This window comes from Candidatus Binatia bacterium (assembly GCA_029243485.1).
Lineage (GTDB): Bacteria > Desulfobacterota > Binatia > UBA12015 > UBA12015 > VGTG01.
Map to the genome: position 1 here is coordinate 57,672 of JAQWRY010000047.1, position 57,029 is coordinate 114,700.

At 66.2% G+C, this 57,029-nt stretch carries 53 protein-coding genes (2 of these 53 cut by a window edge); 41 read left to right on the top strand and 12 right to left on the bottom strand.

The genetic code is table 11. The annotated features are described in order from the left end of the window. The 4 genes in view from P8R42_13200 to P8R42_13215 are tightly spaced (at most 5 nt apart) and all read left to right on the top strand, a layout consistent with a single transcriptional unit that may run on beyond the window. Positions 1-301: the 3' portion of a hypothetical protein gene (locus P8R42_13200; GenBank protein ID MDG2305571.1), read on the top strand. Its footprint begins 260 nt before the window's first position; only the last 301 of its 561 coding nucleotides appear in the window; its start codon lies off the left edge, out of view; the stop codon is at positions 299-301. Continuing rightward, a complete protein-coding gene (locus P8R42_13205) occupies positions 298-2,856 on the top strand; it encodes a glycosyltransferase (GenBank protein MDG2305572.1) in 2,559 nt (852 codons plus the stop codon). The genes P8R42_13200 and P8R42_13205 overlap by 4 nt, the downstream gene beginning before the upstream one ends. 5 nt (positions 2,857-2,861) lie before the next feature. Then, on the top strand, positions 2,862-4,634 hold the full coding sequence (locus tag P8R42_13210; protein MDG2305573.1) for an ABC transporter ATP-binding protein: 1,773 nt from the start codon (positions 2,862-2,864) through the stop codon (positions 4,632-4,634). Next, complete coding sequence (locus tag P8R42_13215; GenBank protein MDG2305574.1) at positions 4,624-5,790, top strand: hypothetical protein; 1,167 nt, start codon at positions 4,624-4,626, stop codon at positions 5,788-5,790. Before P8R42_13210 ends, P8R42_13215 begins: the two co-directional genes overlap by 11 nt. On the opposite strand, the gene P8R42_13220 is transcribed toward P8R42_13215, so the two are convergent. Then, positions 5,777-6,952, bottom strand: a complete 1,176-nt coding sequence (locus tag P8R42_13220; protein ID MDG2305575.1) for an acyl-CoA dehydrogenase family protein — start codon at positions 6,950-6,952, stop codon at positions 5,777-5,779. The two genes, P8R42_13215 and P8R42_13220, sit on opposite strands and share 14 nt — an antisense overlap. Before the next feature lie 78 nt (positions 6,953-7,030). Between P8R42_13220 and P8R42_13225 the strand changes: the two genes are divergently transcribed. The 11 genes from P8R42_13225 (at position 7,031) to P8R42_13275 (ending at position 16,341) form a co-directional block, all read left to right on the top strand. Beyond that, entirely contained in the window at positions 7,031-7,792 is a 762-nt protein-coding gene (locus tag P8R42_13225) for a ribonuclease HII (GenBank protein ID MDG2305576.1), read from the top strand. Positions 7,793-7,806: 14 nt separating this feature from the next. Next, entirely contained in the window at positions 7,807-9,228 is a 1,422-nt protein-coding gene (locus P8R42_13230) for a dihydrolipoamide acetyltransferase family protein (protein MDG2305577.1), read from the top strand. Positions 9,229-9,231: 3 nt separating this feature from the next. Then, positions 9,232-10,614 carry a dihydrolipoyl dehydrogenase gene (lpdA, locus tag P8R42_13235; protein MDG2305578.1) on the top strand — a complete coding sequence of 461 codons (1,383 nt, stop codon included), beginning with the start codon at positions 9,232-9,234 and terminating at the stop codon, positions 10,612-10,614. Then, complete coding sequence (lipB, locus tag P8R42_13240; protein MDG2305579.1) at positions 10,611-11,294, top strand: lipoyl(octanoyl) transferase LipB; 684 nt, start codon at positions 10,611-10,613, stop codon at positions 11,292-11,294. The genes lpdA and lipB overlap by 4 nt, the downstream gene beginning before the upstream one ends. Next, positions 11,291-12,163 (top strand): lipoyl synthase, encoded by an 873-nt coding sequence (gene lipA, locus P8R42_13245; GenBank protein MDG2305580.1) that lies wholly within the window; start codon positions 11,291-11,293, stop codon positions 12,161-12,163. Before lipB ends, lipA begins: the two co-directional genes overlap by 4 nt. A gap of 131 nt (positions 12,164-12,294) precedes the next feature. Further along, entirely contained in the window at positions 12,295-12,933 is a 639-nt protein-coding gene (locus P8R42_13250) for a glutathione S-transferase family protein (protein MDG2305581.1), read from the top strand. Positions 12,934-13,250: 317 nt separating this feature from the next. Continuing rightward, complete coding sequence (locus P8R42_13255) at positions 13,251-13,904, top strand: LON peptidase substrate-binding domain-containing protein (GenBank protein MDG2305582.1); 654 nt, start codon at positions 13,251-13,253, stop codon at positions 13,902-13,904. 2 nt (positions 13,905-13,906) lie between these two features. Beyond that, the gene (locus P8R42_13260) at positions 13,907-14,164 is read left to right on the top strand and encodes a hypothetical protein (GenBank protein ID MDG2305583.1); all 258 of its coding nucleotides are present in this window, start codon (positions 13,907-13,909) and stop codon (positions 14,162-14,164) included. 53 nt (positions 14,165-14,217) lie between these two features. Further along, a complete protein-coding gene (moeB, locus tag P8R42_13265) occupies positions 14,218-15,408 on the top strand; it encodes a molybdopterin-synthase adenylyltransferase MoeB (protein MDG2305584.1) in 1,191 nt (396 codons plus the stop codon). A gap of 4 nt (positions 15,409-15,412) precedes the next feature. Further along, positions 15,413-16,108, top strand: a complete 696-nt coding sequence (locus P8R42_13270; protein MDG2305585.1) for a histidine phosphatase family protein — start codon at positions 15,413-15,415, stop codon at positions 16,106-16,108. Then, positions 16,105-16,341, top strand: a complete 237-nt coding sequence (locus P8R42_13275) for a hypothetical protein (protein ID MDG2305586.1) — start codon at positions 16,105-16,107, stop codon at positions 16,339-16,341. The genes P8R42_13270 and P8R42_13275 overlap by 4 nt, the downstream gene beginning before the upstream one ends. A 469-nt stretch (positions 16,342-16,810) precedes the next feature. Here the strand turns inward: P8R42_13275 and efp are convergent, their stop codons facing one another. The 3 genes from efp to P8R42_13290 are packed head-to-tail and all read right to left on the bottom strand — an operon-like array spanning position 16,811 to position 18,190. Beyond that, positions 16,811-17,377, bottom strand: a complete 567-nt coding sequence (efp, locus tag P8R42_13280) for an elongation factor P (protein MDG2305587.1) — start codon at positions 17,375-17,377, stop codon at positions 16,811-16,813. Between the two features lie 13 nt (positions 17,378-17,390). Next, positions 17,391-17,711 carry a cupin domain-containing protein gene (locus P8R42_13285; GenBank protein MDG2305588.1) on the bottom strand — a complete coding sequence of 107 codons (321 nt, stop codon included), beginning with the start codon at positions 17,709-17,711 and terminating at the stop codon, positions 17,391-17,393. Positions 17,712-17,716: 5 nt separating this feature from the next. Next, on the bottom strand, positions 17,717-18,190 hold the full coding sequence (locus tag P8R42_13290) for a hypothetical protein (GenBank protein ID MDG2305589.1): 474 nt from the start codon (positions 18,188-18,190) through the stop codon (positions 17,717-17,719). 83 nt (positions 18,191-18,273) lie between these two features. On the opposite strand from P8R42_13290, the gene P8R42_13295 reads away from it, so the two are divergent. Beyond that, positions 18,274-18,633 carry a hypothetical protein gene (locus tag P8R42_13295; protein ID MDG2305590.1) on the top strand — a complete coding sequence of 120 codons (360 nt, stop codon included), beginning with the start codon at positions 18,274-18,276 and terminating at the stop codon, positions 18,631-18,633. On the opposite strand, the gene P8R42_13300 is transcribed toward P8R42_13295, so the two are convergent. Next, positions 18,550-19,359, bottom strand: coding sequence for a hypothetical protein (locus P8R42_13300; GenBank protein ID MDG2305591.1), 810 nt, complete (start codon positions 19,357-19,359; stop codon positions 18,550-18,552). The two genes, P8R42_13295 and P8R42_13300, sit on opposite strands and share 84 nt — an antisense overlap. A gap of 75 nt (positions 19,360-19,434) precedes the next feature. Here P8R42_13300 and P8R42_13305 point away from each other — a divergent pair, with 75 nt between their 5' ends. The 4 genes from P8R42_13305 to P8R42_13320 all read left to right on the top strand — a co-directional run bounded on the left by P8R42_13305 (position 19,435) and on the right by P8R42_13320 (position 21,673). Beyond that, positions 19,435-20,235: a thioredoxin domain-containing protein gene (locus tag P8R42_13305; protein ID MDG2305592.1), complete on the top strand. Its 801-nt coding sequence runs from the start codon at positions 19,435-19,437 to the stop codon at positions 20,233-20,235. A gap of 86 nt (positions 20,236-20,321) precedes the next feature. Then, positions 20,322-20,783: a hypothetical protein gene (locus tag P8R42_13310; protein ID MDG2305593.1), complete on the top strand. Its 462-nt coding sequence runs from the start codon at positions 20,322-20,324 to the stop codon at positions 20,781-20,783. Positions 20,784-20,831: 48 nt separating this feature from the next. Then, positions 20,832-21,419, top strand: a complete 588-nt coding sequence (locus tag P8R42_13315) for a hypothetical protein (GenBank protein MDG2305594.1) — start codon at positions 20,832-20,834, stop codon at positions 21,417-21,419. A gap of 92 nt (positions 21,420-21,511) precedes the next feature. Next, positions 21,512-21,673, top strand: coding sequence for a hypothetical protein (locus P8R42_13320; GenBank protein ID MDG2305595.1), 162 nt, complete (start codon positions 21,512-21,514; stop codon positions 21,671-21,673). Positions 21,674-21,676: 3 nt separating this feature from the next. On the opposite strand, the gene P8R42_13325 is transcribed toward P8R42_13320, so the two are convergent. After that, a complete protein-coding gene (locus tag P8R42_13325) occupies positions 21,677-21,907 on the bottom strand; it encodes a helix-turn-helix transcriptional regulator (GenBank protein MDG2305596.1) in 231 nt (76 codons plus the stop codon). Between the two features lie 296 nt (positions 21,908-22,203). On the opposite strand from P8R42_13325, the gene mvaD reads away from it, so the two are divergent. The 12 genes from mvaD to P8R42_13385 all read left to right on the top strand — a co-directional run bounded on the left by mvaD (position 22,204) and on the right by P8R42_13385 (position 36,436). After that, positions 22,204-23,199, top strand: coding sequence for a diphosphomevalonate decarboxylase (mvaD, locus tag P8R42_13330; protein ID MDG2305597.1), 996 nt, complete (start codon positions 22,204-22,206; stop codon positions 23,197-23,199). Beyond that, complete coding sequence (locus P8R42_13335; protein MDG2305598.1) at positions 23,190-24,281, top strand: hypothetical protein; 1,092 nt, start codon at positions 23,190-23,192, stop codon at positions 24,279-24,281. The genes mvaD and P8R42_13335 overlap by 10 nt, the downstream gene beginning before the upstream one ends. Then, entirely contained in the window at positions 24,274-25,359 is a 1,086-nt protein-coding gene (gene fni / locus P8R42_13340) for a type 2 isopentenyl-diphosphate Delta-isomerase (protein MDG2305599.1), read from the top strand. Before P8R42_13335 ends, fni begins: the two co-directional genes overlap by 8 nt. Further along, positions 25,356-26,654 (top strand): hydroxymethylglutaryl-CoA reductase, degradative, encoded by a 1,299-nt coding sequence (locus P8R42_13345; protein MDG2305600.1) that lies wholly within the window; start codon positions 25,356-25,358, stop codon positions 26,652-26,654. Before fni ends, P8R42_13345 begins: the two co-directional genes overlap by 4 nt. Continuing rightward, positions 26,651-27,523, top strand: coding sequence for a mevalonate kinase (gene mvk, locus P8R42_13350; protein MDG2305601.1), 873 nt, complete (start codon positions 26,651-26,653; stop codon positions 27,521-27,523). The genes P8R42_13345 and mvk overlap by 4 nt, the downstream gene beginning before the upstream one ends. Before the next feature lie 69 nt (positions 27,524-27,592). Next, a complete protein-coding gene (locus P8R42_13355) occupies positions 27,593-27,784 on the top strand; it encodes a hypothetical protein (GenBank protein ID MDG2305602.1) in 192 nt (63 codons plus the stop codon). Positions 27,785-27,881: 97 nt separating this feature from the next. After that, entirely contained in the window at positions 27,882-29,414 is a 1,533-nt protein-coding gene (locus P8R42_13360; protein ID MDG2305603.1) for a DEAD/DEAH box helicase, read from the top strand. 33 nt (positions 29,415-29,447) lie between these two features. Further along, positions 29,448-31,715 carry a selenide, water dikinase SelD gene (gene selD, locus P8R42_13365; GenBank protein ID MDG2305604.1) on the top strand — a complete coding sequence of 756 codons (2,268 nt, stop codon included), beginning with the start codon at positions 29,448-29,450 and terminating at the stop codon, positions 31,713-31,715. Continuing rightward, the gene (locus tag P8R42_13370) at positions 31,705-32,931 is read left to right on the top strand and encodes a CaiB/BaiF CoA-transferase family protein (GenBank protein MDG2305605.1); all 1,227 of its coding nucleotides are present in this window, start codon (positions 31,705-31,707) and stop codon (positions 32,929-32,931) included. The genes selD and P8R42_13370 overlap by 11 nt, the downstream gene beginning before the upstream one ends. An 8-nt stretch (positions 32,932-32,939) precedes the next feature. Further along, positions 32,940-33,740 carry an enoyl-CoA hydratase/isomerase family protein gene (locus P8R42_13375; GenBank protein ID MDG2305606.1) on the top strand — a complete coding sequence of 267 codons (801 nt, stop codon included), beginning with the start codon at positions 32,940-32,942 and terminating at the stop codon, positions 33,738-33,740. Next, positions 33,737-35,356 carry a class I adenylate-forming enzyme family protein gene (locus P8R42_13380; protein ID MDG2305607.1) on the top strand — a complete coding sequence of 540 codons (1,620 nt, stop codon included), beginning with the start codon at positions 33,737-33,739 and terminating at the stop codon, positions 35,354-35,356. The genes P8R42_13375 and P8R42_13380 overlap by 4 nt, the downstream gene beginning before the upstream one ends. Before the next feature lie 33 nt (positions 35,357-35,389). Next, positions 35,390-36,436 carry an AI-2E family transporter gene (locus tag P8R42_13385; GenBank protein ID MDG2305608.1) on the top strand — a complete coding sequence of 349 codons (1,047 nt, stop codon included), beginning with the start codon at positions 35,390-35,392 and terminating at the stop codon, positions 36,434-36,436. A gap of 4 nt (positions 36,437-36,440) precedes the next feature. Here the strand turns inward: P8R42_13385 and P8R42_13390 are convergent, their stop codons facing one another. From P8R42_13390 to P8R42_13400, 3 genes are all read right to left on the bottom strand, one after another. Then, positions 36,441-37,286, bottom strand: a complete 846-nt coding sequence (locus tag P8R42_13390) for an alpha/beta hydrolase (protein ID MDG2305609.1) — start codon at positions 37,284-37,286, stop codon at positions 36,441-36,443. Between the two features lie 67 nt (positions 37,287-37,353). Then, positions 37,354-37,674, bottom strand: a complete 321-nt coding sequence (locus P8R42_13395) for a rhodanese-like domain-containing protein (protein MDG2305610.1) — start codon at positions 37,672-37,674, stop codon at positions 37,354-37,356. Between the two features lie 81 nt (positions 37,675-37,755). Then, complete coding sequence (locus P8R42_13400) at positions 37,756-39,666, bottom strand: DNA topoisomerase IV subunit B (GenBank protein MDG2305611.1); 1,911 nt, start codon at positions 39,664-39,666, stop codon at positions 37,756-37,758. A 114-nt stretch (positions 39,667-39,780) separates the two neighbouring features. Between P8R42_13400 and rlmD the strand changes: the two genes are divergently transcribed. Then, positions 39,781-41,082: a 23S rRNA (uracil(1939)-C(5))-methyltransferase RlmD gene (gene rlmD / locus P8R42_13405; protein MDG2305612.1), complete on the top strand. Its 1,302-nt coding sequence runs from the start codon at positions 39,781-39,783 to the stop codon at positions 41,080-41,082. On the opposite strand, the gene P8R42_13410 is transcribed toward rlmD, so the two are convergent. Both P8R42_13410 and P8R42_13415 read right to left on the bottom strand, forming a co-directional pair. After that, positions 41,066-42,811, bottom strand: coding sequence for a S8 family serine peptidase (locus tag P8R42_13410; protein ID MDG2305613.1), 1,746 nt, complete (start codon positions 42,809-42,811; stop codon positions 41,066-41,068). The two genes, rlmD and P8R42_13410, sit on opposite strands and share 17 nt — an antisense overlap. Positions 42,812-42,862: 51 nt before the next feature. Then, entirely contained in the window at positions 42,863-45,208 is a 2,346-nt protein-coding gene (locus P8R42_13415) for a DNA topoisomerase IV subunit A (GenBank protein ID MDG2305614.1), read from the bottom strand. A gap of 285 nt (positions 45,209-45,493) precedes the next feature. On the opposite strand from P8R42_13415, the gene P8R42_13420 reads away from it, so the two are divergent. The 3 genes from P8R42_13420 (at position 45,494) to P8R42_13430 (ending at position 48,379) form a co-directional block, all read left to right on the top strand. After that, positions 45,494-45,859 carry a prepilin-type N-terminal cleavage/methylation domain-containing protein gene (locus P8R42_13420; GenBank protein ID MDG2305615.1) on the top strand — a complete coding sequence of 122 codons (366 nt, stop codon included), beginning with the start codon at positions 45,494-45,496 and terminating at the stop codon, positions 45,857-45,859. 100 nt (positions 45,860-45,959) lie between these two features. Continuing rightward, positions 45,960-47,765, top strand: a complete 1,806-nt coding sequence (typA, locus tag P8R42_13425; GenBank protein MDG2305616.1) for a translational GTPase TypA — start codon at positions 45,960-45,962, stop codon at positions 47,763-47,765. Positions 47,766-47,815: 50 nt separating this feature from the next. After that, positions 47,816-48,379 carry a peptidylprolyl isomerase gene (locus tag P8R42_13430; protein MDG2305617.1) on the top strand — a complete coding sequence of 188 codons (564 nt, stop codon included), beginning with the start codon at positions 47,816-47,818 and terminating at the stop codon, positions 48,377-48,379. Here the strand turns inward: P8R42_13430 and P8R42_13435 are convergent. Next, positions 48,363-48,890: a gamma carbonic anhydrase family protein gene (locus P8R42_13435; GenBank protein ID MDG2305618.1), complete on the bottom strand. Its 528-nt coding sequence runs from the start codon at positions 48,888-48,890 to the stop codon at positions 48,363-48,365. The genes P8R42_13430 and P8R42_13435 overlap by 17 nt on opposite strands. A gap of 172 nt (positions 48,891-49,062) precedes the next feature. Here P8R42_13435 and guaB point away from each other — a divergent pair, with 172 nt between their 5' ends. The 5 genes in view from guaB to P8R42_13460 are tightly spaced (at most 46 nt apart) and all read left to right on the top strand, a layout consistent with a single transcriptional unit that may run on beyond the window. Next, positions 49,063-50,526 (top strand): IMP dehydrogenase, encoded by a 1,464-nt coding sequence (gene guaB, locus P8R42_13440; protein MDG2305619.1) that lies wholly within the window; start codon positions 49,063-49,065, stop codon positions 50,524-50,526. Between the two features lie 3 nt (positions 50,527-50,529). Next, positions 50,530-52,059, top strand: a complete 1,530-nt coding sequence (gene guaA, locus P8R42_13445) for a glutamine-hydrolyzing GMP synthase (GenBank protein MDG2305620.1) — start codon at positions 50,530-50,532, stop codon at positions 52,057-52,059. Between the two features lie 4 nt (positions 52,060-52,063). Next, positions 52,064-55,525 (top strand): DNA polymerase III subunit alpha, encoded by a 3,462-nt coding sequence (gene dnaE, locus P8R42_13450; GenBank protein MDG2305621.1) that lies wholly within the window; start codon positions 52,064-52,066, stop codon positions 55,523-55,525. Positions 55,526-55,571: 46 nt separating this feature from the next. After that, on the top strand, positions 55,572-56,903 hold the full coding sequence (gene hflX, locus P8R42_13455) for a GTPase HflX (GenBank protein ID MDG2305622.1): 1,332 nt from the start codon (positions 55,572-55,574) through the stop codon (positions 56,901-56,903). Next, positions 56,888-57,029 carry the beginning of a CDP-alcohol phosphatidyltransferase family protein gene (locus P8R42_13460; protein ID MDG2305623.1) on the top strand. 416 nt of this gene lie beyond the right edge of the window, so only the first 142 of its 558 coding nucleotides appear in the window; the start codon lies at positions 56,888-56,890; its stop codon lies off the right edge, out of view. The genes hflX and P8R42_13460 overlap by 16 nt, the downstream gene beginning before the upstream one ends.

Below are 57,029 nucleotides of genomic sequence, written 5' to 3' on the forward strand. Positions count from 1 at the left end.
CGGCTTCGTGCTCGAAGCCGTGGCGGTCGTGGATGCGGCCCCGAAGCCGGCCGACGGCGTCGTCCGCGTCGAAGAGATGCACACGACGTGGAATCTCGAACCGCTCGGAACCGAGACCGCAGTGCGCTACGTCTACGCGGGCTCCCTCGGTGGTCGGCTTCCTGATTGGGTCGCTCGTATCGGATGGGAGATGCAGACCGGAATCCTGATGGACGCGCTCGCAGAAGAGGTAGAACGGCGGACGGCTTTGAAGAAATCCGAAGCTACGACGAACAGGAGCCCGCCACGTCCGCCCCGTTGACCCCGCCGACCGAGGGCCCGCAGTCCAGCGCTTCGCCGTCGGTATCCGAGCGCGTGCACGTCGACGGGAAGTTCTTCCGGGTGGGCGATGAGCGCCTCTACGTTCGCGGCGTCACGTACGGCCCGTTTCGTCCTACGGACGACAGCGAGCCGTTCCCGACGCGGGACCAGGTCGCGCGAGACTTCGAACTCATTGGGCGGCTCGGCGCCAACACCGTGAGGACCTTCACGCCGCCGCCGCTGTGGCTTCTCGATCAAGCCGCGAAGAGCGGTCTCCGGGTGATCGCCGGCATCCCGTGGTCGCAGCATGTGTGCTTTCTCGAACAGGGCGGCCCCGCCCGAGACGCGCGCGATCGTGTTGCCCGGGTCGCTGCGGTGCAGGGACGTCACCCGGCCGTTCTCGCGCTCCTCCTGGGAAACGAAACGCCGGCCGACATCGTTCGCTGGGAAGGGCCGGCGCGCGTCGAGCGGTTCCTGCGAGAACTCGCGGAGGCCGCGCGAGAGCGCGCGCCCGAGACTCTCCTGAGCTACGCGAACTTCCCTCCGACCGAATATCTCGATCTCGGCTTCTTCGATTTCCTGTCGTTCAACGTCTACCTCCACCGTGAAGCCGACCTGCGGCGCTACCTCGCGCGCTTGCAGAATCTCGCGGAGGAGCGGCCGCTCGTGCTGACCGAACTCGGTCGCGATTCCCTGCGCGACGGAGAAGTCGTTCAGGCAGAGACGCTGTCGTGGCAGCTCGACGCCGTCTTCGATGGCGGGGCGGCGGGAGCGGTCGTGTTCTCGTTCACCGACGACTGGTTCGCCATCGACCGGGACGACCCGAACGGAGGCGTTTCCGTCGACGACTGGGCATTCGGCGTCGTGGACTCACAACGGACGCCCAAACCGGCCTTTGAGGCCGTTCGAGGTCGGTTCGAGGCACCCCTCCCGACGATCGCCGCCGACGCGCCGTTGGTCTCCGTCGTGGTCTGTGCCTACGACGAGGAGCGCACGCTCGGCGCGTGTCTCGCGGCTCTGGAGAAGCTCGACTACCCGCGGTTCGAGGTCGTGGTCGTAGACGATGGGTCGACGGATCGAACCGCACAGATCGCCGACTCCCACGCCGGGTCGACCATTCGGGTGGTCCACCAGGAGAATCGAGGCCTCGGCGCCGCACGCAATCGCGGCATCGCCGAGGCGCGCGGGGAGGTCATCGCCTTCACCGATGCGGATTGCGTCGTCGACGCGGCGTGGCTTGGGTACCTCGTCGGAAAGCTCCGGGACGGCTTCGTTGCCGTCGGCGGCCCCAACCTGTCTCCACCGGAAACGGCGCTCGTGCCCTCGGTCGTGGCGGTGGCACCGGGCGGACCCACGCATGTCCTCCTCGACGACGACGTCGCCGAACACGTACCGGGCTGCAACATGGCGTTCGAGAAGACCGCGCTCGAACGCATAGGCGGCTTTCGCGAGGCCTATCGGGTAGCGGGCGACGACGTCGACGTCTGTTGGCGCTTGCAGGATGCCGGCGAGCGGATCGGGTTCAGCCCCGCGGCGGTGGTCTGGCACTTCCGCCGGCACACGGCACGGGCGTACCTCCGTCAGCAGATGGGCTATGGGCGAGCGGAGGCCCGTCTCTACTTCGACCATCCACTGCGGTTCAACGCACTCGGGCAATCCCGCTGGCTCGGTCGGATCTACGGTGGGCTCTTCGCCTCTCTGTTCTCGAACGCGCCGCGGATCTACCACGGCGTCTTCGGCGAGGGCCTGTTCCAGACGCTGTACGAGCAGCCGGGATCCGCTGCACGCCAACTCCCGCTCACTCTCGAGTGGAACGTGGTCGCGATTCTCATTCTCATCACCGGCGCATTGTCCGGGGACTTCCTGTTGCTGTCGGCTCTGCCGCTGTGTGTGTCCGTGGGTTCCGCGATCGCAGCTGCGGCGCGCGCGCCTCTGGCTCCACCGTTCTGCGGAGGGCGGGGCAGAGCCGTGCTCGCCGCGCTCGTCTATCTCGGTCCACTCGTCCGGAGCTTCGAGCGCACCCGTGCACGCGTCCGCGGAACCGCCACCGGGCCGCGTGCCCCCTGGCCGCGTGTCGCGCCCGTGCGTGCCTCCGTGAGCCTGCCGCGGGCAGAAGTGCGACTCGCGTACTGGAGCACGAGTGGAACGAGCAAGGACTCCTTCCTGGGGGCGCTGATGGGGTTCCTCGAGCGACGCCAATGCCGCGTTACGGTCGACTCGGGTTGGAACGCCTGGGACCTCGAGATCTCCCGGGGCCCGTGGACGCAGGCGCAGCTGCAAGTCGCCATCGAGGATCACGGGGGTCCGAGGCGGCTGCTTCGCGTGCGGGCCTCTCTCCAACCGGCGCGGATCGGGCTCGCCGCGATCGTCGTGTGCATTGGAGCGGCGGGGCTCGGGGCCGCCTTCGGTGTTCCTGGATTCACGCGGATCGGTGCGGTCTTCGGCGTTGTGGCGGCGGTCGTGGTCGTGGTGCAGAACGTGAAGCTCGGCCGCGTCGTCACCTCGGTGGTGCACGCGGTCGCGTCGGAGCTCGAGCTGTCGGAGGCGAAGCCGTGAAGCCAATGTTCGGCCGAGTTCGAAGGCGCCTGCGGCCCCATGCGGGCCCGATCGCCGTCGGCATCGGCCTCGCGACGGCGACCAGTCTCGCCGAACTCGCCAAGCCCTGGCCGATCAAGATCGTGGTGGACCAGGTCCTTGGCGATGCGCCGGGCTCGAGGGGCGACTTCCTCGCCGATTTCTCAGCGTCGCAGCTGCTGACGGGGGCGGCCGTCGGGCTCGTGCTGCTCTCTGCGCTTCTGGGTGCACTGGCACTGGCTTCGAATCGGCTCACGATCGATGTCGGCCAGCGCATGGTGCAGGACCTCCGCGAGGATCTCTTCGCGCATCTCGAACGGCTCTCAGTGCGGTTTCACGATCGCCGCTCGAGCGGTGAGCTGGTCTATCGTCTCGCCGCCGACACGATGGCACTTCAGACACTGGCGATGAACGCGGTGTTTCCTACGCTCTCGGCGGTTCTCTTCCTCGTCGGGATGATCGTGGTGATGTTGCGGATGAACGTCGAGCTCACGCTGCTCGCGCTCGCAGTGACGCCGTTCATCGCGCTTTCCGTCAGGCGGCTGGGCCGGCGGGTAGAGCAGGTCGCCGCGGAGGCGCGAGTTCGAGAGAGCGACTTCTACGCGGCGGCGGAAGCGAGCATGTCGGCGATCCGGGTCACACAGGCCTTCCGGGGCGAGGCCGTCGAAGCCGAACGATTCGGCCGGGCCAGCCGTGCGAGTCTCGAGAGGCATCTCGATCTCTACACGACCCAGACGGCGTACTCGTTCGCCGTGAGCGTCCTGGGCGCGGTAGGAAGCGCCGCCGTTCTGTGGCTGGGCGCGCGTCTCGTTCTCGCTGGGGAACTCTCGGTCGGCGACCTTCTCGTGTTTCTTGCGTACCTCGCGAGCTTCTACGCACCGATTTCTACGCTGAGTCACACCTTTGGGCTCGTGCAGGAGGCCCGCGTCGGACTCGCGCGGGTGTTCGAGTTGCTCGACGTCGAGCCCGAACCCACCGGCGGGGAGGAGGTTCTTTCGCTCTCCTCGGTGGAAGGGGCGTTCTCGGTCGAGGGCGTCGACTTCGCGTACGAGGCCGGCACACAAGTGCTCCACCGGGTCTCTCTCGAGGTGCGCGCGGGCGAAAAGCTCGCGCTGGTCGGCCCGAGCGGTTCCGGAAAGACGACCCTCGCACTGCTGCTGATGCGCTTCCTCGATCCGGACGAGGGCTTTGTTCGACTCGACGGTGTAGACCTGCGCCGGCTGTCGCTCGACTCGCTCCGAAGCGTCTTCGGCGTGGTCCTCCAACCGCCGCTCGTGTTGCCCGGAACCGTCCGGGAGAACGTCGCGTACGGCCGGGAGGGCGCGACTGACGAGGACGTCGAACGGGCGCTGCGTGTCGCCCAGTTTTGGGACGTCGTCGATGCGTTGCCACACGGAATCGAGACGTCTCTGGAGATCGCCGGCGCTCGTCTCTCGCAGGGAGAACGGCAACGGCTCACGGTCGCCCGGGCGCTCGTCGGCAACGCACCAGTGCTGCTCTTCGATGAGCCAACGGCGTCTCTCGATGTCGTGACGGAGCGGCGCTTGCTCGCGGCGCTCGAGCGGGAGCGGGGAAAGCGCACCTGCATCCTCATCGCCCACGGTCCCGCGGCCCTTGCTTGGGCAGACCGGGTTGCGGTCCTGCGCGACGGCCGGATCGTCGCCGTCGGCACACCCGCGGAACTGCGGGATCGAGCCGAACTGCGCGACGCCAATGCTTCCGAGCGCCGAACGCCCGAGGGGTCCGCTGGTGAGCAGTGATCGGATTCTCGTGCTGGGCCTGATGGGGCGGTTCCCCATGGCGGGGATTGGTTGGCAGGCGCTGCACTACCTGATCGGCCTCCAACGGCTCGGGTACGACGTGTACTACGCCGAGGACTCCGGCGCGCCACCCTACGATCCAGAAGCCGTCGGCATCGGCACGGACGCCGAGCGCAACGTGCGGTTCGTACGAACGGTGATGCAGCGAACGGCGCAGCCGGATCACTGGATGTACTGGGACAGTATCGAGAATCGTCACCATGGCCTGGGCGCGGAGGCTCTCCATGAGCTCTACGCCACGAGCGACCAGATCTGGAATCTGTCCGGCGCGACCCGACTGCGCGAGGAACATCGGGCCGCGGGAGCGCGGGTGTACCTCCAAACGGACCCCGGCCCGGAACAAGTCGGGCTGGCTGCGAACGATCCCGAAGTTGTCGCGCAGATCGACGCCCACGACGTTCTGTTCACATACGGAGAGAACCTGACGCGCTCCGGGGCCAGGATCCCGACCTCGGGACGAACGTGGCACCCGACCCGACCTCCGGTCCTCCTCGACGAGTGGGAGGCTGACGCCCCGGACGGCACCGCTCCGTTCTCGACGATCGGCTCCTGGCGAACCGAGGGGAAGGACGTGTCGTGGGACGGACACGAGCACAGGTGGTCGAAGCACGAGAGCTTCCTGGAACTGCTCGAAGCGCCGCGAACCGCCGGCGTCGAAGTCGACGCGGCGCTCGCGCCACCCCCCGATGTGGCGGCGCGGATGATACGCGCAGGTTGGTCGCTGCGCGATCCGTACGAGGTCTCCGCGGACCTCGAGGCGTACCGGCGCTTCGTGCACGCATCGTGCGGGGAGTTCACGGCGGCAAAGGACGTCTACGTTCGTTCTCGCTCCGGTTGGTTCAGCGATCGTAGCGCGTGCTACCTGGCGAGCTCTCGCCCAGTGGTGACCCAGGACACCGGAGTCGAGGATGTCCTGCCGGTAGGAGAGGGGGTGGTCGTCTATGACGGCCCTGATGGGGCGACCGAGGCCCTGCGAGACGTGCACGGCGCGCTCCCGGCCCATGCCACGGCGGCGCGTGGGCTCGCCGAGGCCTACTTCGACGCGGCCCGCGTACTTCCACGGATGCTGGACGTGATTGCGGCTAGTCGTCCTTGACGTGCGCGGGGCGCTTATATCCGGCGCGCTTCAGGAGCCCCTTTGCGATGACGAGCCGTTGGATCTCGTTTGTGCCTTCGCCGATGATCATGAGCGGCGCATCGCGGTAATATCGTTCGACGTTGAACTCCTGGCTGTAGCCGTAGCCACCGTGGATCCGCATCGCTTCGAGGGCGACCTCCTGACAGATTTCCGACGCGAAGAGCTTCGCCATGCCCGCTTCGATGTCAGTGCGTTCGCCCCGATCCTTCTTCGCCGCGGCGTTCCGCACGAGCAGTCGTGCGGCCTCGATCTTCGTCGCCATGTCGGCGAGCTTCAGCTGAATCGCCTGGTGCTCGCAGATCGGCTTGCCGAACGTCTCACGCTCTTGCGAGTACTTGAGCGCGTCATCGAACGCGGCCTGCGCGACACCTACGGCGCGAGCCGCGATGTTCACGCGCCCGACCTCGAGCCCTGCCATGATGTACTTGAAGCCCTTGCCCTCACTCCCGACGATGTTCGCCACGGGTACGGGGAAGTCCTCGAAAGCGACCTCGGACGACTCGACGCCTTTGTAGCCGAGCTTCGGCAGGTCACGGCTGATCACGCAGCCCGCCGGCCCCTTCTCGGCCAGCAGCAGGCTGATGCCCGTATGTGCGGGTTCGGCCTTGGGGTCGGTCTTCACGACCAGCCCAAACATCGTGCCGGTCCGGGCGTTTGTCGACCACATCTTGCTGCCGTTCACGACGTAGGCGTCACCCTCGCGCTTGGCGACGGTACGGATCTGCTGGGCATCGCTGCCGGCGTGGGCTTCGGTGAGCCCCATCGCGGCGCGCTTCTCGCCGACCGCCATCGCGGGAAGGAACCGCTGCTTCTGTTCGTCGTTGCCGAACGTCCGGATGATGTACGCGATCATGAGGTGCGTATTCAGGATCCCGGAAAGACTCATCCAACCGCGACACAGTTCCTCTACGATACACGCGTAGGTGGAGACCGTGAGGCCGAGCCCGCCGAACTCTTCGGGGATCGTCGCGCCGAAGAGCCCGAGCTCTTTCATTCGGTCGACGAGAGCCTGCGGGTACTCGTTTGCGTGCTCGAGCTCGTTCGCGACCGGCATGACCTCCTTGTCGACGAATCGCCGAACGCCCTCGATGACGTCGCTGTCGATCTGATCGGTTCCCACGTGAGACTCCTTCCCGGCTCGCGCCGCCTTACAGATTCGGCTCCAGCTTCAACAGGCGTCTCGATGAGCCGCAAGCCGATGCGCTTTCGACGCCTGGCCGAGGGGAGTATAGCCACAAAGGGGAGGGTCGCGGTGGCGGAGACGACGAAGAGGAAGACGGTGGCGGTCAAGCGAAAGCGGAGGCCGCACCCGAGCCCTGAGGAGATGTTGGTGCGCGAGCGCGAGCTCTGGGCTTCCGGTCTCGAGCACATCGCCGGGATCGACGAGGTGGGCATCGGACCGCTGGCCGGTCCGGTCGTCGCCGCGGCGGTGGTCCTTCCCCGCGACTCGGAGATCGAGGGCGTACGGGATTCCAAGACCCTCTCGCGCAAGCAGCGAGAGCGGCTCGATGGAGAGATCCGCGCGATTGCGCTCGGCATCGGCGTCGGGGTCGTGAGCCCGGACGAGGTCGACCAACTCAATCCGTATCAAGCAGGAATTCGGGCAATGCAGCTCGCCGTCCGGTCGCTGCCCGAGAACCCCGACCATCTCTTGATCGATGCCCGGAAGCTTCCGGGCATCGACACCCCGCAGACCAGTATCGTCAAAGGCGACAGGCACGTCCGGGCGATCGCGGCCGCGTCGATCATCGCCAAGGTCCACCGGGACGGGCTGATGCAGCGAATCGACGAGGACTATCCTGGATACGGTTTCGCGCGACACGTAGGCTACGCAACGGTGGCCCACCTCGAGGCCTTGCGCCGACTCGGCCCGTGCCCGATCCATCGCCGGTCGTATGCTCCGGTCCGGGCGCTGCTTGGGAGGATGCCGCCGATGGACGATACACCTCGCGGGAACTAGGAGGACGAAACACCATGCCGGACATCACCATGCCAAAGCTCTCCGACACGATGGAGGAGGGCAAGATCCTGCGCTGGCTGAAGCAGCCCGGCCAGCCGGTCGAGATCGGCGAAGTCCTCGTCGAAGTCGAGACGGACAAGGCCGACATGGAGATCGAGGCGGAGCAGGGCGGCGTTCTTCGCGAGATCCGGCTGCAGGAAGGTGATTCAGGGCCGGTAGGTGCCGTCATTGCGGTCGTGGACGACGGGAGCGTTGCCGACGCAGCACCCGGCGCCGCTCCCGAGGCGCCTGCGGCCACCGAGGCCCCGAGTGCCGCCGCCGAAACGCCCGCCGCGGCCCCGGTCGTAACGCCAACCCCGACTTCCGCTGCCGCCTCGGCACCGGCTCCCGCAGCGACGCCTGCGACACCGGCCGCCGCGTCCACGCAGAGCCCCGCGGGGACGTCGGCAGCGCACGCCGCCTCCACGGCGCCTCCCGCCGCCGGGACCGCGAAGGTCTCACCGCTCGCCCGCACGCGAGCCGCTGAACTGGGGGTCGACCCGACGACGTTGCGCGGCACGGGCCCCGGGGGCCGGGTGACCCGAAAGGACGTCGAAGCCGCCCACGCAGCAAGCACGCCCACCGCTCCCGCACCGGCGAAGCCGGAACCGGGGCAGCCGGGCTCCGGCACCGTGACGGTCCGACCGCCGCCGGCGAAGGCGGCCCCTTCGTTCGCACCTCGATCCGGCGATGCCGCCGCGATCCGACGGATTCCGCTCACGGGAATGCGCGCCGCGATCGCGCGACGCATGACAGAGAGCAAGCGCGAAGCCCCTCACTTCTACGTGACGACGGTCGCCGACATGGACCGAGCCGTCGAACTTCGCGCGGGTCTAAAGGCAAGCGGGGGCGTCGCGGCCGGGGTCACCTACAACCACCTCATCCTGAAGGCGTGCGCGGATGCGCTCGTTGCCGTCCCGGAGATGAACGCGCGCTTCGCGGGCGACGCCATCGAGGTCCTGCCCGAGGTGAATCTCGGAATGGCGACTGCGGTCCCCGAGGGGCTCATCGTGCCGGTACTGCACGACGCGGATCGCTCGAGCCTGTTCGACATCGCGGCGCGTGCGAGAGAGCTCGGAGAGAAGGCGAAGCAGCGGACCTTCGGGGGTAAGGACCTCTCGGGGGGAACGTTCAGCGTCTCGAATCTCGGGATGTACGACGTCGAGAGCTTCGTCGCGGTGATCAACCCTCCGCAGGCAGGTATCCTCGCCGTGGGGTCGGTCGCGCAGCGGCCGGTCGTACGCGACGGAGAGCTCCGCGTGGGCCACACGGTGCACCTCACCGTGTCGTGTGATCACCGGGCGGTGGACGGAGCACGGGCGGCGGAGTTCTTGACCGAGGTTCGCAAGCGACTCGAGAACCCCGTGTCCCTTCTCGTGCCCCAGGGCGAGGAGTAGTCCGTGGCCGATCGATACGACCTGGTGGTGGTCGGCGGAGGGCCGGGTGGCTACACGGCGGCGATCCGCGCGGCCCAGCTCGGCATGCAAACCGCCGTGGTGGAACGCGACCGACTGGGAGGCGTCTGCGGGAATTGGGGCTGCATCCCGTCGAAGGCGATCATCCGCTCCGCCGACGTCTACGACCGAGCGAAGCGCGGTGAGAAGCTCGGGATCGTGGCCGGTAGTCTCTCGTTTGACTATGCGAAGATCGTCGCCCACAGCCGCGGGGCCGCCGACCGGGTCGCGCGCGGGGTGAAGAGCCTCATGAAGAAGAACGCGATCACGGTGATCGCCGGGGAAGGTCGACTGAACGCAAGGGGACAGCTCGTGGTCGGCACCGACGTCGTCGACGCCGAACGGATCCTCCTCGCTACGGGTTCGGGCGAGCGGGTCCTGCCCGGACTCGAGCCCGCACCGCCCCAGGTCGTGACGTCGCGCGAACTGCTCGAGGAGACCACACTGCCCGGGAGCGTCGTGATCGTGGGCGGCGGCGCGATTGGCGTGGAGTTCGGCTACGTGTTCTCGAGTCTGGGCGTGAAGGTCACGATCGTCGAGCTCGAAGCGCAGCTGCTGCCGGGAACCGACGAGACGATCGCCAAGGAACTCGAACGCGTCTTTTCGCGGCGTGGAATCGAGATCCGTACGAAGACCGGGTACCGTTCGATCGACAAAACGTCGGATGGGGTCGTCCTCCACGTTGAGAAGGACGGGCAGGTCGAGGAGATCCGCGCGGAACGGTGCGTGGTCGCGGTCGGGCGGCGCGCTCGAGTCGAAGAGCTGGGCCTGACCGGGGCGGGCGTGTCCACCGAACGCGGCCTCATCACGATCAACGATCGGTTCGAAACGAGCGTCCCGCACGTCCTGGCCATCGGCGATCTCGTAGACTCGCCGCAACTCGCGCACGTCGCCGCGGCGGAAGGCATCGCGGCCGTGGAGATCGTCGCCGGGCGTAGGCCGCCCGGGCGTTTGGATCCGCTCCGGATCCCCGGCTGCGTCTACTGCCACCCGGAAGTGGCGACCATCGGGCTCAGCGAAGCCGCCGCTCGGGAGCGTGGCTACGACGTGAAGGTCGGAACGTTCCCGTACCGCGCGCTGGGAAGAGCCGTTGCGAGCGACGAGATGGAAGGCGTCGTGAAGCTCGTGACCGAGGCCCGCTACGGCGAGATTCTCGGTTGTCACGTCATCGGCGGCTCCGCGACCGACATCATCGCGGAAGCTGCCATGACGATGGGCCTCGAAGGAACCGTCTGGGACCTCGGCGGAACCGTCCACGCACACCCGACGTTCGCCGAGGGCGTGATGGAGGCGGCGCTCGCGGCGACGGGCGAAGGTGTGAACGCGTGACCGCGGCGCCGCGCCCGAACACCGACGTCTCGCACCGTTGGCTCGGCCGCATCACCTTTGACGAAGCACTCTCCATGCAGGAGGAGATCGTCCGGAGTCACGCGGAGCTCGGCGACACGATCCTCCTCCTGGAGCACGAGCCGGTCTACACGACCGGCCGGCTCGGCAAAGACGAGAACCTGCCCCCGGCTGCCGGCGCCGTGCCGTTGCGACGCATCTCCCGCGGCGGCGACGTGACGTATCACGGCCCCGGCCAACTTGTCGGCTACGTCCTCGCGGACCTCCGAGCCCGCGGCGGGGACGTACATCTCTTCTTGCGATCGCTCGAGGCCGGTGTCATCGCTCTACTTCACGACCTCGGGGTCGCTGCGAGCCGCGTGTCGGGTCGCACGGGAGCATGGGTGCTTGACGGAAATGACCAGAACGATGCACGCAAAATCGCCTCGATCGGAATCGGCGTGCGACGCGGGATCTCTATGCACGGATTCGCCGTGAACGTCTCGGTCGACCTGGCGGCGTTCGACGCGATCGTTCCCTGCGATCTCGAGGGAGTCCGCATGACGTCGGTCGAGCGCGAGACCGGTCGGCCGGCCCCGTCGATCGAGCAGGCCAGCGCACTCGCCGCCGAGCGGATTCGCGAGGCGCTGCCGCCCCGGACCTTCGCCGGAGCACGGGCATGAGCGCCGCCGTTCGCCCGGGGCGCCGTCACCCCGACTGGATCCGCGTCCGACTTCCGTCGGGAGACGGCTATCGCCGCACCAAGGGGATCGTCGCCGAGTCTAAGGTCGCCACGGTCTGCGAAGAGGCACACTGTCCGAATCTCGCTGAATGTTGGGCCCACGGCACCGCGACCTTCATGCTGATGGGCGACACCTGCACGCGGAATTGTGGGTTCTGCGCGGTATCTCACGGCCGTCCAGCCGCGTTGGACCCGATGGAGCCGACCCGGCTTGCAACCGCCGTGGAGCGCCTCGGCCTTCAGCACGTCGTCATCACCTCCGTCGACCGCGACGACTTGGACGATTTCGGAGCCGGTCACTTCGCCGCGACCGCGCGGGCGCTGCGAGCGCGGGTGCCGGCCTGTCGAATCGAAGTGCTCACGCCGGACTTCCAGGGCAACCAGGAAAGCGTCGCCACCGTGGCCACGGCACCGATCGAGATCTACAACCACAACCTCGAAACGGTCCCGCGCCTCTATAAGCGCGCCCGAGCCGGCGCCCGCTACGAGCGCTCCCTCGACGTCCTTCAGGTCGCAAACGACACCCGCGCGGATCTTCTCACCAAGGCCGGATTGATGCTGGGCCTGGGAGAGGAACGCGAAGAGGTCCTCCAGGTCCTACGCGACCTGCGGACCGTGGGGTGCGACATCCTCACCTTGGGCCAGTACCTGCAGCCGTCTCGCGACCATTTGCCGGTCGAGCGGTACCTCGATCCCGAGGAGTTCGCGGTCCTCGGGGAGGACGCGCGCAAGCTCGGCTTTCGTCACGTGGAGTCCGGTCCGTTGGTCCGCAGTTCGTACCACGCCTGGAGCCACGTTCCCGACGAGTAGGGCCGCCTACCGCCCGAATCCCTGGCTTCACGGAGTCTTTCGGGCGGACCCGCGTTGCTTCCGTCTCTGGTTTCCTCTAGGGAGACCAGCCGACTCTCGGTTCGGAAGACCGGGTCCGGGGGAATAAACGAATGCTCAAGCTCTACGATTATCCGCAATGCCCTTTCAGCCAGAAGACGCGCATCGTCTTGGCCGAGAAGCAGCTCGATTACGAGAAGATCCACGTCGATCTTCGTAAGCGTGAGCAGTTCGAGCCCGGCTTTCTCGCTCTGAACCCGTTCCACAAGGTTCCGGTCATCGTCGACGAGGAAGAGGGTGACCCTCAGACCACGATAGTCTACGACTCCACGGTCATCGACGAGTGGCTCGAAGACGAGTACCCGGAGCCCGCGCTCATGCCTCCCCCGGAGGATGCCGCCGGGCGCGCCCGGATCCGTCAGCTCGAGGATTTCGCGGACATCGCCTTCGTTCTGCCAGCCGGCAACCTGCTGACCGAGCACGTGAAGCGCGAGGAAGAGCGTGAAGTCGACCGCCTTCGTCGGGCAAAAGACGAGGTCGATAGGGCCTTCCTGCTCCTCGAGCACGAACTCGCAGGCGGGAAGCAGTTCCTCGGCGGTGAGCAGTTCACCCTGGCGGACGCCGCCTTCGCACCCAGGCTTCTCCTGCTTATCAGCCGGAACGTGGAGCTTCCCGAGGGCACCCGCGCTCTGCGGGGCTACATCGACCGCCTGCGCCAGCGCGAGAGCATCCGCAAGCTCGACGGCATCTAGGGCCCTGAACCCTCCCGGACTGGCTCGAGGCGTGCTCGTAAGCCAGAATGGTCCGACGGGGAAGCTGCGCCTGCGCAACGACCTTGGCCGAAACCGATGGATCAGGAAGAAGAAGAGCGACGACGCCAGGCCGTGATCGACTCGTACAAAGTCGTGTGCATCTGCAACAAAATTCGGCGGGGCGTGATTGATCGCGCCATCGCCGGAGGCGCTACGTCGATCGATGACATCCGTCGGCGAACCCGGGCCGCCACCGGCCCCTGCGGGTCCAAGCGGTGCGGGCCCGTCATCAAGCGTATGCTGAGGAAGCCTCAGTGATGGACTTCGCGGACACGATATCGATTTTTCCCCTGCCGAACGTCGTCCTGTTCCCTCAGGTCGAGCTTCCGCTGCACATCTTCGAGCCGCGCTATCGCGAGATGGTGACGGATGCGATGGACGGCGACCACCTCATCGGGATGGTACTGCTTCGCGCCGGTTGGCGTGAGGCCGCCGGCGGCCCGCCGGCGATCTATCCCATCGGCTGTGTCGGCCGGATCGAGAAGTACGATCTGGTCGAGGACGGCCGATCCAACCTCGTGCTCCACGGGCAGCGTCGCTTCGAGGTGAAAGAAGAACTCGAGGGGAAGCCCTATCGCCGCGCTCGCGTCGAGTGGGCCCCGATGCCCTCGACCGACAACGACGAGCGCGTTCGCGACCGCCTGCGTACCTGCGTGATCGGACTGCTCGAGCGCGCCGGCAAGACCGGCCCCGGGGAGATCTGGGACCGGCTCCCGAAGGAGTGGACCAAGCTCGTGAACTTGCTGGCCTTCGGTCTCCCGCTGAAGGAGGTCGAGAAGATGGCCCTGCTCGAGTGCACGGGCTGCGCCGCACGCGCCGAACGCATGATCGAAATCCTGGAGTTTCGACTCGCCGAGCACCAAAGCCGCAACAGCAGTGGCAGCAGTGGCAGCGGCGAGTCCTGGCACTGACGATGGGGACGATTACCGCACTGCTCGTCGCCCTGTCCTTCGTGACGGGCTGCGTGACCCTCGTCGTCGGGTATCAGGTCGGCCACGGTGAGACGCCGCTGGTCACCCACCTCAGTTGGGCCATGGGCACGCTCTTGCTGCAGTTCGCAGCGGCGTGCATCGCAGTCATGCACGCCCGCGCGGAGCGTCGGTACGTTTCTTCGCTCGAAAAAGCCCTCGAAGCGGCCAGTCTGGACGTGGAATCAGGGGGGTCGGCATGACCGGCGGGGGTCTGTTAGAACCGGATTCCGAAGTCTTTCCTCGGAGGTGACCCATGAAAAAGACGTTTGATGACATCATGGCAGACGCCAAGCGCGTCGTGCCCGAAGTACGGGTCGACGAGGTCCGTGGACGTCTGGCGGGCAACGGTAGAGCCGTCGTCATCCTCGACGTTCGTGAGAAGGAAGAGTACCGCGAGGGCCATCTGCCAGGCGCGATCTCGATCCCCCGCGGATTCCTCGAGATGAAGATGGAAACCGAGGTTCCCGAGCGCGACGCCGAGATCATCGCGTACTGCCAGGGCGGCACGCGATCGCTCATGGCGGGCGTCGTGATGAAAGAGATGGGCTACACCAACGTCGTGTCGATGACCGGCGGTTTCGGCTCCTGGAAGCAGGCCGGCAACGACTGGAGCGCCGACAGGCAATTCACGCCCGACCAGTTGCAGCGGTACAGCCGCCACTTCATTCTCCCCGAGGTTGGCGAGGCGGGGCAGTCGAAGCTCCTCGACGCCAAGGTTCTGTTGATCGGAGCCGGGGGCCTGGGCTCCCCGACCGCGTACTACCTCGCCGCAGCGGGTGTCGGCACGCTCGGCATCGTCGATGACGACGTCGTCGATCGCTCCAACCTCCAGCGACAGATCCTGCATACCGACGACCGGGTTGGCATGCCGAAGATCGAATCCGCCGAACTCACGCTGAAGGGCCTGAACCCGGACCTCAACGTGATCGGTTACCGCGAGCGCGTCGACTCCTCGAACGTGAAGCGCCTGTTCGAAGGCTACGACATCATCGTCGACGGCTGCGACAACTTTCCGACACGCTACCTCGTGAATGACGCCTGTGTGTTCATGAACAAGCCGAACGTGCACGGCAGCATCTTCCAGTTCGAAGGACAGACGACTGTCTTCGATCCGGCGAGCGGGCCTTGCTACCGCTGCTTGTTCCCGGAGCCGCCGCCTCCCGGCGCCGCGCCGTCGTGTCAGGAAGCCGGTGTCCTCGGTGTTCTGCCCGGCTTGATCGGTTCGGTGCAGGCGGTCGAGACGCTGAAGCTGATCCTCGGCATCGGGAACTCCCTGGTCGGTCGCCTCCTGCACTTCGATACGCTGTCGATGGACATCAAGACGCTGAAGCTGCGCAAGGATCCGGAGTGCCCGGTCTGCGGCGATCAGCCGACGGTGACCGAGTTGATCGACTACGAGGAGTTCTGCGGTCTGCGCGGCGACGACGCCGGCGCCACCACCTGAGAGCATGCAACCGTTCCCCGGCCGCGGACGGCTCTTCCTGCTGCGGCACGGCGAGACCGAGTGGAATCGGGCCCGCCGGGTGATGGGTCGGCGGCCCGTGCCGCTGTGTGACGAAGGCAGGGCCCAACTCGAGCTGCTGACGCCGCACCTCCCGGGGCTGGGCATCAGCTGCATCTGGACCAGCCCGATGGTGCGCGCACGGCAGACCGCCGAGATCGCGTCCGCGGCAGTCGGGGGCGTCCCCATCCGTGAAGACGACGGTCTGGCCGAGGTGGATTACGCCGACTGGGAAGGCTGCGGCTTCGAGGAACTCCTCGCTGACCCCGGATACCACGAGTTCCACAAAGACCCACTCCGCTCCCGCGTTCCAGGCGGCGGCGAGACGCTGTTCGAAGTTCGGGAGCGGGTCTTCGATGCCGCCGCCCGCGCACTGGCCGAGACGACCGACGGCCACCCGCTGTTGGTTTCGCACGGCGACCCGCTGCGCCTCGTACTGGCCGCCTGCATGGCAACCCCGCCCACGGAGTTTCGCCGCCTACGCGTCGACAACGGCGCCCTGTCGGCCATCGATCTGACCGGAACCTGGTCCGAGGCAAAGTTTGTGAACATGCGGCCGGATCTCGGCGTGATGCTCGATGCCGAGATGGACGGTGCCCGCGCGCTGCGCGAGGGCGAAGCAGAACCTACGGAGTCGAAATGAACGTCACGATCAAACTGCACACCACGCTCAAGAAGTTCGCCCCGCCCGAGACCAAGGGCACGATCCCGATGGAGTTCGACCCCGGCGCGACCGCCAAGACGGCTGCCGCCCACTTCGAGATCCCAGACGACTTCGTCGGCGCGGTCTTCATCGACGGCCAGCGCGCCGACATCGACACGCCACTCGCCGAAGGGATGGAAGTGAACTTCCTGGCTCCGATCGGCGGCGGCTAATCCGTCGGCCGCTGGACCGATCCCCATAAAAAAACCCCGAGGGCAAGCTCTCGGACAGTTCAAAGCGTCCGGCCTCGTCCGGTGTTGACGAGGAGCCCTCGGGGTCGGTGGTGACTGGTATACTCCCAGTCGACCACGAAATTCGCGGAGCGGCCTAGGAGGCCACCACCTCACAGAACACCGAATTGGGACTACTCACTGTCTGACCACCCCCTTTCTCGGCGCCGACGCAATCGACTCGCATTCGTTCGATCCGCCTTCCGTGCGGGTACCACCCGCTTCCGGTCCGAAACCGCCGATTATCCCGGCACCGGCCACGGCTCACCGACCAAGAGAGGCCATCCCGCCCCCAGCCGACTCAACGGGTGCTGTTTCACCCGAACCGCTCAAAAGAATCCTAGGCCGATCTGCGACGGTAGTCTAGACGATCTGACGCAACGTTTGTGGAACAGTGCGTCAGTGGCGGGTCTCAGCTCTTGGCGCGTGAAACGTAGTCGCCCGACTCGGTGTCGACGCGAATGACCTCGTCCACATTGATGAATTCGGGGACCTGCACGACCAGCCCGGTCTCCATCGTGGCGGGCTTCAGCGTGTTGGTGACCGTGGCGCTCTTCAGCCCCGGCGCGGTCTCCACGACCTTCAGTTCGACGTTCTTCGGGAGCGAGACACCAATGGGCGTGGTCTCGTGGAACTCCACTTCGACCTTCATGTTCGGCAGGAGGAACTTCTCACGGCCGGTGAGGTCTTCGGAGGTGAGCTCGATCTGTTCGTAGTTCTCGGTGTTCATGAAGTGGTGCTGCTCGCCGTCGGAGTACAGGTACTCCATCTCGTTCTGCTCGAGCGTGATGCGCTCGACCTTGTCCTCCGAACGGAAGCGATGCTCGCTCGAGTTGCCCGAGCGCATGTTGCGAACCTTGGTCTGCACCATCCCGCGCCAGTTCCCCGGCGTGACATGAACGACGTTCAAAACGCGATGCAGGTCGTCTTTGTGCATGATGACCATGCCGGCGCGGAGTTGCGTGGCAGAGATGTGCATCGGGAACTTCTCCTCAGGGCTTGGGGGCCATGAACACGAGGACAGTCGCGCGCTCGGGGCCTGGATTGGTCGCGCCGTGGGGAACACCCGGGCCGGCGTGGGCCAGCTCTCCGGCCTCGAGGCGACGTGTATCGTCGCCAATCTGAATCTCGACGACACCGTCGAGCACGTAGTAGACCTTGTCGGAACCATCGTGCGCGTGCGCCTTCTGCACTTGCCCGGGTTCGAAGCAGTAGGCGTCGCAGAACATGTTGGCCGAGTCGAAGATGTTGCACTTGGCCATCTTCTCGGCCGAGAAGGCGATCTTCTCCTGCAGCGTCGCAAACGCGGTCATGGAGTCTACCTTCCTACCGCCACGGCGATCGTGGCAAGCGTCAGGAGGATCGTGAACCACGACATGCCGACGATTCGACTCATCATGCTGGCAAGGCGCTTCTCCGCCGCGTCGTCGACTTCGTCACTCCAGTCGTCCTCACGAACGATGCGGTGTCCGATGCCCATCGAGATGTACACCCCGAAGAACAGGACGAAGAACGCGAGGCCGAGCTTCCAGGCCAGGAACTGCCCGAAGCTCTCGAAGTACGCGCCTCCGAGGCTCTGCTTCATGCCGGTGATGCTCCAAGCGCCGGTCATCAGCATGACCCCAAGGAGACCGATGGCGATCGGATCGTAGGCCCGAAGGACCCGGGCGATCTGCCGGCGGCGGCGCAGCGGGTCTGCGACACGCCGAGCGCTCGGCACCGCGAACCACGCGAGCCCCGCGGTCGCGCCCAGGTAGAGCCCGGTCGCGACGAGGTGAGTCCAGAGCAACACGCCTAGCGTTGGTAGCCAATCCCCCGCCCACGCGAAAGGGGCGGTTGCGCCGGCGGTCGGCGGTTGATTTGAATGCCCGACCGATGGACGACGACGCCCTACTGGCCCCGAGCGAGCCCGATCCGGACGCTCCGCTGCATTACAGCGGGCGGGTGATGCGTTTCTCGCCCATGCGCGGCATCGGTCAGATCCGCAGCGACACGGGCCGCGAGATCACCTTCGACGTCCGATTCCTCGAGATGGCCGGGGTCGGGCGGGGCGATCGTGCCCGCGATGCGCTCGAAGAGGGCATGCGGGTCGGCTTCGACGTCGGCTGGACGTCCCGTGGGCTCCGGGTCACCTGGCTCCGACAGCTCGAATCAGAGCGGGAGCCCCGTTCGGAAGGTGAAGTACCGGCCGAGGAAGCTGCCGACCAGAACCGCCAACGTGGCGATGTAGAATAGGCCGGTTGCCGCCATCGTCTGCGGAATCGCGAGAACCCGCGCGATGAGGGCGGCGATGCCAAGGGCGGCCATCGGTCCGAGAAGTAGGCGCATTCCAGCGAGCTTCCAGTAGCCGTCCAGCACGTCTCCGGACTCGGGGCGAGGCAGCGCGATGCTCGCGAAGGCGAGGACCGCGACCAGGACGCTCACCTCGAAGAAAATCGAGCGCACGAAGAACCGAAAGCACTTGTGGAACGGTTCGATCTCCATTCCGGGATCGATGAGGTACCAGTGACCGATCAGCATGCCGCTGGTCACGCCTCCGAGCGCCGCCGCACCTGCCCACACGTTCACAACCGCGAGACCGTCGAGTGCCGCCGACTCGCCCGACGCGATCCCGACGCCGCTCACGGCCAGAGCGACGAATCCGACGAGCAGGGTCGCAGCAAAGAGGCGAGCGCGTGCTTGAACCGCCTCTCCCCAGAGCGTCGCCAGATACGCGCTAGACAGCACCAGGAAAAGCGCCCAGAGAATTGCCTCCCCGGTTCCAACGCTTTCAACGCCGCGTGTCAGCCGCAGGTAGATCGCGCCGCCGCCGCCCACCCACGAACAGAAGAGGAACACGCCGCCGCTCGATTTGAAGTAGCCGCGCGCGATGTCGTGGAAGGGCGGAATGGCCAGAGCGAGAAAGCCGCCCACGCCCAGCTGGCAGAACACGAGCAGGAAACATCGGGTAAATAGGGTCATTCGCAGCGGTCCCCGGTCGTGCTATCCTGGGCGGATTCCAATTCGGAGCACGGCTCCAACCAACGTGGGAGTATCATGAGTAAATTCCTGAAAACCGCTGCTGGCGGCGCGACGATGATTGTAGCTGCCTGGATCCTTGTAGGATGCCAACCCAAACCAGATGAGGCGCTGAACGCCAAGGTTGCGGCGCTCGACGCCGCTGTAGCGGACCTCCGTAAGGAAATTAAGGTAAACCAGGCAGTCATTCTCAAGCAGTTCAAGGGCGTCAAGGGCGGTCAGCAGACGATGATCCGCCGCGGCGTAGTGATCGTCCCGGCCGGCACCGAGAAGCCGGTCCTGGGCGGAGACAAGACCGATATCACGATGGGGACCGCGCCGACCCTCGGCGATTCGGACGCGCCCATCGAGGTCATCGAGTTCGGCGAGTTCCAGTGCCCCTACTGCATGAAGTACGCGAGCGCTCTTCGCGACCTGACCGAGCAGTACCCCGGAAAGGTCCGCGTAGGCTTTAAGCACTACCCGTTGAATAAGCACGAGATGGCGCTTCATGCGGCCAAGGCCTCCTGGGCGGCCCAGCAGCAGGGCAAGTTCTGGGAAATGCATGATGCGCTCTTCGGTGCTCGCGGCCAGCTGGACCCGCTGATCATCCGAGCCCAGGCGCAGGCCATCGGGCTCGACATGGCCCAGTTCGACGAGGACCTGGCATCCCCTCTGGCGGCGAAGGCCGTGTTCACGGACCGCCGGGCAGGCAAGAAGGCAGGCACCAAGGGAACGCCCTCGTTTTACGTGAACGGCCGGTTCTACGGCGGGAGCCTGGGAGCGGTAGAGAAGGCCATCAAGGGGCAACTCGGAGGAGCCGCTCCGGCTAAGGGCTGAGAGCCTTTCTGCCCGCCGGGGGCCTTGCACCGGCCCCGCGTTGCGGGCACCTTTGAGACGAGCGTGAACACAAGGGGGGGTGCGTCATGTTGAGGCGAAACGAAGCGGGAATCGTGCAAGGATCTGTTGCGCGGAATCAGTGGATTCGGGTGTCGTGCGCGCTGGCTCTGGCCTTTGCCGTCGTTGCTTCGACGGCGGCCCCAGTGGCGGCGGAATCCGAAGTCATCATCCACAGCGAGCCCTGGCCCGGTGATCTGAGCCAGGTCTCCCCGGAAGACGACGCTTTCGCCGAAGACCGCGCCCCGAGCAAGGGAGTCGGCTTCCTGGCCAGCATGGGCAGCATCGTCATGAGTGCAGTGACCTTCCCCGTGAAGATGGTCGTCGGGGTGACCGGTGCGATGACTGGCGGGCTCGCCGGTGCCATGAACGGTGGCGACGAAGAAGCGGCCGCCGGCATCTGGAACGTCAGCACAGACGGCTCGTACTACGTGTCTCCGCAGGTCCTCGAGGGCCGCAAGCCGTTCCGCCTGACGGGCGACCACCGCTGAGTCCGGCAGTTTCCGAAGCGTCGTCGGCCTTGCTACATTGACGGCACAATGACGTCTCAGGTTCGCAAGACGACCATCGTCGAGGTTCTCGACCTAGCGTTGGAGTTGGAGCGCAAGACCATGGCGCTCTACGCCGGCTTCCTGACCACGTTCGAGCACGAGGACGACCTCCGCCAGTTCTGGTTCAACATGGCGCGGGGCGAGGCGGCACACTGCGGGGCACTCATGCTGGTCGAGTGCATCCTTCGCAACGACCCCGAGCTCGGGGGCGATGCGAAGATTCGGTTCGACATGTCGACCGGAATCCGCCTCCGGTCGCTCCTCGCCGGCTACAAGCGCGAGCAGCGCCGCGGCGTGACCGCCGGGCGCGCCTTCGAGATGGCCGTAGACCTCGAAGGCTCCGAACTCGAGGACGTCGTCGTGGACTTCCTGCAGGTCGTGCCGGATCCCGGCTGGCGAGATCAAGCCGTGAAGATGCTCGTCCACGACATGGGCGACCTGAGCTACATGATCGAGCGCTTTACCGACAACGCAGAACTCCTGGCGCGTGCCGATGCACTCGTCGAAAGCCGCGTTGCGACGAAGCCTGAGCCGCGGCCACGCGCACGGTCGCGCAAGAAGAACACGTCGGCCTGACGAGCCCCAGTTGAGCGAACGCTCGCGCAGCCCCCACACTCGTGGCAAAGCGACGGGTTGCGGCTTCGCGGTTCCGCTTTAGACTGACATTCATGGAACCACGGGTTACGCAGAACGACCTGGCCATGCTGATGCTCGGCGAGGACGACCTGGTGGCGCTGGGAGCTATGTTGAGTCTCCCGGCCGGAGTTGTCGACCTGGCCGCGGAGGAGGGCGATGAGGGGGAACCGATCGTCCCCAGCCCCCACACGTGAGACCTACATCTCCAGTTCTTCGCCCGGGCGCCGCGGAGTAGACTCCACGTAGATGCCGCGGCTTCCTGCGAGGCGGGTGATCGTCGCGCGAGCAAGCTTGCTCGGCGCCGAGTGGCCGTTCTCCCAGCGATTGACCGTGCTGACGGTGATACCCAATTCGTGGGCGAACTCTTCTTGGGTCATCGAGAGTCGGCCACGCATGTCCCGAATCGACAGCCCGTTGCTCTTGATCATAGTCTCATTGCCTCCTGGTCCGCGTTTGGGAGCGGATCTTGTACGTGCGATCGGCTGGCACCCCGCCGAACCGTCTTCGTCACGTGGCAGGAGGACAGAGCAAGCAACGTGCCTGGCCCCACGTGGATTTGCGCTGCCTTTGCGTCCAAACAGGAGGTCTCGGCGGCATTATCTTGCCGATGCGTTGCGTCGGGGATCACGCACCGGCCATGGCGCGCCCGCGCCGATCGGCGATTGCGAGTGGGCCACCTGCCGGTTATCTCATCCGCAACGAATGCTCCGGATGGTGGCATAGGGTGCCCGAGGCGGTTGCACGAGCGAGCGCGAACGTCGCTCTGGTCAAGTACTGGGGCAAACGCGATGAGGTTCGCAATCTTCCCGCCGTCGGAAGCATTTCGATCACGCTTGCCGACCTGCTCGCGAGCGCGCGTGTCCGCGTTGCGAACGATTCGTCCGCCCGGTTCACGAGTCGTGGGCATGTGGTCACGGGCTCCGCAGCCGAGCGGATGGCCGCGTACCTCGACTGGATCGCCGAGGCGCTGGGTAGTGAGGAACGCCTCACGACCGACGTCGATGCGAACTTCCCGGTCGGGGCCGGCCTCGCTTCGTCAGCAGCGATCCATTGCGCGGTGGCGGCTGCGTCCGCGTCTGCGCTAGCGGCGTCTGTCGATCTGCCGCGGCTGTCGCGCCTGGCGCGCGTGGGCTCCGGGTCAGCGGCACGCTCGGTGTACGGTGGCTGGGTCGAGTGGCATCATGGCAAGCGGACCGATGGAGAGGATTCCGGCGCGACCCAGCTTCTCGAACAAAAAGAGTGGCCGGTCGCTATGGTCGTCGCGGTCGTGAACGAGGGGCCGAAAGAGATCCCGTCACGCGATGCCATGCGCCATGTAGCTCGCTCGTCGCCGCTGTACCCCGCGTGGATCGAGGCACAGGGGGCGGACCTCGCCGCGATGCGGACCGCGATTGCTGCGCGCGATTTTACCGCGGTCGGTACGATCGCCGAAGAGAACTGCCTGCGCATGCACGCCATCACGTTCGCGGCCCGGCCTCCCGTCGTCTACTGGTCGCCCGTGACGATGGCGGCCATGGAGGCCGTTTGCGCTCTGCGCAAGTCGGGCTGCGAGGCCTACTTCACGATCGATGCGGGTCCCCAGGTGAAGGTCCTGTGTGCCCCCGGCGACGTCGAGACCGTGGCCGAAGCCATGGGTCAGGTTCCCGGGGTCATACGTGTTCTCCGGTCCGCTCTCGGCGGCGGGGTCGAGGTCCTCGAGGGGCCGACTCCGTGGAAGTGACCGCGTCGGCGCCCGGGAAGGTCTTCCTCCTCGGCGAGTATGCCGTTGCACTCGGAGCCCCGGCCGTCGTGGCCACGGTCGACCGCCGCCTGAGTTGCCGCGGCAGCACCGCGGCCGGCAGTGGGCGCCTCTCGATCCGGGTCGGCGCCGAGAATTACGTCGGCCCGCTCGATGCCGACACGCTCGAAGGGATCCCCGGTTCGTGCCGCTTCGTGGCGGCCGCGGTCCTCACGAGTGCGCGGCGTCTCGGGATGCGCGGTGTCGATCTGGAGTTCACCACCTGGAGCGACCTCGACGGAGCCGGGCCCAAGGTCGGCCTCGGAGGCAGTGCCGCAGCCGTCGTCGCCGCAACGGCCGCGACCCATGCACTCGGAGGTCGGCCTGACGAAGACCGGAAAATACTGGCGGCTCTCGGTGTCGCGGCGCACCGGCTCGCGCAGGGCGGCGGTTCGGGAGCCGATGTCGTGGCCTCGACGCTCGGCGGCGTTCAGTGGATCAGCGATCTCGATGCGTCCGACGTCCCCTCGACTGTCGCCGCCTGTGGAACCGGTGCTCGGATGCGCACCGAGCCGCTCTCTCTTCCGGGAGATCTGTGTCTCGACGTCGTGGCGACCGGCACGTCAGCGAGCACCGGACCTCGCATCCGGCGGTTCGTAGGACGAGCACGGGGCGAGGGCCCGCTGGGTGAGGGCGCGGCCAAGATCCTGGAGGCGTGGTCCGCCGGGATGAGCGCCGTCGTGACGGAGTTCCGGGATGGCTGCCTCGCCGGATCCGTGGAACGGGTGCTGCGTGCCACCGAACACGGCAGGGCCCTCCTGACGCGCCTGGGCGCCCTCACGGGTATCCGCATCTGGACGACGGCCCTCCACCGCGCCTGCGACGCCCTCGGGCCGACGAACGCGGTTGCGATCAAGCCGTCCGGCGCGGGCGGGGGCGACTGTGCCGTGGCGCTTGGCCCGGCCGGACGACGCTCCGAACTGTATGCTGCTTGGATGAGCGCCGGGTTGCAGCCACTCGAGGTGGAAGCGAGCCTGGACGGGGTGAGGGTCGAGATGACGAGGGAAGGGAACGGTCATGGCTAAGCGGCGCACCGCAGCGGTCGACGAGATCGCAGACCGGAAGCAGGCGCATCTGGACCTCTGCCTGCGAGAGGACGTCCAGGCGGCGACAAAGACGACACTTCTCGAAGAGGTGCAGCTCGTTCACGACGCGCTTCCGGACCTGGCGCTCGACGACATTGACACCAGTACGAAGTGGTTGGGCAAGAAGCTGGCGGCACCTCTGGTCATCACCGGGATGACGGGCGGCACCAAAGCGGCGTTCGAGGTGAACCGCGACCTGGCACGCGTCGCCGAAGAAACCGGGATCGCATTCGGCGTGGGGAGCCAGCGGGCGATGCAGAGCCGGCCGAACAGCGGATGGACGTATCAGGTCCGTGAGTACGCGCCGTCCACCGTCGTGCTCGCGAACATCGGCATCGGGCAGGCGCGGGAGATGGAACTTGCGCAGTTCCAGGAGTTGATCGATGCGCTCCAGGCCGATGCGCTCTGTCTTCACCTGAACGTCGCGCAGGAGATGATCCAGCCCGAAGGCGATCGGTCCTTCACCGATGGAACGAAGGTGTTCCGCAGGCTGGTGCGGAAACTCGGCACCCCGGTCATTGCGAAGGAAACCGGGTGCGGGATCTCCCGCCAGGTGGGCGAACGCCTGGCCGCAGCGGGCGTTCGGCATGTCGACGTCTCGGGCGCTGGCGGCACGTCCTGGGTTCGGATCGAAGCGCTCCGCGCCCCGAAGGCCGAGCGGCTCGGAGCGCTCTATCGCGACTGGGGCGTTCCCACCGCGGCGAGCCTGCTGCAGCTTCGCTCCACGAAACTACAGCTGATCGCGAGCGGCGGCATCCGGAGCGGTCTCGATGTAGCTCGTGCCCTGGCGCTAGGCGCGCAGCTCGCCGGCACGGCGCTCCCGGTCTATCAGGCCTATCAGGAGGGCGGGATCGACGGCGCGCGCGAGTTCGTCGGAGAACTCGTCCGCGAGCTCAAGGTCGCCATGCTCCTGACGGGTAACCGCACGCTCGCCGAGATGAGGCGGGCCGATGCCGTCCTAGGTCCCCGACTGCTCGCCTGGCAGCCAAAGGCCGGCAGCACCCGGAGGAAGAGATGAACGACGCCGGCGGGTCACGCATCCCGGGCTTCCACAACTTGCCCGTCGACGAACGCCAGACGCTCATCACGAAGCTCGCACGCCTCGATTACGAGGAGCATTCGCTCCTCCTCTCGGAAACCCCGCTGACGCTCGAGGCAGCGGCCCGACTCACCGAGAACACGGTCGGCGTCTACGCGTTCCCGATGGGACTGGCCCTGAACTTCGTGGTCAACGGCGAGGACGTCCTCGTGCCGATGGTGACAGAGGAGCCGTCCGTCATCGCCGCCGCGTCCAATGCGGCCCGCCTGGCGCGTTCCGGCGGCGGATTCGTGGCTGAAGCCGATCCGCCGTGCATGATCGCGCAGGTCCAGCTCATAGACGTTCCAGCCCCCGAGGAAGCGCGCGCGCGACTCGAAGCCGAGGCTCCGCGTATTTGCGCTCGAGTCGATGAACTGGCTCCCGGAATGGCGCGACGCGGTGGTGGGGCGCGCGGCGTCGAAGCCCGCGTGCTCGACGCGCCCGACGGCCAGAAGTTCGTGGTGGTGCACCTTCTCGTCGACGTCGGTGACGCGATGGGCGCCAACGCGATCAACACGATTGCAGAGCAAGCGGCGCCGCTTCTGGAGGAGATCAGCGGCGGGACGGCCCACCTTCGAATCCTCTCGAACCTCACCGACAGACGGTGCGGTCGCGCGTCGGTGCGGTATCGGCTCGAGGATCTCGCGATGAAGGGGCGAACCGGCGAAGAAGTCGGGCGGGGCGTAGAACTCGCGAGCCTGTTTGCGGAGGCCGACCCGTACCGCGCCACGACGCACAACAAGGGCATCATGAACGGCGTCGACGCCGTCGCGCTCGCGACCGGAAATGATTGGCGTGCCCTCGAAGCAGGGGCGCACGCGTTCGCGGCGCGCAACGGTCAGTACGGCGCTTTGTCCACGTGGCGTGTCGACGGCTCCGAGTTGGTGGGACGGATCGAGCTTCCACTGGCTGTCGGGACGGTCGGCGCGACCGTCGAAGGAAATCCGCGAGCCCGGCTCGCGCTCAAACTTATGGGCGTAACGAACGGACAGAAGCTGATCGAGATCATCGCGGCCGTCGGACTCGCGCAGAACTTCGGCGCCGTGCGTGCACTTGCGACCGAGGGCATCCAGAAGGGGCACATGGCCCGGCACGCACGGGCCGTCGCGGCGGCTGCCGGCGCGTTGCCCGACCAGGTCGAGCAAATCGCCACGACCCTGATCGCCGAGGGTGAAATCAAGGTCGAGCGCGCCCGTCGGTTGCTCTCGGGAACCTCCGGAGACGATCCCGAGTGAACGAAGGGCGCGGACTCGGCCACGGGAAGGTCATCCTCCTCGGCGAGCACGCCGTCGTCCATGGGCAGCCCGCCATCGCGACGGCTCTGAGCCACGAGGTCCGGGTCCACGCGCGCGAACGACGCAAGGGCGACGCAGATCCGCCCGACGAACTACGTCCCGCTCTCGAGGCGGCCACCGCTGCCGTCGGCGGAAGGGAAGCGGCGGCCCTTCATTTCTCCTTCGAAGGCGATCTACCGATCGCGGTCGGACTCGGCAGCTCCGCTGCACTCGCCGTGGCCCTCGTTCGCGCGCTGGCCGCTGCGAACGGGCGAACGTTGGAGGACCGGGAAGCCGCCTTGGCCGCGAACGAAGTGGAGAAGGTCTTCCATGGGACGCCCTCGGGGATCGACGCAACGACGGCCGCACATCGCGGCCTTCTGTGGTTCGAAGCGGGCTCACCACCGGTGTATGAGCGCATTGCACCGGCAGGACCTCTCTCCCTGGTGGTCGCGCTCTCGGGCAGCCGGCATCATACCGGGGAGACCGTCGGCAGCCTGGGCACACGTGCCGAGCGATCTCCCGCCGTCTTTCAGCCGATTTTCCGAGCGATCGGCGAACTCGTCAGGGGTGCGCGCGGGGCGCTCGAGAGCGGGGACCGGCGTCTGCTCGGAGAGCTCATGTCGATGAACCACGAGCTCCTCCGCGCTTGCGGGGTCTCCACGAGCGAGCTCGACCGGCTGGTCGACGACGCCCGCGCATGCGGCGCGCTCGGCGCGAAGCTAACGGGCGGGGGCGGGGGCGGAGCGGCGATCGCGCTACCCGAGGGCGACCCCGCGTCGCTCGCCCAAGAGCTGCAGGGACGTGGCTGGGAAACCTTTGTCGCGTGAGGCCCGGGAACGGAACCCGTCGGGGCGGCTGGACGCGAGAGCCATTGTCGTAGTAGGCCAGGCCACGCCATGGCGAAGAAGAAGAGCGAGAAGCCCGCCCGCCGCGAGGTACGCCCGTCGAGCTGGGCTCTGGCGGCGATGGCCGCTGTGACGCTGCTGCTCGTGTACGCCGGCGTGAGTTCGGGGAACTGGCGAGGCGTCGTCGTCACCGAGATTCAGGTTCTCGTGGTGGGCTGCGCTGCCTGGTACGGCCTGCGCTAGTGCGCTCCAGGAGCGGAGCACGCCCGGTCCCCTCGTTGGAAGGCGAAAGCGGCCTTTGCTACTTGAGATGTTCGTCGCTCCGAGGGGCGTTCCTGCTATGACCAACGAAGGGCCCCCAACGGAGCCAACGACCGAAAACCCGGAACCGACCGAGGCCACCGGTCCAGCCGAGGCTCCGGTCCCGTTCGACGACTTCGACCTTCCAGATCCGGTGCGCGCGGGCCTGAAACATGCCGGATTCACGCTCTGCACGCCGATCCAGGCCAAGGTCCTGCCGCTCACGCTCGCCGGGAAGGACGTCGCCGGCCAGGCCCAGACGGGAACCGGCAAGACCGCAGCCTTCCTGATCAGCCTGTTTACCCGGCTGTTGGAGAACCGGCACCCGCGACGCCCGGCCGCACCTCGCGCGCTCTGCATAGCACCGACGCGCGAGCTCGCCGTCCAGATCGCCAAGGACGCCGAGCTCTTGGGCCACGGCAGCGGGCTCACGATTCAGGCCGTCTACGGCGGTGTCGACTACAAAAAACAGCGCGACAACCTTCGCCAGGACCTCGACGTCCTGGTCGGAACTCCCGGCCGCCTCATCGATTACCTCAAGCAGAACGTCTACGACCTCCGCGCGATCGAAGTACTCGTCATCGATGAAGCCGACCGCATGTTCGACATGGGCTTCATCCGCGACCTGCGGTTTCTCCTGAGTCGTTGTACGCCGGCGGACAAGCGCCAGTCTCTGCTGTTCTCCGCGACGCTTTCACACGACGTCCTCGAACTCGCGTACATGTTCATGAACGAAGCCGTGAGCATCGAAGTGAAGCCCGAGCAGGTGACGGCGGAAGGCGTAGACCACACGCTGTACCACGTGGGCGTGCACGAGAAGATCAGTGTCCTCATCGGCCTTCTGAAGCGGGAAGGCGCAAAGCGTACTCTCGTGTTCGTGAACATGCGCCGCACGGCGGACCAGCTCTGCAGAACGCTCGCGCTCAACGGATACCCGGCGGAGCAGATCACCGGCGACATCGACCAGCGCAAGCGACTCAAGATCCTCGAGGACTTTCGAAGCGGCTCGTTGCCCATCCTCGTTGCGACGGACGTAGCGTCACGCGGTCTGCACATCGAAGGCGTGAGTCACGTCGTCAACTACGACCTTCCACTCGATCCGGAAGACTACGTCCATCGGGTCGGCCGCACCGCCCGGGCGGGCGCGAGCGGCGCAGCGATCTCCCTCGCGTGCGAGCGCTACGTCGAGAGCCTCGAGGGAATCGAGAAGCTGATCGGGTTCAAGATCGACCACGACTTTCCCGAGGACGGCCTCATCGTCGAGTACAAGCCGGCGCCTCGGCGCCCACGCCCCAAGGACCCCCGGGGACGGGACGGGCGCGGAGGGTCCGGTCGGAGCGACGGCCCCCGCGGACGCGGCGCTCCCGGCGGGCGACCGACCGAGAGCCGAGACACAAGACCGCGTGGCAGTACCCCTCCCGCCACCGAGACGCCGAAGCCCGTCAAAGCCGCAGCGGGGCCCGCCGGAGACGGCGCAGCGAAGAAACGTCGCCGCCGTAGACGCCGAAAGCCGAGTGGGACCGCCGGGGGAGAACCGGGCGGAGACGCCGGCGGTTCGAACGCGGCCGACTGAGCCGGCACGCCGGACCTGCACTCTCGAGCGACCGTGGCGATCCTGCCTTCAGCCCCGAGCGATGCGCCTCGTCGCCACGTACTGCTCGCCGGCGGCGGTCACAGTCACGTTCACGTACTTCGCAGCTTTGCGATGCGACCTGAGCCGAACACGCGCGTCACTCTGATCAGTCCCTCGCCGCGGGCGGTCTACTCGGGCATGGTTCCCGGAACGCTCGTCGGCCTCTACGGGCCCGACGACGGCGCCATCGACGTGGCCGCGCTCGCCGCACGCGCTGGTGCGAGCTTCTACAGCGACACCGTCGTGCGCGTGAATACGGAAAGGCGCATCGTCGAGACCGCAAGCCGGGGTGAGATTCCCTACGACCTCCTCTCGTTGGACGTCGGCTCCCGTCCGCTCGGAATCGAAGCGGTCCGAGACCTGCCGGACGTCGTCGGCGCGAAGCCCGTAGAGGAGGCGGCACCGCGGATCGCAGCTTTCTTGGACCAAGCCCGTTCGCGCGGGACCGGTCGCGTCGTGGTGGTCGGCGCCGGGTCCGGAGGGATCGAGGTCGCCTTCGCTCTGCGCAAGCAGCTCCCCGCGACCCCGGGCGGTCACGTGACGTTGGTCGAGGCCGGCCCGGCGGTTCTCCCGGCCGGGTCCGATCGAATGCGGCGGCTCGTCGAGCGGTTGCTGCGTGACTACGGCATCGAAACCCACGTGGGTCGGCGCTTCACCTCGTCGGAGGCTGGCACTGTTCGGCTAGACGACGGAACGACGATCCCCGCGGAGCTCGTCGTCTGGGCGACCGGTGCCGAGGGCCTGCCATTCCTTACCGCGAGCGGACTTGCGACGGACGAGCGAGGCTTCGTGCGCGTAGATGATCACCTGCGCTGCGTAACGGCACCCGAGGTCTTCGCCGTCGGCGATTGCGCTCGAATGGAGAGCCATCCGGCGATGCCGCGGGCAGGCGTCTTCGCCGTGCGCCAGGGGCCCATCGTCGAGGAGAACCTGCGACGCAGCCTGCGTGGACGCTCCCTGTTGCGCTACCGGCCCCAAAGCGAGTTCCTCTCCTTGCTGTCCACGGGAGACGGGCGCGCCGCGATGAGTTACCGCGGCCTTGCCGCGCACGGACCGGCCTGGTGGCGCCTCAAGGACTGGATCGACCGCCGGTTCATCGAGAAGTACGCGCCGCCGAAGGCGAGCACTCTGCGACGTGGCCCCGACGTCGCCGCAACCATGCCGATGGAAGCGTGCGGTGGTTGCGCGGCCAAGGTCGATCCCGACATGCTCGCGAGGGTTCTGAGCGGGCTCACCGACGGCCCAGGCATGGGCCTTCCCATCGGCCTCGCGGCGGCGGATGACGCGGCAGTTTTGACGCCGCCGAAGGAGGGCAACCTCGTGTTCACAGTGGATGCGTTCCCGCCGTTTCTCGCCGACCCACTGCTCGTGGGCGAGGTCGCTGCGTTGAACGCGCTGAGTGACGTCTACGCGATGGGCGGCACGCCGACCGCAGCACTCGCGCTCGTCGGCGTCTCGGCGCGAGACGGCGCAAGCCGCGAGGCCGATCTTCGACAGATGATGAGTGGGGCCCGAGCGGCGCTGGATCGACTCGACGTCCCTCTCGCCGGCGGCCATTCGATCGAGACGGATGCGCCGCTCATCGGGTTCGCCGTCATCGGCTCCGTCCACCCGGACGCGACCATGACCAAAGGTGGAGCGTCCGTCGGAGACCGGATCGTCCTCACGAAGCCTCTCGGGACCGGAGTCGTGCTGGCCGCCACGCGGGCCGGCGAGTGCCCGCCCGAATGGACAGAGGCGACGATCACGTCCATGAGAGAGGCTAACGACGTCGCCGCGCGGTGTCTCAACGACGCGGGCGTTCGTTGTTGCACCGACGTCAGCGGCTTCGGGTTGGCCGGACATCTCGCCGAGATGTTGCGCGCAAGCGACGTGGGTGCCGAGATCTATGCGGACGCCTTGCCGGCGCTCCCGGGTGCGCTCGAGCTACTGCGACACGAGTGGCGTTCCAGTGCAGACGAGGCGCTCGCCGACTCCCTTCGCCAGGCGGTTGCGCCGATAGATCTTCCGGGCGACGACCCACGTCTTGGGTTGCTCCGTGATCCGCAGACCTCCGGCGGCCTGGTGGCCGCGGTTCCGCAGCGGCTCTGGCCGGAGGTCCGCCGGCGTTTCGCGGATGCGAGCCTCGAACTCGTCCCCATCGGAACCGTAGTCTCCGAGGCTTCCGGACAGATCCGAGTTCGGTCCGGAGGGCTGGTCGATGACGGCGCATCTGGGCTACACCAGCCCCATGAGTCCTGAAGAAAAACTCGGGCAGGCCGTCCGGCCCCCGTCGTTGCACGGAGTCCGCGTCCTCGATTTCAGCCATCAGGCTGCCGGCCCCTGGGCGACCACGCTCCTCGGTGACCTTGGCGCTGATGTCATCAAGGTCGAGAAGCCGGGCCGAGGCGATTCGATCCGCTACGGCCAGGGTGAGGACGGCTTCGAAGTCGGCAGTCTGAACTTCTGGGGGCTGAACCGCAGCAAACGCGGCATTACCATCGATCTGGGCAAGCCCGAAGGCATCGGTCTCGTCCACCGCCTCGTGCCCGAGTGCGATGTCGTCCTCGAGAACTTCCGCCCGGGCGTCATGGACCGGAAGGGAATCGGGTACGACGTCCTGAAGAAGCTCAACCCGCGACTCGTCTACTGCGGAATCACGGCGTTCGGAGCGACGGGACCGATGGCCCAGAAGCCGGGAATGGATCTAATCCTCCAAGCGACAGGCGGCATCATGAGCATCACGGGCGAAGCCGAGGGACGCCCACCGGTGAAGGCAGGGCCACCCGTGGCGGACATCACGACCGGAGTCTACGCGGCCTTCGCGGTCGCTGCTGCCCTCCTCGAGCGGGAACGTTCCGGGCTCGGCCAGAAGATCGATCTTGCGATGCTCGACGCGGTAATCTCCCTTCTCGCTGATGTCGGGTTGAAGACCCATGTCGGAGGCCGAGATTTCGCGCCGTTCGGCAGCGGGCATCCGGACATCGCGCCGTATCAAGCGTTCCGTGCGAGTGACGGTTACTTCATCGTCGCGTGTCTCACCGGGGCGTTCTGGAAGCGCCTCCCTGCAGCGATCGGCCGGCCCGAACTTCTGGACGATCCGCGTTTTCGGAATATGAAGGCACGCGTGACGAATCGCGACGCGCTCGCCGACGAACTGAACGCCGTGTTCGGAACGCAGCCCGTGGCTCACTGGATCGAGCGCGTCGAAGCCTCCGACATTCCAACGTGTCGGGTCAACAGCCTGCGCGACGTCTTCGCTCTCGAGCAGCTCCGTACGAACGAGACCCTCGTGCCCGTCGAGCATCCGACTCGGGGAACGATCGAGATCCTCAACTCGCCGATCAAGATGAGTGGCAGTCCGCACCACGTCACGCGGGGCGCTCCGACCCTTGGCCAGCACACCGACGAGGTCCTCAGCAGCTTCGGCGTGGACGATGCCGAGCGCGAGCGCCTGCGCGCCGCGGGCGTGGTCTGACTCTCCCCATGAGCGAGTACCGCTACATCGAGTTCGAGTGTCGGGAGGACGGCGTCGCGACCCTGTTGTGGAACCGGCCGGACGTGAAGAACGCGATGCTGCCGGAAATGACCGACGAGGCCGGCGATGCCTTGCACCGCGCGGCGGCGGATCCGGCCGTCCGTGCTCTCGTTCTCTCCGGTGCCGGAGACGCGTTCTCGGCGGGCGCGGACTTGAAGAACCTCGCACGTCCCGACCGCCTCGGTCGCTCTGCCGAAGAAGGACGAGAGCGTGGCCGACACGGAACGGAGCGCGTGCAGCAGCTGCTCACGTTCCCGAAACCGACGGTCGGCGCCATCCACGGGCCGGTTGCCGGTATGGCGTGCGCGTGGGCGCTCGGGTGCGACGTTCTCGTCGCGTCGCCCGACGCTCGCTTTCATCTGAGCTGGGTCCGTGTCGGCTTCGTGCCGGACTGTGGCGCGAGCTGGCTGCTCGTCCGCCGCGTCGGCGTGGCGCAGGCGAAGCGACTCGTTCTGACCGGAGATCCGATCGACGGCGAGGAGGCGTGCCGCCTCGGGCTCTGCGAAGAAGTCAGCGCGCCGGGAGCGGATGTCGACCGGGCGATCGCGCTCGCCGCGCGGATCGCGGAGCAACCCCCGCTCGCAGTTCAGAACGCGCGACGCGTACTCGATTTCGCCGCCCAATCGAGCTTTCGCGATGCCAGCGAAATGGAGTCGTGGATGCAGGGCAGGCTCGGGGAGACCGAGGATCACAAGGAAGCTGTGCGGGCCTTCGCCGAGAAGCGCCCGCCGCGCTTCACCGGCTCATGATCGCCGCGCCCCCCGAGGGCGTACGAACGCTCGTCGACCTGATCATCCGCGGCGCCGAGCGGTTCGGAGACCGCGAGGCCGTGGTCTTCGGCGACACCCGGTGGAGCTACGACGATCTGGCGCGGGAGACCGGGCGCGTGGCGCACGGCCTGCTCAATCTGGGTCTACGGCCGGGCGAGCGCGTCGGTGTTCTGCTTCCGAATTGGCCCGAGTTCTTTGCCTGTGTGTTCGGAATCCAGGCCGCCGGGGGCACGGCGGTGTGTCTCAACACGATGGCCGCCGAGGCTGAGCTTCGGCAGCACGTCGAGCGGACGGAGCTCGTCCGCATCCTCTACACGCCTCGGTTCCTGAAACACGACTACGTGGCCCGGCTCGATGCGGTCGCTCAGAGCCTCGATTCCAAGGACCGGCTCACGGGCCGCATCGCAGTGGCCCGCGCCGAAGAAGCGCCGCCACCCGGCTCTTTAGCGTACGACCGGCTGGGTCGGGACTGGGACGGAGGTGCTGCGGCCCTTCGCGCACTCGACCGGTCTGCGGCCTCGGAGCCGGCTGCGATCTTCTTCACCTCGGGCTCCACCGCCGAGCCCAAGGCCGTCGTGCACGCGCACCGGGCGCTCGTCCATCAGGCGTACGTCGCCGGAGATGCGTTCGGCGTGACCTCGGAGGACCGCGCGTGGGGCTCGCTGCCCCTGTTCTTCACCGGCGGATTCGTGGTCATCGGCCTCTTGCAACTCGCCGCGGGTGGCGCGGTCGTCCTGCAAGACCACTTCGATGCCGGCACGGCGCTCGACCTTATGGAGCGCGAACGCATCACCTTCTACGCCGGATGGCAGCAGGCTCCTGCGCTCTGTGACCATGAGAGCTTCGGCCGGCGTCGACTCGATCTACGCAAAGGCATGTACGCCGACTCGCCGGTCGCCGAACGACTCCTCGCGAGAGGACACGTTTCGATTCAGGGCTATGGGCTCAGCGAGACCGCGACGACCGTCTGCACCGCTCGCTGGGACGATCCGCCGGACGTACGAACCCGCGGCTTCGGGCGCCCATTGCCCGGCGTGGAGATCGCGATCGTCGACGTCGAAACGGGCGAGCGCAGACCGGAGGGCGAGATCGGCGAAGTACGGCTGCGTGGGCCCTCGCTGATGCTCGGCTACCTGGGCGTCGCGCGGGAAGAGAGCTTCGATTCGAGCGGCTATTTCCGAACAGGCGACCTCGGCCGAATCGATGAGAGTGGAACCCTTTGTTTCGAGGGGAGGTTGAAGGACGTCATCAAGACCGCGGGCGTCAACGTGGCTGCCGCCGAGATCGAAGCCTTTCTGGGTGGAGTGGCGGGCGTCCGGGCGGCCTACGTCGTGCCGGTCGCGCACTCGGCGCGCGGACAGAACGTCGGGGCCTTCGTTGTGATGTCGCCGGAGGCCCCGCTCGACGTGCCCCGACTACTGGCCCGGTGCCGCGAGGGACTCGCGTCCTACAAGGTCCCGCGTCACGTCTTCGAGTTGAGCGCGGACAGCGTGCCGCGCACGGGCACGCTCAAGGTCGACAAGCCTCAGCTTCGCAAGCAGGCCGACGAGTGGGCGGACGGCCCGCGCGACCTGATTCCCGCCGGCTCCGTTTGACCCAGGCGCCGTCCGCGCGCACCATTGCCTCGAATGGTTGAGGCACCGCAGCGAGGAGAGGACAACCTCGCCGATCTTCGGATCCAAACCGTCTGCCTTCTGCTCATCGCAACGGTCGTCGCGGCCGTGGCCCTGTTCTGGCTGAAGTCGGTGATGATCCCGTTCGTCCTCGCGCTCTTGATCGCGCTCGGGCTCGCCCCGCTGGTCGATGGGCAGATCCGTTGGTTGCGGTTTCCGAAATGGCTGGCCGTCTTCGTGACCTTCCTGCTGTCGATGGGGCTCCTGCTGCTGATGGTGTCCGTCGTGACCGGCGCCGTGACGCAGCTCGCTGCGAACGCCGGGGCTTACCAGGAACGACTCTCCCAGCTCCTCCATTGGGCCGCCGACACGGTCCCGCTCGAACGCTTCGGCCTCTCGCGGACCGCAGTGCTCCAGCCATTGTCGAAACTGCCGATGGGCACGGTGAGCGGGATCCTCCTCGGGACGACGAACGCGATCCTGGACCTGATGTCCCAGGCGATGTTGGTCACGCTCTTCCTCGTGTTCCTGCTGATCGGCTTCAGCGGCCGCGGCGACGACGGCCCGACGGGCATCTGGGCGGAGATGGAAGCCCGCGTGAAGGGCTTCATCCTCACGAAGACGCTCATCTCCGCGGTGACCGGAATCCTGGTCGGCTTGACGCTTCAGATTCTCGGCATCGAGCTTGCGCTCGCGTTCGGCTTCTTCGCCTTCTTGCTGAACTTCATTCCCACCCTCGGGTCGCTCATCTCGACCGCGCTGCCGGTGCCGATCGTGCTGATGAATCCCGAGATCTCGCTCACCGTGGCGGTTCTCGCGATCGTAATCCCCGGCTCCGTCCACTTCCTGATCGGCAACGTCGTCGAACCCCTCGTCATGGGTGACTCTCTGGAGTTGCACCCTGTGACGGTCCTGCTCTCGTTGATGATCTGGGGAGCCATCTGGGGGATCGTGGGGATGCTCCTCGCGACGCCGATCATGGCGGTCCTGAAGATCCTAAGTGACCAGAACGACGCGACGCGGCCGATCGCCCGCCTGCTCGCCGGTCGAAGAGGTCCGTAGCGCGCTAGAGCGCCGCGACGAACGCCGCGATTTCCGCGGCCACGTCTCCGGGTCGTTCGACGTGCAGGCTGTGGGTCACTTCCGGGATCTCGACGCCTCGGCCCTGCGGTAGCCGCTCCACGAACGCGGCGTGATCGTCGGCGGAGAGAATCGTCGACTCGCCACCGCGCACGACGAGAGTCGGGACGGGAACCCGTCCGACGTCCTCCGGGAAGCTGTGCAGCGGATGGGTCGAGCCGTCGACCGCCTGAAAGCGCTCCCAGTGGAACCGCGAAACGAATCCGCCATCGCCGCTCGGCTTGAAGCTCTCGTGTGCGATCTCGCTCAAGATGTCGTCGGGGACGACGTGCGGCGTGGGGTAGGGCTGAAAGCGTCGCACGGCCACGGCCATCGATGGGTACCGAAGCTGTGGCATCCGGCGGAAGCTCTTCCCGGCACGTACGAGCGCAGGCGCACGCGGCTGGAACGGGGAGTCCAGAACGACGAGGGCGCGAAGCGGGATCTTCGCGCGAAGAGCCAGATGCACCGACAAGAGGCCGCCCTGCGAATGTCCGACCAGGACCCACGGGCCGTCGTCGAGCTCCGCGCTGACGCGCTCCGCGTCTGCGAGATCTTCGGCCCATCCGTAGTGAGCGACGTCCGCCCAATCGCTCTTCCCGTGGCCGCGCCGATCCAAGGCAAACGGTCGGAAGTCGGAACGCAGCTCACGGGCAAGCGGGGCGCACCAGGCCCCGTGCGCCATGCCGCCGTGCATGAGCATCAACGGAGGCGTTGTGGGCGGGCCGCCGTACGAGGTCACGTGCAACCGCAGGCCGTCGGCCTCGACGACGTGCGAGTCTACAGCGTCCATTGCGGCTGGGACTCTGAACCAAGATGGATCGGCGTCAGGTTGTCGTGAGCCACCTTCGGTCAGGTTCCTAGTAGCGCGGAATTTCCGGATCGATGAACAGTGACCAGGAGTCGATACCGCCGGTCAGGTTCGAGATGTGCGAAAAGCCCTGCTGTTCGAGGTAGCCGGCGACCCGTCCGCTTCGAATGCCGTGATGGCACAGGACCACGATCTCGTCTTCGCGACCGAGCTCTTCGAGGCGGGCGGGAATTTCACCCATCGGAATCTCGAGGGCACCGACGAATGGCGCGAGCTGCGTCTCGTCCGGCTCGCGAACGTCGAGAATCGTCGGCGTCTTCCCGCCTGCGAGCAGATCCCGCAGCGCCTCTACTCCGATCTCTCTGACCATGACCTCCCGCTACCCCTTGGACAGCAGCCGCACAAGGTCAACCGGCCCGCGGAGCGCATGCTGTAGCAGGAGCGACCCGCGTCAGATGTCCAGATCCGCGACGGCGGTCGCCCGGTCCATGATGAGGTCGAACCGCGGAGCTACTTCGCGTCCCATGAGCGTCTGGATCGTGTCGTCCGTCGCGGACTTTTCATCGACCGTAATCTGCAAGAGGGTCCGCGTCTGGGGATCGAGAGTCGTCAGCTTGAGCGTCGACGGGTTCATCTCACCGAGCCCTTTGAATCTCTGGACCTGGACGTTCCCCCGTTTGTCGCGCTTCGCGAGGATACTGTCCTTCTCGTCGTCGTCCTGCGCCCAGAACGTCTCCTTGCCGATGTCGATGCGATACAGCGGCGGGACAGACAGATAGAGATAACCGCCCGAGATGAGCTGCGGCATGTGACGGTAGAAGAATGTCATCAAGAGCGTCGCGATGTGATTGCCATCCGAGTCGGCATCCATCAGCAGGCAGATGCGATGGTAGCGTAGCTTTCGAGCGTCGAACTCCCTGCCGATCCCCGAGCCCAGCGCCTTCACGATGTTGGAGAGCTCGACGTTTGCGAGCACCTTCGTCGTCGATGCCTGCTCGGTGTTCAGCACCTTGCCGCGCAGCGGGAGAATGGCCTGGAAGTGCCGATTGCGCCCCTGCTTGGCCGAGCCGCCTGCGGAATCGCCCTCGACGAGGAACAGCTCGGACTTCGAGGGATCCGTCGAGCTGCAATCCGCGAGCTTCCCGGGCAGGTTCAGCCGGTGTGAAACCGCCGACTTCCGTTGCACCTCCTTCGCAGCGGCGCGCGATGCCGAACGCGCCTTCGCAGAGAGGATCACTCGCTCGGCGATCGCGTCGGCCGACGAGCGGTTGCTCAGAAGCCAGTTCTCGAGCGAACTGCGGACGAAAGCGTCGACGACCGGGGTGAGCTCCGAGTTGTTCAACCGATCCTTCGTCTGTCCCTGGAACTGCGGTGCCGCGATGAAGCAGGACAGAAGTCCGACGACACCTTCGCGAACGTCCTCCGCTGCGATCTGCAGGCCCCGCGGGACGAGGTTCTGGAGCTCGAGGTAGTTCCGAACGGCCTTCACCATGCCGGACTTCAAGCCGTTCTCGTGCGTGCCCCCGGAACTCGTCGGGATGCTGTTCACGAACGACGAGAGCGTCTCGTTGGTGTCTTCGGTCCAGGCGAGGGAGCACTCGACGTGGACGCCGTCTTCCTCGCGCGTCGCGTAGAAGGTCTCGGCGGCCACACGCTTCCGCTTCTCCTTCGTGAGGACCTTGTCGAGATATGCGCGAATTCCGTCGTCGTAGTGGAAGGTGTGGGACTCTTTGGACGCCTTGTCCTCAAAGGTGACGGTGAGGCCCTTGTGGAGATAGGCCTTCGATTCGAGCCGATCCTTGATTAGCTTCGGATCGAAGCAAACGTTCGGAAAGATCTTGGGGTCGGGATGGAACTCGATCATCGTGCCACTGCCACGGGTGCGGCTCCCGACCTTCTTCAGCTTCGCCGTTGCAATGCCACGCGCGAACTTCTGTTCCCACTCGGCCCCGTCGCGCTTCACGCGGACGGTCATCTTGTCCGCGAGCGCGGTGACGACCGAGGCTCCCACACCATGCAGGCCACCCGAGTGATAGTAATTCTTCGCCTCGAACTTGCCGCCGGCGTGGAGCGTCGTGAGGATCAGCTCGAGGGCGGGCTTACGGTACTTCTTGTGCATGTCGACGGGGATGCCGCGCCCGTCGTCGCGCACGCGTACGGTCTCGCCATCCTTCTCGAGAGTCACGTCGATCCGCTTGCAGTGACCGTTCATCGCCTCGTCGACGCTGTTGTCGACGATCTCCCACACGAGATGGTGCAAGCCTGGCGAGTCAACCGACCCGATGTACATACCAGGCCTCTTGCGTACGGGCTCGAGTCCCTCGAGTACCGTGATGTCCTTCGCCGTATAGCTCCGCGCCACGCCCTTGCTCCTCTTCCTCTCCGCAGAGGCCGCTTTCGCCGACCCCACCGCCATCGCCGATCGAGCCTAGCAGACACCGGCTACGGCCGACGAACGATGCTAGGTGTCAACGCGATGGCGGCACCGAGAAAGCCCGCGAAGGGCAAGGGCGCGCGCCGTCCGACGAAACGTCGGACGGCCGGGCAACGCCCAGCGGCGCGCGGTACGGCCGAAACCCAGGCCAAGACGGGGGCCCGCTGCGAGCACTTCCCGCAGTGCGTGGGCTGCCCGTGGGTGGACCGGGCGTATGGTGCGCAGCTCGCGGAGAAACACGAGCGGCTCAAGGCCGCGCTCGAGCAACACCGCGAACTTGGGCGCTACCGTCTCGTCGACCCGAGCGGGAGCCCGCATCGATTCGGGTACCGGAACCATGCGAAGCTCGTCTTTCGCGCGCGCCGGATCCAGAAGGGCCGCGAGACGCTCCTTGGGGTCTACAAACCGGGCACCCACAGCGTGATGCCGGCGGAAGCCTGCTCGGTCCACGACCGACTGCTCCAGCCCTTCCTGCGAGATCTCCTGGAGGAGGTTCAGCAACGGGGTGTGTCGATCTTCGACGAGCGGCGACGCGGCGGAGACCTGCGCTACGCACTGGCTCGAAGTTCGCGCCTCAGTGGCAAGATCCATCTCACGCTGGTCTCCGCCAGAAGTCGCCCGGCGTGGCTCGGCGAACTCATTCGTGCCCTACGCCGGCGACATCCCGAACTCGAGAGTGCCTTCCTGTGCACGAACCCGACGCCGGGCAACGCCTTGTTGACCCGCGACATCCACAACATTTTCGGGCCGCCGGCGCTCCTCGAACGCCTTGGCGATCGTATCCTCGAATCGCAGCCCGACGCCTTCCTGCAGGCGAACCCGGACGTGGCAACAAACATCTACCGGGCAGCGGTGAAGGCGTTCCGTGGCCCGCCGTCCGCTCGGATTCTCGATGTCTACTGCGGGGTCGGTGCCATCGGCCTGTCCGTCGTGCGGCCGGGCGACCGACTCCTCGGCATCGAGTCGTCTGTGAGCGCGATCGCCTGCGCTCGGAGCAACGCGCGCCGCGCTCGGGTGCGGAACACACGTTTCGCCGCCGCGTCGGCCGAGGGGGTGAAGCACGTTGCGGCGCAGCACGGGATGCCCGAGCCCGACGTCGTTGTGGTGAACCCCCCACGCAAGGGGCTCGGCGCACCCGTCACGCAGCAGATCCTGGAGTTGGCGCCGGCGCAGGTCCTGTACGTGTCCTGCGACCCGGACACGCTCGCGCGGGACCTCCGGATGTTCACGACCCACGGCTACAAGCTCGAGCGCGTGCAGGCCTTCGACATGCTTCCTCAGACACCGCACGTCGAAGCGCTCGCGGTGCTGTCGCGTCACGGCGCGGTTAGTCCACGGCGATGATTTCGAAGCCCTGGCGCTCGGTGAGCCACTTCACCGAGACGTCGTGGCCCTCGAAGTCCTGGAGGATGTAGGTCTTCTCGTCCGCCCCGCGCAAGAACGGAACCCCGAAGGTGCTCACGGTGTAGGTGCTCGTACTGACGACCACGCCGTCGGCGATGAGTTCGGCTGTGTGGAGCCCGTTGCCGTCGCGGTTGAAGTTGTACAGGAGGCTCACGCCGTTGTCGGCGTCGCCGCACACCGCCTTCGTGTCGTCGCGCGGCGTACCGTACGCGGCGACCATCGGCTCGCCTCCGTCCACGCGGATCAAAACGGACTTGGCGTCGCACAGCCAGGCAGTGAAGGCCCCGATGCCGGTCGCGTAGCGGCCGTCGAGGGGAAACTCGAGCAATCCACGCGGGGCGACCCTGCCCTCCGCCACGGCGGAGAGGAGTGAGATGCGCGGCACGATCACGCCGTTTCGGGCGTCCAGCACCGGGACACCCGTGGCGCGCAGAACCTCGACCAGTTCGGTCACGGAAGCCGACGTGGACTGCTGGCGCAGCAGGGCAAAAGCGCCAGACACGTGGGGCGCGGCCATCGACGTGCCGTTCATGACGCGGAACCCGTCCCCCGGCACTGAGGAATCGATGCCGACGCCGGGCGCGAGGAGAGTCAGGAAGGCGGCCGAGTTCGAGAAGCCGGCCACCGTATCGACAGCCGTCGTCGCCCCCACGCTGACGAGCGTCGAGATGCAGGCCGGACTCGTGAGTCCATCGGCCGACCGCTCGTTGCCGGATGCACCAACCGTAACGATCCCGATCGAGCGCAAGTGATCGATCACGGCCTTGCGCGCGGCGTTCGCTTCGTCGCAGGCCGAGGCGGATGTGAAGGGCACGGCCCCGCCGATGCTCATGTTCACCGCTGCGATCGGAAAGATGTCGGCAAGTGTAAGGACGCGTTCGAGCGCGGCCACCTGGTCCGAGGTGAACGAAGCGGCACAGGGAGTGGCCCCACCGCAAAAGGCACCGTTGAAGCGCGTAAAGATCTGAATCGAAATCAGATCGGCTCCAGGAGCAACGCCGGTGAAGCTCTCGCCGGCCCCCGCGGCAATCCCGGCGACGTGTGTGCCGTGTGCACAGTCCTCTGGTGCGTAGGTACACGGGGCACCGGCGCCGGCACCGGTCTGAGTCGAGCTGCCGTTGGGACAGTCGTCGCCGGAAGAGAAGCACGACTCGGAGACTACGCGGCCGGCGAGGAACGGGTGTGCGGAATCAACGCCGGTATCGAGAATCGCAATGGTCTGGCCGCTCCCGTCGTAGCCGGTCAGGTGGACGGCATTGGCTTCGATTTGCGGGACGCTCTCGTCGAGAATCGGGAAGGATAGTCTGTCCTCCTCGACTGCCACGACGAAGTCGGCCTGCTCGAGGGCATCGAGTCCGGCCTCGTCGACGTCCAGTGCGGCGAACGGAACCGTCTCGAACGCACGGAGCACCCGGCTTCCGGTCCCCCCGAGCGTGGTCGCAAGGCGCCGACCACTCGCCGCGATTCGCGCGCGCTGCCCGATGACCGCCGAACGGGCGGGAAGGGCGCCCTCCGCCGCCACCGACTCGTCCAGCTGGACGAGAACCCGAGCCGACCCTGCCCGGCGCACTGCGTCGGTGAGCCTCGTCGGCACTTTCCCGCCCTCGGCTGTCGTCGTCACCAGAAGAACGGCGAGGCAGGGCAGGGCAACATGGCGAAGCGCAAACATGGACATCTCATTGTAGCCGCGGGCCGCAAACTGGGCGAGACGGATCGCGCACTAATTCTCGGGGGGCGCGATTGACTCAGGTGTGCCGCGCTTGATGACCTTCTGGCCCTTCGCTCCCCGCTTGAGCTGCGGGAAGGCCTCGCCTCGGACGCCACGCAGCGAACCCTTGGCGATCCCCACCCGGAACTCCGTCGTGCCGGCCCCGGACACGGCGCCCAGGAGCTTGTCGCTGGAGTCGAGGCGCATGAGGATCACGCCCCGCCCAACGCCCGAGAGGTCGGCGACGTCGGACAGAGGGAAGCGAACTCCCTTGCCACTCTTCGCCAGACAGAAGACTTCCTTGCCCGTGACATCGTGGATGGAGATCAACTCGTCTCCGGCCGCGACACGCGCAAACCGGCGGCCGCTCCGCGTGGTCGGCGAAAGGTCCGGGCCGGCCTGGAAGCCGTATCCTCGCGCAGACGCGACTAGGATCGCTTTCGTCGGCGCCGTGAGCTCGATCACGTCCCCCTCGTTGAAGAGGTTCGCCTGGGCCTTCTTGCCCTTACCTTTGGCCTTGGGCTTCGCCTTCGCTTTGGGTGTCGGGGCCGCACCGCCCTCGACGACGAGCATGCTGCGAATCACGCGTTCTCCGTCCTTGAACTTGAACAGCGACTGCACCGGCTCGCCGTAGCCGGTGGTGGCCGGCACGTCACTCGCGGGCAACACGTACAGAACGCCCAGCGTCGAAAAGAGGACGATCCGGTCGCGCGTCGTTCCGACGTGGATCGCCTCGAGCGAGTCACCTTCCCGAAGTCGCGCGGTGGAGGGATCCTTCAGCTCTCGCACACGGCGAATCCATCCGTCGCGCGTGAGGAGCACGGTTGTCTCTTCGTGAACGATGTAGGCGTCCGGATCGTACACGAGGTCTTCGCGGCCGCTCATCGACACCTTCGTGCGACGGGCGTCTCCGTACTTCTCCTTCAGTTCGAGAAGTTCGCGCCGGATCATCTTCCAACGCTCGGCCTTGCGTTTCAGGAGACGGTCGACCTCGGCGAGCCGCTTCTGCTTCTCCTTGCGTTCCGCCTCGAGCTTGTCGATCTCGAGCCGGGCCAACTGGTACAGCCTAAGTTCCAGAATCGCGTCGACCTGCACGTCCTCGAGCTTGAAGGCGACCTTCAGCTTCTTGGCGGCGTCGGCGCGGCCCTCGGCGCGGCGAATGATCCGGATCGCCTTGTCGAGGTCGAGATGAATCTTGTGGAAGCCCTCGAGGATATGGAGCCGCGCCTCGAGCTTTCGCTTCTCGAATTCGAGCCGGCGGGTGACGACGTCCATCCGGAAGTCGAGGAAGTGCTGGCAGAGGTCGAGAAGCGAGACGCGCTCGGGGCTCGCGCCGCTCGGGCTATCCGAAGGTGTCAGGCAAGTGAGATTGACGTTAAAGTTGACCTGCAGGTCCGTGTGCTTGAACAGGAAGGCCATCGCGACCTGCGGGTCGATGTCCGCCTTCAGTTCCAGAACGACCCGGATCTCGTCGGTGGACTCGTCGCGCACGTCGACGACCTGCGGCAGCTTCCGCTCGATGATGAGGCCACCGATACGTTCGACCAGCGTCGCCTTGTTCACGGCGTAGGGGATCGAGGTCAGGATGATCTGCACCTTGCCGCGGGGTGCCTTCTCGATCTTGTACTCGCCCCGGACGCGGAGGGCGCCGGTGCCGGTCTCGTAGACGCTGCGGATCTCGGCGCGGCTCGAAAGCAGCTCCCCACCGGTTGGGAAGTCAGGACCCTTGATGTGCTTAAGGAGGTCCGTCACCTCGAGCTTCGGGGCATCGACCAGAGCTACTAGCGCATTGCAGATCTCGGTGAGGTTGTGCGGCGGAATGTTGGTCGCCATGCCGACCGCGATCCCGGTGGAACCGTTCATCAGGAGCTGCGGGAGGCGGCTCGGCAGGACGATCGGCTCCTCGTTGGAGGCATCGTACGTGGGACGCCAATCGACTGTGTCGGCCCCGAGGTCGGCCAGGATCTCCTCCGCGATCGCGGTGAGCCGGGCCTCGGTGTAGCGGTAGGCCGCGGCCTGATCGCCGTCGAGCGAGCCGAAGTTCCCCTCGCCGTGGACCAGCGGGTATCGCAAGGAGAAGTCCTGGGCCATGCGGACCATGGCGTCGTACGCGGCGACGTCACCGTGTGGGTGATACTTGCCGATCACTTCGCCGACGATCTGGGCCGACTTCCTGGCCTTCGCCGAAGCCACCAGGCGCAGGTTCTGGAACATCGCGAACAAGATGCGCCGCTGGACCGGCTTCAGCCCGTCCCGAGCATCGGGCAGAGCACGGGCCGTGATTACCGAGAGCGCGTAGCTCAGATACCGCTGCTCGGCAGTGGTACGCAGATCTGCTTGGCGGGTCTCCCCCTCCATCCTCCAACACCCCCCTTTCCCGGCGCGCCTTTTAAGCGGTCTAGACCGATTTCGCCAGCGGAGCCTGCGGCATCTGCATCGCAGTGACACATTCTGGCACCCGGACTGGCGATTCCGGCGCCCGGGTGACGGGATACGTCACCGTCAAAATGAGCAGAACGGCCGTACTGACAGGCTTTTCATCGACCCGGCAGTCGGTCCGTGTCTTGCATTTCCATTCGGGCGGTACTGGATCCGCATCCGGTCGGGGCCTCACCACAGACGAGTCAAATTGGGGAGCACGAGATGCAGAACAAACAAGCCGTGAGCGATCCGAGGGGTTTCACCCTGATCGAGCTCCTGGTCGTGGTTGCGATCATTGGCATCCTCGCCGCCATCGCATTGCCGGCGTTCTCGGCCTATAGGGCCGACAGTTACAACTCACATTCCTCCCAGGCTCTGAACACGCTGGCCAAAGCGGAGGAGGCCTATTTCGCCCGGAATGGGAACTACGCGCCGGCGATCGCCGATCTACCCTCGTACTATCCGCCTACCGGCGTCGTGGTGACCCTGACCGGGGTCTCGGTGCAGGGCTTCTCGGCCGAGTCGCACCATCCCGAGGGGACCAAAACCTTCAACTGGGACTCGGCCAACGGCGGTTTGCAACCCTAGGGGAAACCCGCACTTCATGGCGCCAGGCAAGGCTGTTTGCTAACCCGCCCATGTGCTGGCGAGTTCTGAAGAAACCCCCACGGCCCCGCGCCGTTCGGACGTGCGCAACATTGCGATCATTGCGCACGTCGACCATGGCAAGACTACCCTCGTCGATGCACTGCTCCATCAGAGCGGTACCTTCAGCGCGCACCAGAACGTTGCCGAACGTGTGATGGACTCCGGCGCGATCGAGCGAGAGCGGGGCCTCACCATTCTCGCCAAGAACACGTCGATCGTTTACAGCGACGTCCGGATCAATATCGTCGACACGCCGGGGCACGCTGACTTCGGCGGCGAGGTCGAGCGCACGCTCGCAATGGTCGACGGCGTGATCCTGCTCGTCGACTCGTCGGAGGGTCCGCTGCCGCAGACCCGGTTCGTTCTGCGCAAGGCATTGGAAGCCGGGCTCGCGCCGATCGTCTGCGTCAATAAGATCGATCGGGCCGATGCGCGCGTCGCCGAAGTCCTCGACGAGATCTACGGGCTCTTCATCGATCTCGATGCCAACGAGACCCAGCTCGAGTTCCCTGTCGTCTACACGAACGCCAAGGCCGGCACGGCCACTCGCGAGCTCGAAGTCGAGGGGAAGGATCTGCGGACCCTCTTCCAGCTGATCATCGAGGCGCTCCCTGGCCCCGAGGTTCCCGAAAACGAGCCGACGCAGTTCCAGGTGAACAACCTGGGCTACGACGACTACGTCGGCCGACTCGCACTCGGTCGCGTTCGCTCTGGAGAGGTCGTCAACGGAGAGCACTACACGCTTTGCGGGGCGGACGGTGTGGAGACGCCGTTCAAGCTCACGCATGTGTACGGCTGGTACGGCCTGAAGCGGGTCGACCTCGACCGGGCGTCGGGTGGCGATATCGTCGCACTCGCCGGCATCGAGAATGTCGAGATCGGCGATACGATCGCCGACAGCGAAAACCCGCGCGCCTTGCCGCGCCTTCGGATCGACGAGCCGACGATCGCTATGATCTTCGGCGTGAACACGTCTCCGTGGGCCGGCCGCGAGGGCAAGTACGTCACGTCCCGCAAGCTCCGCGAGCGCCTCGAGATGGAGGCCCACAGGAACGTGAGTCTGAAGGTCGAGGAAACCGGCTTCCCAGACAAGATCCGTGTCTGTGGCCGCGGCGAGCTTCAGCTCGCCATCCTGATCGAGACGATGCGCCGCGAGGGCTACGAGATCGAGGTCTCGAAGCCCATGGTCGTAACGCGCGAGGTCGACGGCAAGCTCGAAGAGCCGATGGAGACCGCGATCATCGACACACCCGAGGAGTACGTGGGCGTGATCTCGCAGCTGCTGTCCATGCGCAAGGGGACCATGACGCACATGGCGCCGCCGGCCTCTGGCCGAGTGCGGTTGGAGTTCTCCGTGCCGTCCCGCGGCCTGATCGGCTTCCGCTCCCCGTTCCTCACCGACACCCGGGGAACCGGGATCATCAACGCGATGTTCAACGGCTACGCACCGTGGGCCGGAGAGATCCAGCGGCGCACCAATGGCGCGATCATCTCGGACCGCGCCGGTGTCGCGACGCCGTACGCCTTGTTCCACCTCCAAGAGCGCGGCATCCAGTTCGTGCCGGCTGGCACCCCGGTCTACGAGGGCATGGTCATCGGTGAGTACTCACGCGCCGGCGACCTCGATGTGAACGTGACCCGAGAGAAGAAGCTTACGAACGTCCGTGCCTCCGGGCGCGACGAGGCGATTCGACTCTCGCCGCCGCATACGATGGGCCTCGAGGACGCTCTCGACTGGATCGACGATGACGAGCGTGTAGAAGTGACCCCGAAGTCGATTCGCATCCGGAAACAAATCCTCGCCCAGAACGTCCGGCCCAAGAAGAAAACGAGGGAAGAGAAGTGACGAACCTTACGAAGTCTGCACTCTGCTTCGCGCTGATAGGGTCCGTGACGATGCTCGCGGGCAACGCCCTGGTCGCCGATGCGGCCGCTGCGAAGAACCCGGTCGTCACGATCAAGACCTCGATGGGCACCATCACCGCGGAGCTGTTCGCCGACAAGGCGCCCCTGTCGACCAAGAACTTCATCGACTACGCCAAGGCCGGCTACTTCGACGGAACGATCTTTCACCGCGTCATCGGCAACTTCATGATCCAGGGCGGCGGCATGGACGCGACGCTCACGCCGAAGCCGGGCCAGCGCCGCCCGATCAAAAACGAAGCCGACAACGGCATCAAGAACACCCGCGGCACGCTCGCGATGGCCCGCACGAGCGCACCGGACAGCGCGACCGCACAGTGGTTCATCAACGTGAAGGACAACGGGTTCCTCGACCACCGGGGCAAGACCCCCCAGGGCTACGGCTACGCCGTATTCGGCAAGGTGACCGAGGGCATGGACGTGGTCGACCGGATCAAGGAAGTTCCGACCGGCAACCGCGGCACGCACCAGGACGTGCCCACTGACGACGTCACCATCGAGAGCGTCACCATCGAGGGCGTCACGGCGAAGGAATAGCGCCGCCGCTTGCGTACCGGCGCGCCAGCGCCACATAGTTCGCAGCCGACGTTCGCAGGTGTTCGACTTCGGCCGGACGCAGCGCCCGCACGACACGGGCCGGCGACCCGACGGCGAGCTGACCGGAAGGAATTCGAGTCCCCGGCGTCACGACCGCACCGGCCGCGACCATGCAGTCCGGCTCCAGGTGTGCGCTGTCGAGAACGACGGCGCCGATACCCACCAGAACCCGGTCCTCGACCGTGCACCCGTGCAGGACGGCCCCGTGGCCCACGGTGACGTCATCGCCGATCCGCGTCGGGTGACGGTCCGTCGCGATGTGGACCACGACCCGGTCCTGCAGGTTCGAGCGCTCTCCGATCGTGATGTCGTCGCCGTCGGCCCGAACGACGGCTCCGAACCAGACGCTGGAGCCCGCGCCGATCGTCACGCGCCCGATCACGTTGGCGTCCGGCGCGACGAAGACGTCCCCGGCGAGGCGCGGTCGGTGCTCTTCGAAGGGCAGAATCATGTTCACTCCCAACCACAAGATGTTGTTATTGGGAACCCGATGTTGCCACACTGATTGCGCTCTGATAGGAAGCGCCATGGTTAGCCTCGAAAGAGACCGCGGTCACCGGATCACCCCAAAAAGCCCAGGCAAGCGTCTGGGCTTCGTTCGTTAGCGCAGGGAGGACCCGGTCATGGAGCAGCACCGCCTCGGCGAAGGTCTGACCTTCGACGACATCCTTCTCGTCCCCGCTTCGTCTGAGATTCTTCCCCGGACGACGGATCTCTCCGCGCGCCTGACGCGCCGAATCTCCCTCCAGATCCCCTTGATCAGCGCGGCGATGGACACGGTCACCGAGTCTCGCACCGCCATCGCGATCGCCCAGGAGGGCGGCATTGGTGTCGTGCACAAGAACCTCACCGTCGAAGCGCAGGCCGCGCAGGTCGGGCGCGTGAAGAAGTTCGAGAGCGGCATGGTCGCCGACCCACTCACGGTGTCGCCCACGCAGACGCTCTCCGAAGCGCTCGGGCTCATGCAGCGCTCGCACATCTCAGGCCTGCCCGTCACGGAGAACGGCCGCCTCGTCGGGATCCTGACGAACCGGGACCTCCGGTTCGAACGCCGCCTCGAGCGCACCGTCGGCGAGGTGATGACCCACCGCAACCTGGTCACCGCCCCTCCTGGGGTCACTCTCGACGAGGCCACGCTCAAGCTGCACGAGCACCGCATCGAGAAGCTCCTCGTCGTCGAGGAGGACCTGCGTCTCGTCGGGCTCATCACGGTGAAGGACATCGAGAAGGCCAAGCAATTCCCCCACGCATGCCGTGACGACCGTGGCCGCCTTCGGGTCGGAGCCGCGGTCGGGGTCGGCGCCGACTGGCAGGAACGCGCGGAGGCCCTCATCGAGGCCGGCGCCGACATCATCTGCGTCGATACGGCGCACGGGCATTCCAAGAACGTGCTCGAGACCGTTCGTGCTCTGAAGAAGAGCCATCCGGATCTCGACGTTCTCGCCGGCAACGTCGGCACGGGCGACGGCGTCCGGGCTCTCATCGACGCCGGCGCGGACGCCGTGAAGGTCGGGATGGGCGTCGGCTCCATCTGCACGACCCGGATCATCTCCGGCGTCGGCATGCCCCAGGTCACGGCCATCGTCGATGCAGCCAAGGTCGCGCGCGACGCGAACATTCCGATCGTCGCGGACGGCGGGATCCGCTTTTCCGGCGACGTCGTGAAGTCGCTCGCTTGCGGAGCGGACGCGGTCATGATCGGAAGCTTGTTCGCGGGCACTGAGGAGAGTCCCGGAGAGACGATTTTGTATCAGGGGCGAACCTACAAGATGTACCGCGGCATGGGATCGATCGAAGCCATGCGCGCCGGCAGCAAAGACCGTTACTTCCAGGACGACGAAGAAGACGCGATCAAGCTCGTGCCCGAAGGCATCGAGGGCCGCGTTCCGTACAAGGGTTCGCTGTCGTCCAACATTCACCAGCTGGTCGGCGGCGTACGAGCCGGCATGGGCTACATGGGGGTTCCGACCCTCGACCAGCTCCGTGCCGAAGCCAAGTACATCCGCATCAGCGAAGCAGGCCACCGCGAGAGTCACGTTCACGACGTGGTCGTCGCGAAAGAGGCTCCCAATTACCGCCTGGGTTGAACCGTGATTCTCGTCGTCGATTTTGGAAGCCAGTACACTCAACTCATCGCTCGCCGAATCCGCGAGTCGAACGTCTACTGCGAGATCCTGCCGTGCACGGTCTCCGTCGAGGAAGTGCGCGAACGCGCCCCGACTGGCATCGTGCTGTCGGGCGGCCCGGCGAGCGTCTACGTGGAATCCGCGCCACGGCTCGCGAGTGGTATTCTCGACCTTGGCGTTCCCGTGCTCGGCATTTGCTACGGGATGGCCATCCTCAACGTGAACGCCGGAGCCGACGTCGCGCGCGCGGAACGGGGCGAGTTCGGGCGCACCGCGATCGAGATCCTCGACGACACCGACCTCTTCAAGGGCTTCGACGTCGGCAGCGAGACCTCCGTCTGGATGTCCCACGGCGACCGGATGGAGTCGCTGCCCGAGGGCTGGGACGTCCTCGCGAAGAGTTCCAATGCTCCGATCCAGGCGTTCCGCGATCCGACGGGCCGTCTGTTCGGGCTCCAGTTCCACCCGGAGGTCGTTCACTCCGAGAGGGGCGCGCAGATCCTCGGGAACTTCGTCCTCGGCGTCTGCGGTGCAAAGGCGGACTGGACGCCGGACTCCTTCATCGATTCCACGATCCAGGGCCTGCGAGAGAAGGTCGCCGAGGGGCGCGTGATCTGCGGCCTGTCCGGCGGAGTCGACTCCACTGTGGCTGCCGCACTCCTGCACCGCGCGATCGGTGATCGGCTCACGTGCATCTTCGTCGATAACGGACTTCTGCGCGCAGGCGACCGCGAGATGGTGGAGACGTCGCTCGCGCACCTAGGGCTCGACATTCGAACCATCGACGCCACGGACCGGTTCTTCGAGGCGCTCGACGAGGTCCTCGACCCCGAGCTCAAGCGCAAGCGCATCGGCAACCTCTTCATCGAGGTCTTCGACGAGGCTGCGGCGACCCTCGACGACGTCCGCTATCTCGCGCAGGGGACGCTCTATCCCGACGTCATCGAGTCCGTGTCCGTGCGTGGACCCTCGGCAACGATCAAGTCACATCACAACGTCGGCGGACTCCCCGAGCACATGAAGCTCAAGCTGGTCGAGCCTCTCCGCGAGCTGTTCAAAGATGAGGTCCGCGCGGTCGGGCGCGAGCTCGGCCTCGATGAGGAACTCGTATCGCGCGAGCCGTTCCCGGGGCCGGGACTGGCAGTTCGAATTGTAGGGGCCGTCACCCGCGAGCGCGTGGCGCTCCTGCGGGATGCCGACGCCATCGTCCGCGAGGAGCTGAAGGGGCGCCCGGACGCGAAGAACCTATGGCAGGGCTTCGCCGTGCTCCTGCCCATCCAGACCGTCGGCGTGCAGGGCGACGAGCGGACGTACGACCAGGTGATCGCGGTCCGCGCCGTCGAAAGCCTCGACGGGATGACCGCGGATTGGGCGCGACTTTCGCACGATACTCTCGAGGTGTTGGGCCGCAGAATTCCGAACGAAGTGAAGGGCATCAATCGGGTGGTATACGACGTCTCGTCGAAGCCGCCCGCGACGATCGAATGGGAATAGCAGAGTGGGGTTCGTACATCTCCATCTGCACACGCAGTACTCGCTGCTCGACGGCGCCAATAAAGTATCGGAGCTGATTCCGAAGATCTCTCAACTGGGCATGCCCGCGGTCGCGATGACCGACCACGGCAACATGTTCGGTGCGGTGGACTTCTACAGCGCGGCCGAGGCGGCCGGCATTCAGCCGATCATAGGGTGCGAGGCATACGTCGCGCCGAAGAGCCGCTTCGATAAGAGCCAGGCCCGCAGCGACGATCCGGAAACAGCCGGGAACTACCATCTCGTTCTGCTCTCTATGAACGAGAAGGGCTACCGAAATCTCTGCAAGCTCGTCTCGAGCGCGTACAAAGAGGGCTTCTACTACAAGCCTCGGATCGATCGTGAGCTGCTGGAGGAGTTCAACGAAGGGCTGCTCTGCCTGTCCGGCTGTCTTGGCAGCGAGGTCAACCAGGCCATCCAGCGCGGCGACGTCGGCCAGGCCCGGCGAGTGGCCAGCGAGTTCGCCACGATCTTCGACAAAGAGCGCTACTACATCGAAGTTCAGGACAACCACCTCGCCGAGCAGGAGGTCTCTAACCGCGAACTCTTCTCCATCGCGAAGGAACTCGGCCTGCCCCTCGTCGCGACAAACGATTGTCACTATCTCGGCGCGGACGATGCCGAGGCGCACGAGGCGCTGCTCTGCATCCAGACCGGCAAGACGCTGGACGATCCCAACCGGTGGAAGTTCGGCACGGATCAGCTGTTCGTGAAGTCTCCCGAGCAGATGCGCGCCGCGTTTCCCCAGTACCCGGAAGCCATCGACAACACGCTGAACCTGGCGAAGCGTTGCGACTTCAAGATGAGCTTCGGGCAGTACGAGTTCCCGGACTACGCCCTACCCGAAGGCGTGAGCCTCGAAGCTCAGCTCCGAGAGGAAAGCCGTACGGGTCTCGACCAGCGCCTCGCCGTGCTCCGCAAGGATTCCAGCTGGGACGAGTCGAAGGTCAAAGCCTACGACGACCGCTTGGAAGTAGAGCTCGGTGTCATCGAGAACATGGGCTTTCCCGGGTACTTCCTGATCGTTGCGGACTTCATTCAGTGGTCCAAGCGCAACGGCATTCCGGTCGGCCCGGGACGCGGCTCGGCCGCGGGTAGCGTCGTCGCGTGGGCGATGCAGATCACCGACATCGACCCGATCGTTCACGGGCTGCTCTTCGAGCGCTTCCTCAACCCCGAACGGAAGTCGATGCCCGATATCGACGTCGACTTTTGTTACGAGCGGCGCGACGAAGTCCTGCAGTACGTTCGCGAGAAGTATGGTGAAGACCGCGTCGCACAGATCATCACCTTCGGAACTCTGAAGGGGAAGGCCGCGCTCAAGGACGTGGGTCGCGTGCTTGAGTTCGGCTACGGCGAGACCGACAAGATGGCCAAGCTGTACCCGGCGGCCCGACAGGGCCGGGACGTGCCGCTCAGGCGGGCGTTGGAGACCGAGTCCCGCCTGGCCGACATCCGCGCGAAAGGGCCGCGAGAAGAAAAACTCTTCGCGTACGCGCTCCGCCTCGAAGGCCTGATGCGTCACGCCTCGAAGCACGCCGCCGGCGTAGTGATCGGCGCGAAGCCGCTCGTGGAGTCGGTCCCTCTGTGCGTCGACAAGGAAGGCGTCGTTCTCACGCAATACCAGGGGACCGATGTCGAGAAGGTCGGCCTCATCAAGTTCGACTTCCTGGGCCTGAAGACGCTCACCATGATCCAGGACGCCGTGAACCGGATCCGCGACGGCAAGGGCGTCAAGATCGACCTGGCGAACCTCCCGCTCGACGACAAGAAAACCTACCGCCTCCTCGGCCGCGGCGAGACCGTCGGCATCTTCCAGATGGAATCGAGCGGCATGGCGGGGCTCGTAAAGCGCCTCAGGCCCACGTGTTTCGCAGACATCGTCGCCTTGAACGCCCTGTATCGTCCCGGGCCTCTCGAGTCCGGCATCGTCGACAACTTCATCGATCGCAAACACGGTCGTGAGGTCACGGTCTATCCGCACCCACTCCTGGAGCCGGTACTGAAAGAGACGTACGGCGTCATGGTCTACCAGGAGCAGGTCATGCAGGCGGCGCGCGTGCTCGCCGGCTACAGCCTGGGCGATGCCGACAACCTCCGCCGCGCCATGGGCAAGAAGAAACTCGAGGTGATGGCGAAGGAGCGCAGCCGCTTTAGTGAGGGCGCCGCCAAGAACAACCTCGACGAGAAGCGGGCCGGCGACATCTTCGACACGATCGAGAAGTTCGCCGGGTACGGGTTCAACAAGTCGCATGCAGCCGCGTACGCGCTGATCTCGTTCCAGACGGCGTACCTAAAGGCGCACTACCCCGAGGAGTTCATCGCGGCGCTCATGACGCTCGAGATGGGCGACGCCGACAAGACCCACAAGAACATCGCAGAGGCGCGTGCTCAGAAGATCCCGATCCTCCCGCCGGATGTGAACGAGAGCCGCGAGAACTTCACCGTCACCGGCGAGAAGATCCGCTTCGGCCTCGGCGCCGTGAAGGGCGTCGGCGCGAAGGCGATTCAGGCGATCCTCGCAGAGCGCGACGAGAACGGTCCCTTCGACGGCCTCGATCACCTAGTGTGCCGCATTACGTCGACGCATCTGAATCGCCGCGTGCTGGAGAGCCTCGTGAAGTGCGGCGCGTTCGACAGCACCGGCGTCGACCGCGCCAGTCTGCTCGCGAACGTGGAGGACCTGATCCGTTGGGCGGCCCTGGCGGCGGCCAACATCAACCAGGGCAATCTCTTCGTCGGCGGCGGGAAGGGAGGGCGCGAGACCTACACCTACCAACGCGTCGACCCGTGGGGTGCCGAAGAACTCCTGAGACAGGAGAAGGAGACTCTCGGGTTCTTCATCACCGGGCATCCCCTCGATCGCTACCGCCGGCAGCTGAAGAAGCTCATTACCTGCACGACGATGGGCCTCCAGGGGCAACCGGCCCAGCAGAAGGTGACGCTCGCCGGTGTCGTCCAGGGCCTGCGACTAAAGAACAGCAAGAAGGGCGACCGCTACGCGACGTTCTTCTTCGAGGACCTCGAGGGGATCGTCGAGGTGATCGCCTGGCCGGAGGTCTATCGGCGCAACGAGGCGCTCCTCGCTAGCAGCGAGCCGCTCTCGATGACGGGGAAGCTCGACATCGGCGACGACCGCTGCCAGATCATCGCAGACCAGTTCGTGCGCCTCGACGAGGCAAGGGCCCGCGCGATCCGAGAGCTCAAGATTCTCATCGACGGGAGCCAGTTCACCCGGGCGGACCTCGAACGCCTCGGTCAGACCCTGGCACGGTACCCCGGGAACTGCCCCACGTACCTCCACGTGAAGCGCGAGGCCTTCGAAACCCGGATTTCACTCGAGAAGCACGGCGTGGCAACCAACCATGAACTGATCGCGGCCCTGGCCGAGCGTCTCACAGGCGTGGAAGCAAGATTCGTCTCCTGACGTCTTCGGCCCTGGATCGGGGGCCAATTGCAGCGCACAATCAGTTATGAGTCGAAAAGGGCCGATCGAGGTAGAAAGAACGACGGAGCGCGCGCTGCTCGTCGGGCTCGAGACCCGGGCCAGCGAGGCTCTGCACCCGATCGACGAGTCCCTAGCCGAGCTCGGGCGCCTCTGTGAGACCGCCGGAGCCGTCGTCGTCGGCTCCACGACACAGCGGCGCAACATGCCCGACGTGCGGACCTTCATCGGGTCGGGCAAGGTCGCCGAGATCCGGGAGATGGTGCAGGAGCTCTGCGTCGACCTCTTGGTCTTCGACGACCCGCTCACTCCAGCCCAACAGCGCAACCTAGAGCGCGTCGTGGATCCGCGCACCTTCGGCGACCCGACCGTGCGGATCATCGACCGAAGTCAGATCATCCTCGACATCTTCGCGCAGCGCGCTCAGAGCATCGAGGGAAAACTGCAGGTCGAACTCGCGCAGCTCGAGTACCTCTTGCCGCGACTCACGCGGCACTGGACCCACTTGTCGCGCCAGCAGGGCGGCGGTGTCGGCACGCGTGGTCCCGGTGAGACGCAACTCGAGGTCGACCGCCGACGGCTCCGCGAACGTGTCGCGATGCTGCGCCGGCGACTTCGCGAGGTCGCGCGCACGCGAGACCTGCACCGCAAGGAGCGCGCGGAGGTCCCGTTCCCGACGATCGCCCTCGTCGGCTACACCAACGCCGGCAAGTCCACGCTGATGAACGCCCTGACGGGCGCGGATGTTCTGATCGACGACAAGCTCTTTGCCACTCTCGACCCGACGGTCCGACGTCTTGAACTCAAGCGAGCCGGTACGGCGCTTCTGAGCGACACCGTCGGGTTCATTCACAAGCTCCCCCACCAACTCGTCGAGGCGTTCAAGAGCACGCTCGAGGAGGTGCGCACGGCGGATCTTCTGCTCCACGTCGTCGACGGTTCGAATCCCGAGCGGGAGGTGCACCGCCGCGTCGTCGATGAGGTTCTCGAGGAGATCGACGTGCCCGACGCACCGACCGTGCTCGTGTGGAACAAGGCGGACCGACTCAGCGAGGCAGACCGTGCCGGAGTCGCCCACGAGGTCGAGCGAACCGGTGGAGTCCTCGCGTCGGCTCAAACCGGGGACGGGCTCCCAGACGTTCTCGCGGCGATCGATACGCACCTCGCCAAACGCGCGCAGCAGGTCGAGTTCTGGATCCCCTTCGGACGGGGAGAGATCCTCGCACGCGTTCACCGCGAAGGTAGGGTCCTCGAGCGCCAAGACGAGGAGACCGGCACGCGCGTTACCGCCCTGGTGACCCACAAACTCGCCGGCCAGATCGAGAAACAGCTTGGGGACGTTGTATGCTCAACGCCCTGAACGTCCCGAACGCGCTCACGATGCTTCGGATCGCCGCGATCCCGGCGATCCTGATCGCGCTCGACTCCGGGAGCTTCGGACTGGCGTTCTTCCTGTTCTTCGCAGCGGGCGTGACCGATGGCCTGG

What these genes read in the sequence shown, in the direction of transcription:
- P8R42_13275 (MDG2305586.1), top strand. Translation starts at nt 16,105, where the DNA reads ATGAACGTCACGATCAAACTGCACACCACGCTCAAGAAGTTCGCCCCG.
- P8R42_13250 (MDG2305581.1), top strand. Translation starts at nt 12,295, where the DNA reads ATGCTCAAGCTCTACGATTATCCGCAATGCCCTTTCAGCCAGAAGACG.
- P8R42_13225 (MDG2305576.1), top strand. Translation starts at nt 7,031, where the DNA reads ATGCGCTTTCGACGCCTGGCCGAGGGGAGTATAGCCACAAAGGGGAGG.
- rlmD (MDG2305612.1), top strand. Translation starts at nt 39,781, where the DNA reads ATGGCGGCACCGAGAAAGCCCGCGAAGGGCAAGGGCGCGCGCCGTCCG.
- P8R42_13355 (MDG2305602.1), top strand. Translation starts at nt 27,593, where the DNA reads ATGGCGAAGAAGAAGAGCGAGAAGCCCGCCCGCCGCGAGGTACGCCCG.
- P8R42_13320 (MDG2305595.1), top strand. Translation starts at nt 21,512, where the DNA reads ATGGAACCACGGGTTACGCAGAACGACCTGGCCATGCTGATGCTCGGC.
- P8R42_13380 (MDG2305607.1), top strand. Translation starts at nt 33,737, where the DNA reads ATGATCGCCGCGCCCCCCGAGGGCGTACGAACGCTCGTCGACCTGATC.
- efp (MDG2305587.1), bottom strand. Translation starts at nt 17,377, where the DNA reads ATGCACATCTCTGCCACGCAACTCCGCGCCGGCATGGTCATCATGCAC.
- moeB (MDG2305584.1), top strand. Translation starts at nt 14,218, where the DNA reads ATGAAAAAGACGTTTGATGACATCATGGCAGACGCCAAGCGCGTCGTG.
- P8R42_13430 (MDG2305617.1), top strand. Translation starts at nt 47,816, where the DNA reads ATGCTCGCGGGCAACGCCCTGGTCGCCGATGCGGCCGCTGCGAAGAAC.
- P8R42_13305 (MDG2305592.1), top strand. Translation starts at nt 19,435, where the DNA reads ATGAGTAAATTCCTGAAAACCGCTGCTGGCGGCGCGACGATGATTGTA.
- P8R42_13260 (MDG2305583.1), top strand. Translation starts at nt 13,907, where the DNA reads ATGGGGACGATTACCGCACTGCTCGTCGCCCTGTCCTTCGTGACGGGC.
- hflX (MDG2305622.1), top strand. Translation starts at nt 55,572, where the DNA reads ATGAGTCGAAAAGGGCCGATCGAGGTAGAAAGAACGACGGAGCGCGCG.
- fni (MDG2305599.1), top strand. Translation starts at nt 24,274, where the DNA reads ATGGCTAAGCGGCGCACCGCAGCGGTCGACGAGATCGCAGACCGGAAG.
- P8R42_13325 (MDG2305596.1), bottom strand. Translation starts at nt 21,907, where the DNA reads ATGATCAAGAGCAACGGGCTGTCGATTCGGGACATGCGTGGCCGACTC.
- P8R42_13385 (MDG2305608.1), top strand. Translation starts at nt 35,390, where the DNA reads ATGGTTGAGGCACCGCAGCGAGGAGAGGACAACCTCGCCGATCTTCGG.
- P8R42_13420 (MDG2305615.1), top strand. Translation starts at nt 45,494, where the DNA reads ATGCAGAACAAACAAGCCGTGAGCGATCCGAGGGGTTTCACCCTGATC.
- P8R42_13375 (MDG2305606.1), top strand. Translation starts at nt 32,940, where the DNA reads ATGAGCGAGTACCGCTACATCGAGTTCGAGTGTCGGGAGGACGGCGTC.
- P8R42_13270 (MDG2305585.1), top strand. Translation starts at nt 15,413, where the DNA reads ATGCAACCGTTCCCCGGCCGCGGACGGCTCTTCCTGCTGCGGCACGGC.
- P8R42_13255 (MDG2305582.1), top strand. Translation starts at nt 13,251, where the DNA reads ATGGACTTCGCGGACACGATATCGATTTTTCCCCTGCCGAACGTCGTC.
- P8R42_13410 (MDG2305613.1), bottom strand. Translation starts at nt 42,811, where the DNA reads ATGTTTGCGCTTCGCCATGTTGCCCTGCCCTGCCTCGCCGTTCTTCTG.
- P8R42_13435 (MDG2305618.1), bottom strand. Translation starts at nt 48,890, where the DNA reads ATGATTCTGCCCTTCGAAGAGCACCGACCGCGCCTCGCCGGGGACGTC.
- P8R42_13210 (MDG2305573.1), top strand. Translation starts at nt 2,862, where the DNA reads ATGTTCGGCCGAGTTCGAAGGCGCCTGCGGCCCCATGCGGGCCCGATC.
- lipA (MDG2305580.1), top strand. Translation starts at nt 11,291, where the DNA reads ATGAGCGCCGCCGTTCGCCCGGGGCGCCGTCACCCCGACTGGATCCGC.
- P8R42_13370 (MDG2305605.1), top strand. Translation starts at nt 31,705, where the DNA reads ATGAGTCCTGAAGAAAAACTCGGGCAGGCCGTCCGGCCCCCGTCGTTG.
- P8R42_13395 (MDG2305610.1), bottom strand. Translation starts at nt 37,674, where the DNA reads ATGGTCAGAGAGATCGGAGTAGAGGCGCTGCGGGATCTGCTCGCAGGC.
- P8R42_13285 (MDG2305588.1), bottom strand. Translation starts at nt 17,711, where the DNA reads ATGACCGCGTTTGCGACGCTGCAGGAGAAGATCGCCTTCTCGGCCGAG.
- P8R42_13390 (MDG2305609.1), bottom strand. Translation starts at nt 37,286, where the DNA reads ATGGACGCTGTAGACTCGCACGTCGTCGAGGCCGACGGCCTGCGGTTG.
- P8R42_13300 (MDG2305591.1), bottom strand. Translation starts at nt 19,359, where the DNA reads ATGACCCTATTTACCCGATGTTTCCTGCTCGTGTTCTGCCAGCTGGGC.
- P8R42_13295 (MDG2305590.1), top strand. Translation starts at nt 18,274, where the DNA reads ATGGACGACGACGCCCTACTGGCCCCGAGCGAGCCCGATCCGGACGCT.
- P8R42_13345 (MDG2305600.1), top strand. Translation starts at nt 25,356, where the DNA reads ATGAACGACGCCGGCGGGTCACGCATCCCGGGCTTCCACAACTTGCCC.
- P8R42_13315 (MDG2305594.1), top strand. Translation starts at nt 20,832, where the DNA reads ATGACGTCTCAGGTTCGCAAGACGACCATCGTCGAGGTTCTCGACCTA.
- P8R42_13310 (MDG2305593.1), top strand. Translation starts at nt 20,322, where the DNA reads ATGTTGAGGCGAAACGAAGCGGGAATCGTGCAAGGATCTGTTGCGCGG.
- guaB (MDG2305619.1), top strand. Translation starts at nt 49,063, where the DNA reads ATGGAGCAGCACCGCCTCGGCGAAGGTCTGACCTTCGACGACATCCTT.
- P8R42_13415 (MDG2305614.1), bottom strand. Translation starts at nt 45,208, where the DNA reads ATGGAGGGGGAGACCCGCCAAGCAGATCTGCGTACCACTGCCGAGCAG.
- P8R42_13230 (MDG2305577.1), top strand. Translation starts at nt 7,807, where the DNA reads ATGCCGGACATCACCATGCCAAAGCTCTCCGACACGATGGAGGAGGGC.
- P8R42_13360 (MDG2305603.1), top strand. Translation starts at nt 27,882, where the DNA reads ATGACCAACGAAGGGCCCCCAACGGAGCCAACGACCGAAAACCCGGAA.